Here is a 42,108-nt window from a genome sequence, read left to right as displayed (position 1 = left end):
ATTTGTTTAAGATAAGATATAACTCATTGAGATGTGTCATAGTATTCGTCGTTAGAAAACAATTATTATGACATTATTTCAATGAGTTATCTATTTTTGTCGTGTACAGAGAAGTATTTATTACTATACCCCAAGATTCAGGAAAAAATTGCTTCATTTATGAAAGAGCGAGATCATAAACTTTTAACACTGGAATCAGAGTTACTAGCTATAGATATTATATTCGAAAATATATCATAATGGCTGAATATAGAATTGCTATTGTTTAAATGTAGAGATTATTTTTTAAATATTTATTATTGCTCTAAAGGTTACATTAAATTAGCTTTAGAGCACAAAGTATTTTTCATTATTTCAATTAGAGCAATCAGATAGATACACTGAAAGTGGATAACTGTCAGATCAGGTTTGAGCTAGTACACCTAATACCCCCCCATTTTTAATTGAGTTAATGAGTAGAAAATCCGAAGCCCTTATCATTGTTTAAAATTAGGTGAACTACCATCAACTGACATATGAGGTTGTTCATGATTATAAAAGTATTGCCAGTCAGTCGTATAGTCCTGAACTTTACTAAGATCTCGATATAAATACTGATTTAAGTATTCGTAGCGAATAGTACGATTAAACCTCTCCACATGGCATTCTGCTGCGGATGACCAGGCTGAGTGAAGATATGCTAAATACTATTATGCTGTTTACACCATACTTCCATTAAATCACTAATGTATTCTGGGCCATTGTCGCTGCGTATTCGTTTTGGTTTGCCACGCCATGCTATAAGCTGATCCAGTCCTCTAAGTACCCGCTCAGCAGGTAATGAGAAGTCAATCAGATTTTCTAATGACTCTCGATTGTAATCATCAATCATGTTGTGAACTCGGTAGCTACGACCATCACTCAGTTGATTATGCATAAAATCCATTGATCATGACTCATTCTTATAGGTAGGTACTGTAAGGGGTTCTGGCTGCTCTCGCTTAATGTGCTTGTTCGGCTTAATCCTAAAGTTCAGTTCAAGTTCTTTATAGATTCGATATACGCGTTTGTGATTCCAGCGATGGCCTTTGACATTACGTAAATACAGAAAGCGGAGTTTAAAACTCCACGTTTTATTTTCGCTTGTTAGTTTAACCATCCACTCAGCAATTGGAACATTTTCCTCTTTCAGTAATGCTTTATAGCGATAACAGGTTTGACTCACTTTAAAAATTAAACAGACTATGCTGATTGAAATCTTACATTGCTCAGCAGCTTGCTGAGCAATGATCTTATGTTGAACAGGCCTTAAAACTTTTTTGAGAGAGCATCCTGTAAAATATCTGACTTAAGTCGTTCATCTGCGTACCTTCATTTTAAACGGGCATTTTCAGTCTCTAACTCTTTGAGACGAGTCATCATGGGAAGATCCATGCTGCCATATTTGGTCTTCCACTTATACGTGGTAGAGCTCATATTGTGTTCGCGGCAAAGGTTTGGTACAGGCGTACCTGCTTCAGCTTGCTTCAAAATACTCATGATTAAGCTGTCTGAATATTTAGATGTTTTTATAGAAAATCTCCTTAAATCAAGGTCTATTCGATTTTCCACTTTTAAGCTCAATTATTTTTAGGGGAGATTACCGATCAGTTATCATCGTTGAAGTTTTGTAGAAACTAATATGCATTGTATCAAATTATTCTGAGATCAACTGATAACAAGACATTTTAGAAGGCGGGTCAATCAATTCATACTTGAATTGCTGTATTGAATAAATTCACAGAATTGGGTCGACTGCATACCCAAAATATTTTTAAATTTTAATGGCTTAGGGGGCGGATTTTGAGTGTTTATGCGACAAAGCCAATGTTTATGCAACAAAGCCTAAATAAAGTTAATACATTCTAACTTTCTCAACCACATACGAATGTGTTGCACTTCGTTATTGAATCTGCCTAGTTTATTCCATTTTATTTTTAAGTTGTTCAATAAGTTCACGTAATATGACAGGATCAATTGGAAGATTATTATTTAAAGAGTTTTCTAAAAAATTAATGTGTGTGTTGATGACATGATTAGAGGGGGTTGCAAGTATTCTGATGTGGTTCTAGGATTTTAGACCACGTCTATAAGTGATAATCTACTCCCCAATAAGCATGGGAAATGCTTGTTTTTGGAGTCAACCATGACACGAAGAAAACGTCGTAATCATTCAGCAGAGTTTAAAGTTAAAGTTGCTCTCGCAGCAATTAAAGGCGACCACACACTCGCTGAACTTTCTACTCAATTCGATTTACATCAAAACCAAATCATCGATTGGAAAAATCAACTGCTTGAGCAATCAATCAATATTTTTTCACGACCAACAGCACAACAAGAACCTGAGATTGACCTCAAAGCTCTACATGCCAAGATAGGACATCAGGCATTGCAAATTGATTTTTTAGAAAGTGCGCTCAGAAAAATAGGGCAGCTGAGCGGCAAAAAATGATCGATAAGACCCATCAACTTTCGGTACGACAACAATCGCAATTGATTCAAATCAATCGCAGTACGTTGTATTACAAGCCCAAAGAGATTTCATCAACTGATTTGAGTTTGATGCGTCTGATCGATGAAATTCATCTCGACTACCCATTTATGGGCAGTCGAATGATACGAGATATGCTACAGCGTCAAGGGCATCAAATAGGTCGGCGTAAAGTCCGACGTTTAATGCGCTTGATGGGAATACATGCCTTGTATCCAAAACCCAATACCAGTAAGCCTAATCTTGCACACCGTATTTTCCCATATCTGTTGAAAAACATGGTCATCGATCACTCTAATCAAGTCTGGTGTACAGATATCACATACATTCCTATGGCTAAAGGCTTTGTCTATCTGTGTGCAGTTATAGATTGGCATAGTCGTAAAGTACTGGCTCATCGTGTATCGATCAGTATGGAAACAGACTTTTGCATAGATGCGTTGCAAGAAGCAATTGTGAAATATGGTTGTCCTGAGGTGTTTAATACAGACCAAGGCAGTCAATTCACAAGCGAGGCATTTTTGAATGAGTTAAAATTGCGAAATATCCGTATCAGTATGGATGGGAAAGGACGGTGGAGAGATAATGTGATGATTGAGCGGTTATGGCGCAGCTTGAAGCATGAGGAAGTCTATTTGAAGGCTTACGATACGGTTAAACAAGCGAAACAATCAATTGCTGAATATTTGGATTTTTATAACATGATACGTCCTCATTCAAGTTTGAATAAGGCAACACCAAATGAATTTTATGATCAACATTTACTAAAAGTAATGGCAGCATGATTTAAATATTTAGAGCGGATTTATCACTTATAAAACTGAATTGAGTGGTCTAATTAACGGAACCACATCATTCTTTCTTTTAATTTATCAATTTCAGAAAGCTCATCAAATGCTAAATTTATATATGTATCTAAAGATATGATAGATTTGTGACCAGTCCATTCAAGCATAATTTGTTTTAATCGATAGGTATTTAATAGCATTTTTCGAAATTCATCACCATTCGACAATTCGTGTTCTAAAATTAAAGATTTAAACTTTTCTGTGATAAATCTATGGCGGAACATGTGAGCACAAACTTGGGAGGAAAGATTTGCCTCTTTGGACCAATTATTCATATAAGTAGTCAAAGTATCTGGCTGTAATGGTTGACCTGATGTGTGGGAAATAAAAATATAATCATGATTAATACCCTTTTTTTGCAGTATCGGATTTCTATAGTATTGAACATAAAAGCGTAAATTGAGTAAAAAAGTTCTTGAAACAGGGATTTCCCTTGTCTTAATTAATCGATTATTTTTTAAATTTATTATTTCTAATAAAGGTGAGTTTGATTCACTCTTTAAAGCTGATCTTAGAGAATTCATGGATATAGAGCAGACTTCTGTTCTTCTACCGCCTGTATTTTCAAGCGCTTGGAGAATGCATAAGTTTCTAAGTCTTAATGGCTCATTCTCGGAGCTATTTATATGATTCAAAAGTCTATTATAGTCATCGAGTGAGACAGGATAACGTTTGCGTTTAGGTGAAGGTGGGGGGAAGGAATAATGAAAATAACTAGGATTAGCCCTTTTTTTGTTGTTTTCTCGAGATAATTTTTTATTTTTAATACTTAAAGATATTCTATTATTTTTACCAATTCCAATAAAATTATTAATATTATAAAGTTCTGCAACGAAAAAAAGAAAATCAATAATTTGGTAACCAATAGTTATAATTTGGTTATTAGATCGAACATGAGGGTTATCTTGCAGATAATCCATAAAATCCGAAAATATATCATCATCAAATTGTGAAATTTTTTTTATTTTTTTGCAAAAAAAGGTGAATCTTATAAAGTGACTCAAATGATTAGCAAATATCCTGTATGTACCACCATTATAATTATGAGAATAACCAAATTTTAATTTGTAAATAAGGTATGAATTTGCTTCATAGCATGGGACACCGTTAGGGAAAAATAAAAATGGTAGGGTGTTAATATTAAGAAATTTTATCTCTTGCTTGGATGTGGAAAGGTAATTTGGTAATGATAAATTGCTAACCATTGAATATAGTTTTTTATTATTCATAATTAGCATCCTCATTCACATAGTTTAATAATTTTTCAAAATACCTTAATTTATTATTAGTTTCATCAATTATATATTGGTTTTTTGTGTTTAAAGCTAAATTAGAAATTATTGACTTTAGGTCATATATGATCTTAATTAGCGTTAAGTTATTGATTTTTAAGTTATTATTTTCTTTTTCTAATTCTTTTGTTTTATTTCTTATAGTAATTGGGGATGTGATAATTGAAGATAAAGCTTTTATTCTCAATTCATTAAATTGAGTATAGGTCATATTTGAATATTTATTTACGTATAATTTGTGTGTGTTAAGTGATAGAGAAATAATTCCATATTCATTATTAACATATTTTGCCATATTTTTTTGAGATGAAATTGCAGTTTTTATATAATTATCATTTATATATTTTTGGGGTTTATTTATTATAAGTTTAAGAAAATCTATTTCAGATTGAATTGAATTTTCAACTTCATAGTCATTAAATTTTTTCATATTTCATCCTCAATTATTAATATTAGCTCAAATTCTTGAATGATATTATTATTTTTGTCTTTGGTAGTAAAAAATCTAGGTTGAAGGTCAATTATATGTTCATCAATGAGATAGTTTATCTTACTTAATAACTTGTTTGTAGAATCAAAGTTTTTTATGCTGATAATCTCTAAGTCATTAACATTAAAATGATTTAATAAAACTGTACGTAAGTCTTCAATATTTTTAACAATTGGACCAGATCTACCTAAATAGGCTTCAGTAATTGTATGAGATTTCACACCATTGAGAACACTGCCCGTTAATGGTTCAGTAATATAATGATATAAATGTTCAATATCCGTATGACCGAGGAAGTGACGTAATGTGTCTAAGCCATCAAAGCTTTTTGACCAAAAAAACATCATTGCAAAAAAACGTCTTAATTGATGTTGACGTATATAATATCTTCTATATTCATTTGGGGAATACTCTATTTTTTTTGTCTGAAAATAATCACAAAATAAATTTAGCAAGTTGCTATAGCTATTATTAGATAACTTACTCCATGTATTCCGCTTATAAGAATAGCTATTGATCAAGTTGATTTCTGATAATGTGGAAAGATTATTTTTTAAAATGACTTCATTAAATTTTTTAATTTTATAAATGACTTTTGCAATAATGCTTGGTATAGGTCTTGACATCTTTTCACGATGAAAATTAATACCACTTACACCACTTTTTCGATTATCAAATATAACTTCAAATTCTTTAAAATCTGTTAATAATGGATCAATATACTGTGGTAATAAGCAATCTAATGGGTGTAATTCAATAATTTCTGAGTTACGTCTAGCAGTGATTGCTCCTAATGCAACTAATATAGATCCTAATAGAATATTGTAAAAATCTATAAATCCATGATTGCTACGTAAATTTATAAAATAATTTTGATCTTTAGTTATTTTTAACTCTTTAATACCTATTTTCTTTAATGTGCCTGGAAATTTTGAACTCTCATAAAAGTTATCAAAATTTCCTTCTTTATTTTTTATGAATAAAGAATATTTAATAATCGTATCGAGCAATATATCTAAATACATATGAATAAATTCAAAAGAATCACGTATAGCTTTAAATGTTACATCAGCAGGTAGCGTTGCAAATCTTCCTAAATCTTTTAAAGGGGTTATTTTATTTATTCTTTTCATACTGATAGTATTAAAGTTAGATATACTGATTTGAGCACAATCATTTTGAGAGTGAACAAAGACTATTTTTTTTAAGTTTTTTATTTGAGATTGAAGGTCTTGGTATGAAAAATGCTCATCATCACTAGTAGTATAAGGAAGACATAAGTACTCAGTTTTACTTTTGTCATCGATTAAGTTTAGTTGCTGGAAAGCAACTGGTTGTTGATTAAATATGATGATACGATCTTCAAGATATTTAATGAAATAATTCTTTTTTACTTTATTGGGACTATATGTAGAATAACCTTCATTACAATAAAGCCAGTATTTAGATTTTCTTAGTTCTTCTAATGTCAGTTTAAGTTCATCGTTATGATTGTAATTGATGAAAAAAGGATATTTTTCTTCAAATTTAATTACATCATGTATATCTATTTCTTTCATTTTTTCTTTAAGAAAATTTGTAACAAATTCATTGTAGTTTATTGATGCATTGATTTTTCCATGGTTTGAAATTTTGACTAGATAATCTATTATGTAATCTTCACTTATTTTATTTAAACCATATTTGCTTAATTCTAAAATATGAGAATTAATCAAAATGGAATTTATAAAATAAATTGTGTTTGTTAAATTGATACTTATAGTCTGAGTTTTTAATAAAAATCCTTCATTGTAAATAGGATGGCTTTGAATGCAAAGCCAGAATTTGAAAGTGTTCAGTATTTCTGGTCTTTCTGTTAGTAAAGTATTGTTGTCAATTTTTATTTTATCGAAATTGATGGTTAATATCACTTTATTTAGTTTTACCATCCATATATTGGATTCAAATGTTGTATTATTATGAAACCAAGTAGGATTTCTTACATCTGATAGTTTTAAATTGTGTATAGTAGACGTTTTTTCAAAAGATTTTTCTATTAACCCATAATTATTAGGGTTACATATCATCTCATTTTTTAATAAGAGAAGCTCTGTCTTTGACATGTTTTCTATGTTTTTATTAGGGTTTGAAAAAATTTCTTTTAATTCATTGTCTACTATCATTTACAAATATTCCTTTGATTATATTATTGTTGATTGGGTTTTTTTTTGCTATCTCATACATTTCTATAATATCTTTTGTTAAATATAGGCATTGTTTTAAATTGTTTTGAAATGCTTCAATATGTGATATTACATAATTTGCACTTATATACCACCATTTTAAATGTTTTTTTATGTTTTTATGATTAAAAGATGTCTTTTCAAAAAAGTATTTAATCGCTAGGAAAATTTGTAGAAGAGGAACTGTTATTAAATAAATACCTATATAACTATTTTTATTGTCATTATTTTTTTTCTCAATATTTATTTCATGAAATCCTTTTTCAATATGATAAGGTATATCTTTGAATGCATGATTATTTATGAATTTATCAAGTTCTTCTTTAGTAAAGTCTACAGACTCAAATAAGTAAATTGAGTCTTTCATTGATTCATAAACAAGAGCATTTTGAAATATTCGTACCCATCTGTTCGTATAAAATTTCCATAGAGTATCAGGTAGATATGAATCAATCAATGTAGGGTTATATTCCTTATGGCCTAGTGCTATACTCATTTTATTTACAGACATCGTTTCATAATAAACTCGTACTGCACAGCTTGCACGAAATCTTGTTAATGTTAAATTTTGAAAAATATGACTACTTTCATCATCGTTAAGTAATATTTCACCTTTTTTATAACTTGTTATTTCATATGATTTTTTCAGACCATTAATGAGAGTGGTACAGGTGCCATTCTCAATTTTTTTTACTCTTTGTGGTTCTGTGAATGCAGTTCTTGAAGCTAATAGCATGTATTCATAATCTTGATTATTTTCAGATTTCAAATAATTTCTTGCAATACTAGTAATTTTTATGATGTCTTTAATTAATTTTACTGATTGAGAGTTTAATTTAATTAATTGTTCAGCATAATTTACTCCTCTTCGCTTTTTAAAAGATTTGGTGTACCAGGATTCCCCAATTTTAAAAAGACCTACATTACTTTTATTATCATATAATTTCCAATTTATTAACCATGATTCAGTAATTGCAGGATGCTGATTAATTAATAGTATAAGAAAAGGGTATAAAGTATTGTAGCTTGAATAAAAAATTTCATCTTTAATAATATCCTTTTCCTTATCTGAACCAGATATACCTAAAAAATGAGGATAATTCTTAAGGGTTTTGTACTTAAAAGGGCTTTCATAATAAGTTCGAAATGTATTATTTTTATTTAGAATTCCAACTGGTACATTATTTTTTAAATTATTGTTTTGGCTTACTTTAACAATTCCTTTGCTAAGACATTCAATAAAAAAATTATATTTATCATTTGTTTTTTGTGTGAGTAATTCTGAACAGTATATTATATGGTCAATTTCATTAATAATTTTAATGAAAATTAGTTCTTTAGCTTCACTATCAGTATAACTTATTGGAATCTGTGTGACTAATTTATTGTGTATTAATTGTTTTTTTTCATTTTTTACTAAGTTTGTTGTTGTGTTTTTATGTGTACATTTTTTATAGATTGGCCTGAGTATCTCTGTAATAGGTTCTTGCCATATTCCATAGTTGACTAATACATTGTACATATCAACGATAGAACTCCATCTCTTGTGAAAATGCCCGATATTATAGTTTTTTATTTTTGCATCTATTAAGCATAAATTATAAACAATAAGCATGCTTTCAAATGCATATTCTGAAGACATTGCCTTCTGTATTTCTTTAATATTTGGATAGATTATAACTAAAACTCTAAATAAACTAATTAGAAAACCAATTTTTTTTGACAAGGTCGTTGATATTACTTTTTTCCCATAAATGATCATTACATGATGCAGTTTACTTGTGAACTCTTTTCCATAGGTGTCGTAAATAATGCTGATATTGAGATTTAGGATTTTATTATCATTACTGCAGATATTCCAACCTCGATAATATTCAATCTTTTCTATATTTTTTTTGCTTTTTTTATATAGCAAGATACACTCTTCTACATTTTCACTTATTGTATTAAGTGAAAATAAAATTGTAGTTACACTTGTATTTAGCAACAAAGCTAGCTTATTGAATACCGATTGAATCTCATAGCTATAATGGTATTTATTGTAATTAGTTGTATCCAATTCAGTATAGATAAATCCTATAAAGCATTGTAGATGGCTTTCTAGTGCCTCAGAAGATATTAAATCGAATATTGAGTGTTTATTTGATGTCCCTTTCAAACATTCGATATACGCGCAATAAAGCGGTACCAGTGATGAAAGTTTATTAAGTTTCTTCTCTTCTTGTTTTAGCCAGTCATAGCTAGCTGTATCTAATGTCTTTGAATGATCATAATCCTTAAGATATCTAACTTTCATAGAGTGTCGTATCCGTGACGATTGTCAAATCATTAGAGATCAAAAAGTAGACTATGTCAATGAAACATATATAAAGAATTTATTTGATAACTTTAGTAAATTAGGAAAATACCCTGATCATCAAGTTCAACCACCGCAATAACCCGCATTTCCTGATCTAAAATAACGAAGTCTGTGACCTTGAGGTTGAATTTGCTGCGGATATTGTAATGCTCGCTTGTAATCAACGCACTAAAGGCAACCTGCGCCAATACATGGTAATGGGGAAATGCCTGTTTTAATCGCAGGAACATTTGTGATTCAAATGCTGTAATAACAGGGCGGGGAAAGAATTGTCGCTTGGGTAAAAAAGAACGTATGCAACTGATGAGAAGTAGTGCTGTGCTGATACAGCCAATCAGTACAAAAATGAATTGATTCGATGCAAACATATTCTGATTAAATTACCCACAAGAAAAAACCCACTCAAAATGAGTGGGTTTTTAGAATCTTGGCTCTCCCACCTGGGCTCGAACCAGGGACCTGCGGATTAACAGTCCGTCGCTCTACCGACTGAGCTATGGGAGAATCTGAGTGCCATTATAGGTGGCTTTTAAAATCGGTCAAGTTAAAAATGTCATGTTTCTTTCATTTTTATATCGTATGCTTTTTATTTGCACAATTAAGGTGAAATGGCATAAATAACTTGAACTTTAATCAAGTGATTGCTAGAGTCAAGATAGAAAGAATGTTTGGATATTGATCTAAACAGTGTGGATTTAACCCAACTTGCCAGCACTAAAATGGCTAAATCGGAGATCAAAATGACGACTCTTTGTATTCAATCTATTTTCTCAAATTTTTTCTTTTATCAACAAAATTATCTCTAGATTATTCAGAATCCTGAAAAATATTACACAGTAGTTGAAATTGCTTAATTGTCTGTTTTCACACATTTACCTAACACGGTCTAATTCTATAATATGGCCAGAATGAGATGATCTTTGATCAATATTTTATGGTTTTATAAGATGATGAACTTGCTAAATACATAGCAGGATAGACATAAAAAAGAAGCTTCATTAAGAAGCTTCTTTTTAATTTACAGTATGATTATTTCACTGCTTTTTCAGCTTCAATTGATGCGATCGCCGCATCTACACCATCAATTGAGTCAGCTGCTTTCTTGATACGTGCTAAAGCATCCACTAGAACTTCATCAGCAGTTGCGTAAGAGATACGCATAAAGCCACCTAAGCCAAATGCATCACCAGGAACAACTGCAACGCCAGTTTCTTCAAGTAACCACTCAGAGAATTCTGTGCAAGACTTCATGCCTTTTGCACGAATCAATGGACGGATGTTTGCATAGGCATAGAACGCGCCATCAGCAGGGAGACAAGAAATACCGTTGATTTCATTTAAGCCATTTACCACCAAGTCATGACGGCGTTTAAACGCCTCAATCATTGGTTGAAGAACGTCTTGTGGACCATTCAATGCTGCTTCTGCCGCAACCTGTGAAATTGAGGTTGGGTTAGATGTAGACTGAGACTGGATGTTCTTCATTGCGCCAATCAATTTTGCAGGACCAGCCGCATAGCCAATACGCCAGCCTGTCATTGCATACGCTTTTGACACACCGTTAAGCACAATGGTACGGTCATATAAATCTGGAGCAATTGTTGCGATGTTGTAGAACTCATCTTCCCAACGGATTGGTTCGTACATGTCGTCAGAAGCAATCAATACTTGTGGGTGGCGACGCAGCACATCAGCCAAAGCTTCTAGTTCAGCCTTGGTGTAGATCATGCCTGTTGGGTTTGATGGACTGTTAAGTACCAATAAACGTGTATTTGGTGTGATTGCAGCTTCCAATTGTTCAGGTGTGATTTTGAAGCGTTGTTCTTCACCACATTTTACGATGACTGGCGTACCCTCAGCAATGATCACCATGTCTGGATAGCTTACCCAGAATGGCGCAGGGATGATCACTTCATCACCTTTGTTTAACAAGGCTAGTGCCAGGTTAAAGAAGCTTTGCTTACCACCACAAGACACCAAAATCTGGTTTGCTTGATAATCTAAATTATTGTCACGTTTTAATTTTGCAATAATTGCTTTCTTTAAGCTCGGAGTACCGTCTACTGCTGTATATTTTGTAAAGCCTTTGTTAATCGCTTCAATTGCAGCATCTTTGATGTGTTGAGGGGTATCAAAGTCTGGTTCGCCTGCACCTAAACCAATCACGTTTTTACCAGCAGCTTTAAGCTCGGCGGCCTTGTTTGTTACTGCAAGTGTAGGGGACGGTTTGATGGCATTGACACGATCAGAGAGACGTACGTCCACGGCATTATTCCTTCTTATGGGATTGAAAAATAAAAAGCAGCTTATCTTAGCTTAAATCAAGGTTATTGTGGTCAAAACTTGCCTTAATCGCATAAAAAGTTACCAAAATATAAGTTGTATGAAAGCTTTGGTTTTTTACATATTTTATTTTTATAAAACTGACAAAAATCCATTACAATAGCGACTAGAAATTTAGATTTCGAGAGAATTTCAATGAGTACGCAACAACCAAAAGCCAAAAAAGCTTTGGTGAAATTACCATTCCCGATGCCATCTGCTCAAGATGATTCTGAGGACGTGGCGCATAATCAGGTTCGCCCAAAGCCTGAGCAATATGCAGATCGGACTTGGATGCCACCACGTGGTACACGCCGTTCGATGGGGAAACGCTAAAAGAAAGCCAATCAGTGAATGATTGGCTTTTTTATTTTAATGACTGTTTCGGTTGAGTGGATGTTGTATTTCCAGTTCACCACGCCAGAGTTTCATGAAATCATATTCATCAATATCATACAGTTCCATTAAGGCGATAATCACGCCAACAAAAATCATCGCACCTTCGGAATTACTTTGGAAATTAAAAATCTTACCATTCAGTTTGCTTAAAATATCAGTGATTTCATGTTCACGGCCACGCCCGTAGCGATCACGTGGATAAAGCTCTTCATTTAAAATAACGAGTGCAATTGCTTTTTCCGCAGCAGATAAATGGGTTTTATCTAAAGCCTCTTCAAAGGATTCATAGCCGTGATTGAAGTAAAAAATGACTTCGTCATTAATAAAGGCATGCACTGTTTCGGCAGTTAAATTAGGGAATTGGGAAACCGCATCTTCTTCAATATAAGGACGAAAGGATTCAGGAAAAATCACATTGGAATGAATCCCTTTAAATAAAGGGGCAATTTCAGAGACTTTATAACCTGCAATACCACAACCCAATGCTGTTAAAAAGTATTTCATTTTTGGATGGTTTTTGGCATAGATTTTAAAATCATCTACGTAATGCTCAATTTGTGATAGTGGCATTTGCTGTAAATGTTCATTGAGTGTTGGAATCGCAAAACTTTGTCCAGCCCAGCCACGTCCCACACCTTTGACTGCGGCAAAATGTTGTGCTGCCACACGAGCTGCACCACTGTCGTGTGTGCCAGCTAAGTTACTGCCAAATACAAAAACAGTATCTTCGGGCAGTTCGGTGACAATGCTTTCATCATGGTATTGGTAAGACATATTGTTATCATTAAATTTGAGTATAACTGCATGTTGCAGTTGATTCGGAAGTTGGTCAAGTGAAAAAGTAGATGCTTTTAAGGTATGATTACCCAAAAGTTATTTAAATTGACTTAGGTAATAAGTAAGTTTAAAGCATTAATTTTTTTAAAATATTGATTTTTAAGGATTATTGTATTATTATGCGAACAGCGAACAGCGAACAGCGAACAGCGAACAGCGAACAGCGAACAGCGAACAGCGAACAGCGAACAGCGAACAGCGAACAGCGAACAGCGACTTAACTAAAGCGAAAAATGAAAAAAACGATGAGTTTTATACCCAGTATCACGACATAGAAAAAGAAATAAATGCGTATTTAGACTTTGACTCGAATGTATTTCGTGGCAAAACAATTCTGCTTCCTTGTGATGACCCAGAGTGGAGCAACTTTACAAAATATTTTGCCGCAAAATTCGATGAATTAGGCATTAAAAAATTGATTAGTACAAGTTATGCCGCTAACAGTAAAAGTTACAAAGGTTATCAACCTACTTTATTTGAAAGTGAAAACTCACACTTTGATATAAACAAAACCGTTCAAAATGGCAAAATATTTACATTAAGCCGTGACGTAAACGGTGATAAAAAAATTGATATTAATGATTTGGACTGGGATTATTTACAAGGGGATGGTGATTTTCGTAGTGATGAAGTTAAAGCATTACGCAACGAAGCTGACATTATTATAACTAATCCACCTTTTTCGTTATTTCGTGAATTTTTAGCTTGGATTGTTGAAGCTAATAAGAAATTCGTCATTATCGGTAATATGAACGCAATCACCTACAAAGAAGTTTTTCCTTTAATTAAGCATAATAAAATGTGGTTAGGTCCAACTATTAGTAGTGGCGATAGAGAGTTCCAAGTACCAGATGAATATCCAATTAATGCTGTCGGATGGCGGATTGGTGAAGATGGCCGAAAATATTTAAGAATTAAAGGTGTGCGTTGGTTTACTAATTTTGATCATGGTCGTCGCCATGAACCATTACAACTGATGACTATATTGGATAACCTAAAGTTTAATAAGAAAATGCAAGCCAAGACCAATTATGACAGTTATGACAATTACGATGCAATAGAAGTGCCTTTTACTAGTGCAATTCCTAGTGATTATGACGGTGTAATGGGTGTGCCCATTAGCTTTTTGGATAAATATAATCCTGACCAGTTTGAGATAGTTGGGATGTGTGAAAACGCAGATTTATATGATTTAAAAACAAAAAATTATAATACAGTGGAATGCAAGCAAGCATATTTTGACAAATTTGGAAAGAAGGGAACTTATGACTTAAATGCGAGTGGAGTTGTTTACAGAGATGGGCTTTTGGAAAAAGTTTATCAACGAGTGCTCATAAAACATAGGAATGTAGCTATATGAAAACAACATTAAAAACAGCTATTACGGTCAAGGATATTTGCGCAGGTTTTGTCTATAACGAACTAGAAGGCAAGGGCTTATTTGGTTTTTCGGGTAAACTCACCATTCAGCCAGAATATCAACGTAATTACATTTATGCAGATGGAAAACGAGATGTCGCCGTCATAGAATCTATACTTAAAGGCTATCCATTGGGTTTAATTTATTTTAATAAAGTGGGTGAGGATAGTTTTGAAGTGTTGGATGGACAACAACGCATAACCAGTATTGGGCGTTACGTCACCGATAAATTTGCTGTAATTGAAGATGGAAAACCGCAGTATTTTAATAGTCTATCTGAAGATAAACGCGAAATAATTGAACAAACAAAACTATTAATTTATGAATGCGAAGGTACTGAAACAGAGATTAAAGCATGGTTTAAAACCATTAATATTGCAGGTGTTCCGCTTAATCAGCAAGAATTACTCAATGCGGTGTATTCGGGGCAATTTGTCACACTTGCTAAAGCTGAGTTTAGCAATAGCCAAAATTCTAATGTAAATAAATGGGCTGCCTATATTTTAGGTAGTGCAATTCGCCAAGATTTTTTGGAACGTGCACTTGATTGGGTCAGTAAAGGCAAAATTGATGACTATATGAGTCGGCATCGAAATGAATCAAATATCAATGAATTAAAAACCTATTTCAATACGGTTATAGATTGGGTATCTGCGGTATTTAAAGATGTTGAAAGTGAAATGCGAGGCTTGGAATGGGGACGGCTTTATGAAATGTACCATACACAACCCTACAGTCCGCAAAAAATATCTGAGCAGGTCAAAGACCTTTATGCAGATTCATACGTTAAAAATCGTAAAGGTGTATTTGAATATATACTTGGTGGTTCAGTTGATAAAAAATTGCTTGATGTTCGAGTATTTGATGAAGCAACCAAAAAATCAGTCTACACAAAACAGAAAAGTGAAGCTGAGAAAAATCAAACTTCAAACTGTTCTTTGTGTGCCATCGGACATGATTCCAATAAAACAAAAATTTGGAAACTAAGCGAAATGGATGCAGACCATGTAACGGCATGGAGTAAAGGCGGAGCAACCGACGTTAAGAATTGCGAAATGCTGTGTAAAACGCATAATCGTGCGAAAGGCAATCGCTAATCATTTTATATTTTCTGCAATAAGCCGAGCCTATTAATCAACAATAAATAAAGGGGTGAATTAAGATTGTGTAATCCTAATTCATCCCCATAAAATGTAAGAGTCAAAATTTAGAAAAATACCGCTATGAGCGAAAACCAACCTTTTGAATTAGTCACCCATTATCAACCTGCGGGAGATCAACCACAGGCAATTGAAAAATTGGTCAGTGGGATTGAACAAGGTTTTCGTAATCAATTGCTACTTGGGGTTACAGGGTCGGGCAAGACCTATACTATGGCCAATGTGATTGCCCAAACCCAGCGTCCCACCATTGTGATGGCGCATAACAAAACGCTTGCGGCACAGCTTTATGGTGAGTTTAAGGCTTTCTTCCCAAACAATGCGGTGGAGTATTTCGTTAGTTACTACGATTACTATCAGCCAGAAGCCTACGTACCCTCATCCGATACGTTTATCGAAAAAGATTCCGCCATTAATGACCACATTGACCAGATGCGGCTCTCTGCAACCCGTGCTTTGCTGGAACGCCGTGATGCCATCATTGTGGCATCGGTGTCTGCCATTTATGGTTTGGGTGATCCAAATGCCTACATGCAAATGTTGTTGCACATTGTACAGGGCGATCGGGTCAGCCGTGATGACATTATTCGTCGTTTGGTCGAAATGCAATATACTCGTAACGAACTTGAATTTTTACGTGGTACGTATCGTATTCGCGGTGAAATTATTGATATTTTCCCAGCTGAATCAGATCAGGATGCGATTCGGGTGGAGCTGTTCGATGATGAGGTGGATTCAATCCGCTGGTTTGATCCGCTGACTGGAAAACTGGTGCGTAAAGTGCCGCGTGTGACCATTTATCCAAAGAGCCACTATGTTACGCCGAAAGACCATTTAACCCGTGCCATTGATACCATTAAAGATGAGTTAAAAGACCAGCTTAAATTCTTCAAGGATCATGACAAGTTACTGGAGGCACAACGTATTGAACAGCGTACCCGTTATGATCTGGAGATGATGCAGCAGTTGGGCTATACCAATGGGATCGAAAACTATTCACGCCACCTTTCAGGTCGTACGGCAGGCGAAGCACCACCGACCTTGTTTGACTATATTCCTGAAGATGCCTTGCTGATCATTGATGAATCGCATGTGACTGTTCCACAAATTGGTGCGATGTATAAAGGCGACCGTTCCCGTAAAGAAAATCTGGTGAATTATGGTTTCCGTTTGCCAAGTGCTTTGGATAACCGCCCAATGAAATTTGAGGAATGGGAACGTATTGTACCGACTACTGTGTTTGTCAGCGCGACACCAGCATATTATGAACTGGAAAAATCAGAACAGATTGTTGAGCAGGTGGTACGTCCAACAGGGTTGATTGATCCTGAGATCGAGGTTCGCCCTGTGTTGACACAGGTCGATGATGTGTTGTCTGAAATCAATATTCGTAAACAGTTGAATGAGCGTGTGCTGGTCACAACACTGACCAAACGTATGGCAGAGGATCTAACTTCATATCTGAAAGAGTATGGCATCAAGGTGGCTTACCTGCATTCAGATATTGATACCGTTGAACGGGTTAAGATTATCCATGAATTGCGTACAGGTGTGCATGATGTACTGGTCGGCATTAACCTGTTGCGTGAAGGCCTGGATATGCCAGAAGTGTCGTTGGTGGCAATTCTGGATGCGGATAAAGAGGGCTTTCTACGTTCTGAGCGTTCCCTGATCCAGACCATTGGACGTGCTGCCCGTAATGTGAAAGGTAAAGCAATTTTATATGCGGACCGCATCACTGACTCCATGCGTAAGGCAATGGATGAAACAGAACGCCGTCGTAATAAACAGATCGAGTTTAATGAATTACATGGAATTACCCCACGCAGTGCTGTTCGTCAGGTGATCAAGGAAATTGATACAGGTGAAGTTTTAAGTGATGATCAGATTGATGAAAAAATTGTTGATCAACACAAGGCCATCAGTGCTGATGAACAGCATCTTTTATCTGATCCAAAACTGTTTGCGAAGCACATTGGTAAACTGGAAAAGGAAATGTTAAAGGCATCCAAGGAGCTACAGTTTGAGCAGGCTGCAAGACTCCGTGATGAGATTGTTCGTTTAAAGGCACACATGCTGCAATCTTGATTTTTAAGAGAAATCCTCAAAAGCGATACATATCGCAACAGAATTTGTTTATAAATTGGGCTATGTTGCAGGACGAATGACCATTTATAACAAATTTCTGTTTTGAGGATTTCTCATGCCATTTATTAAAAGTTTCCCAAAGGCAAGTTGGCGTTTAGCAAAGATAGCGATGGGCGGTGTGGTTTTAACGGGGTTGGCTGTAGGAACAATTGCCTATGCTCAGGCAAAACCTTTACCCACTGTTGAGAAAGTGGAACTCGATAAGTATTTGGGGGTTTGGTATGAGGTGGCCCGAAAGCCAATGTTTTTTGAGCGTAAATGCGCATTTAACGTCACGGCAACCTATACGCTGAATGAAAATGGCAACATCGTGGTTGACAATAAATGCGCTGACCAGGATGGTGATTTACAACAGTCCCTAGGTGAAGCCTTTGTGGTGAATGCGCCATTTAACAGTAAATTAAAAGTCAGTTTTTTACCTGAGGGTGTGCGCTGGATTCCTGTCGGTCGTGGGGATTACTGGATTTTAAAACTGGATGAGGATTATCAGACGGTATTGGTGGGTGAACCACGCCGTAAGTATTTATGGGTGCTTTCCCGTATTCCGAATCCGAAAAAAGAAATTATCCATGAATATTTAAATTATGCGAAATCATGGGGCTATGATATTCATGATGTGATTTACCCTGAACATCGCTAAATTAACATATACTGATTTCGTTTAAACCATGCTTGCATGGTTTTTTTATTTTTATATATATGATGATTGAAAAAGAATTTTACCTAAAATCAAAAAAATAATTATAGGTATTTTATGAATTTATAGTCAATCAGGACAAAATCTTAGCTCAAATAGCAGCTTTTGATTCAATATTGATGATAATTCTATTACAATTATTGCGTTTTAAAATTCACGCCCAGTATATATAAATTAGAGGACGTCACTGTGAGCAAAGACACTATCGTTGCCCTACACGCAGAACACCAAGGTCGTTGGAAAAACCGTGAAGAAATCGCGGAACGTATGATTACTTTAATTGGTCAATTATACCGTGAGAAAAATATTGTTGTTTCTGTTTACGGCCGTTCTTTAATTAACCGCTCAGTGATTCAGATTTTAAAAACACACCGCCGTACACGTATGGTTGATGTTGAGCTTTCAGTTGTCAACACGTTCCCAATTCTCGAAGCATTGATGAAAGTTGAAAACATCGGTTCTGCCGAAGTTGATATCGGTAAGCTTGCTGTTGAATACCAAAATCAGGGCGGTGATGTAGACGCTTTTGTTGCCAATGCTGTTGCATCAATTCAGGGTAATGCAACTTCTGAACAGCCTAAAGATGTTGTTCTTTACGGTTTTGGCCGTATTGGTCGTATTCTGGCGCGTTTAATCATCAGTCAATCAGGCCTGGGTCGTGGTTTAAGCCTTAAGGCAATTGTCGTACGTAAATCATCTGATGGTGACTTGGCCAAACGTGCCTCTTTGTTACGTCGTGACTCTATTCACGGTACGTTTGACGGTACGATCTCTGTTGATGAAGAAAATGAAGCCATCATTGCAAATGGTAACTTCATTAAAGTTATTTATGCTTCAAGCCCAAGCCAAGTGGATTACACCGCTTATGGTATTGAAAATGCGCTTCTTATCGACAATACAGGTAAATGGCGTGATGCAGAAGGTCTGAGCCAACACTTGAAATGTGCAGGTATTGCACGTGTAGTTTTGACTGCACCAAGTAAAGGCGAGATGAAGAACGTTGTATACGGCGTAAACAATACAGATATCTTAGATGAAGATAAAATCATCTCTGCTGCAAGCTGTACAACCAACGCAATTACACCTGTATTGAAAGTTTTAGATGACAAATACAAAGTATTAAATGGTCATGTTGAAACAGTTCACTCGTTCACAAACGACCAAAACCTGATTGATAACTACCACAAGGCTGACCGTCGTGGTCGTGCTGCAACATTGAACATGGTAATTACTGAAACTGGTGCTGCAAAAGCGGTTGCCAAGGCATTACCTGGTCTTAAAGGCAAGTTGACGGGTAACTCGGTACGTGTTCCTACACCAAACGTTTCACTTGCAATCTTGAACTTAAACCTAGAGAAAGAAGTTGATCGTGAAGAAGTGAACGAATACATTCGTCAAATCTCAATCAACTCTAGCCTACAAGGTCAAATCGGTTATACCAACTCGACTGAGGTTGTATCAAGTGACTTTATCGGTTCGCGTACTGCTGGTGTGTTTGATGCACAGGCAACAATCACTTCTGGTACACGTTTAACTGCCTATGTTTGGTACGATAACGAAGTGGGTTATAGCTGTCAGGTATTGCGTATTGCTGAACAAATGTGCGGCGTAAGCTATGCAAAAATTCCTGCTCAAACAGATGCATAATATTCGTTAGCAAAGTTATACAATACAAGCCCAGTTTCGACTGGGCTTTTTTATAGACTGCACCGAACCTATGCTGATAGAAACATTAAAATAAAAGAAAATAGCGACAAGGGAAGATGATTGGTTAGGAATACTTCATTGTAGCAGTTCAGACGTTTATTCACGGTATTTGCTTTAATTGTGGTGGCCAACTTGAGTGGTGTATATGTTGCGATGTGGGTGCTTAAGCATTTTAATATTTATATTCCATTGAAGAATAGGCATCCATAACACAATGAAATAACACTTTTTTAAAGCTAGAAACGTATTTGCTGATTTTTCTATTCGAGAAATTTATTAAAATGTGGCAGAATAGTCCGCTTTTAAGATTTTAGAGGATTGGCACATGCGCTTTGTTGATGAAGCAGTCATAACCGTAGAGGCTGGCGACGGTGGCAATGGCGTAGCCAGTTTTCGCCGTGAAAAATTTGTCCCTTTTGGTGGTCCTGATGGCGGTGATGGGGGGCGTGGTGGAAGTATCTATATCCAGGCCGATGATGATACTGGTACGCTGGTTGATTACCGTTATACCCGTCGATTCCGTGCGGAACGTGGTAAGAATGGCGCTGGTGCGAACTGTTCAGGTCGTGGCGGTGAGGACGTTATCCTAAAAGTACCTGTGGGTACAACCATCGTGGATACTGAATCTGGCGACATTATTGGTGACTTGGTCAAGGATGGTCAGCGTGTCAAAGTGGCACATGGCGGTGATGGTGGTTTAGGTAACACACACTTTAAATCATCCACCAACCGTTCACCACGTAAATGCACACATGGTATCAAGGGCGAATATCGTGAAGTACGTTTAGAGTTGAAAGTACTTGCAGATGTTGGCCTGCTGGGTATGCCAAATGCTGGTAAATCCACGTTTATTCGTGCAGTCAGTGCGGCCAAGCCAAAAGTGGCAGACTATCCATTTACCACCATGGTGCCGAACCTGGGTGTGGTGGATGCGGATCGTCACCGTTCGTTCGTGATGGCGGATATTCCAGGGTTGATCGAAGGAGCGGCAGAGGGCGCGGGTCTAGGGATTCGCTTCCTTAAACACATGGCGCGTACCCGTATCCTGTTGCATATTGTGGATGTCCAGCCGATTGATGGTTCTGACCCTGCACACAATGCCAGAGCAATTCTGGGCGAGTTGAAAAAATTCTCTCCAACCTTGGCAAAACTTCCACTGGTTCTGGTGTTGAACAAGCTTGACCAGATTGCTGAAGAATCAAGGGATGAATGGTGCCAGCACATTCTGGATGAATTGCAGTGGACAGGTCCAGTATTCAAGACATCTGGCCTGATGTCAGAAGGCACCAAAGAAGTTGTGTATTACCTTATGGATCAAATTGAGCAACAGCGTGAACGTGAAGTTGAAGATCCTGAGTATGCAGCAGAAGTTAAAGCATTCCGTGAGCAGCTTGAGGCTGAAACACGTGAACAAACTATCGCGGCAAAAGAAGCTTATCGTGCCATGCGTAAGGCTCAGCGTGAAGCGGGTCTGGAAGACGATGAAGATGACTTTGATGACGATGAGGATGAAGGCGGCGTAGAAAGTATTTACGTACGCGACTAGTGAACCGAGGAAAAAATGATAGAAGTGGTCGATGGGCAACGTCAGCTCAATGCGTGTAAACGAATCGTTGTTAAAATCGGATCATCTTTACTCACTGCAAATGGGCAAGGTCTAGATTTAAATGCAATTTCGCACTGGGCGAAACAGATTGCAGATCTACACAATGCTGGACATGAAATCATACTTGTGTCCTCAGGTGCAGTGGCTGAAGGGATGGTACGCATGAAGCTTGCGACTCGACCCACCGATCTACCCAGTTTGCAGGCCTGTGCCGCCATTGGTCAAATGGGTTTGATTCATACATGGTCAAGCGTACTGGATCAGCATGGTATTCAAACCGCACAGGTTCTACTCACGCATGATGATCTTGCTGATCGCCGCCGTTATCTCAACTCCTGTGATGCTTTACAAAATCTGATTGACTGGCGTGTGATTCCTGTCATCAATGAAAATGATACAGTCTCAACCGATGAAATCCGTTTTGGTGACAATGACACTCTAGCTGCAATGGTCGCAGGGCAGGTACATGCCGATTTATTAATTATTTTGACCGATCAGCAAGGCATGTTTGACTCCGATCCACGTTCTAATCCAAATGCGAAATTGTTCCATACTGTACGTGCTTTGGATGAAAGTCTGTTTGATATGGCGGGTGGTAGCGGCAAGTTCGGGCGTGGCGGCATGCTGACTAAAGTCCGTGCAGCGCGTTTAGCGGCTAAATCGGGTTGTCCAACATTAATTGCCAGTGGTGAAAGTGATAACGTATTGGCGCGTTTAATGGCGGGCGAAATGTTGGGTACGCTGTTAATTAGCGACAATGACCGTATCGCGGCGCATCAACAGTGGTTGGCTGCACATTTACAAACAGCAGGGCGTTTGGTGATTGATGATGGCGCAGTTAAAGCCATTAAAGAAAACCACCGTAGTTTATTGCCTGTGGGTGTTAAAGCGATTGAAGGGCATTTTGAACGTGGTGATGTGGTGGAGTGTGTAGATACACAAGGTCATCGTGTGGCAGTGGGACGTGTTAATTTTAGTTCGCGTTCTGCAGATTTGGTTAAAGGCTTGGCTTCTGACAAAGTGCATCAGGTGTTAGGTGAGGCACGTTCGTTAGAGATGATTCACCGTAACCATATGGCGATTTACTAAATACAAATAGAAAAACAGCTCGCTTAGGCGAGTTTTTCTATGTTCGTTCTATATTGGGACTAATTCTTAGTGCATCAAATTTTAATTCTGGAAGTGATTTATTTTCTCCCATCATGTACGGGTGGTCAGCCAATGACAACATATCCAGATCTTCTTCGCTATTTCCATAAGCATAGATATATTGATAGTCCTCTAAATTGTATTGTTGCAAAATCCGTAATTTTTTCTGTTCACAGCTACAGTCTTCGGAACTGTAATGACCTGTCAGCAGGCCATTCTTAATTTCTGTTGCTGTACAGATTAATTCGATATTTAGAAACTCACAGATTGGCACAAGATAAAGATCAATCGAAGCCGAAACCAGCACAATGTGATCACCCTGTTGTTGATGCAGGCGAAGTTGTTGCAATAGGTTCTGATCTAAATTCTGAGTAAGCTGTAGGGCATATTCCTGTGCCAAATTTTGTACAAAATCTGCTGCAATGCCCTTAAACATGCTCTGAAACAAGCGTGCTCGCATTGCATGGGCAGGGTACAGCTTTAAATAATAGGCATGAATCCACGGTAGGATTTTCAAGCTTTTTTTTACAATATGTCGTTTTGAAAGCGTATAAAAAATAAATCCAGTAAAACTGTCCTTGGGATAAAGTGTCCCATCAAAATCAAATAAGGCCAGATTTATAGTTTTATGCGTTTGGCTCTTTGCATGCATGTCTCATATCGTCCATTTACACGGCTTGCGAACCAGTTTGTATTGTAATCACGACTCAGTTTTGGTCCTGAAATAACGACTTGTGGCATGGTTGCATAAATTGGTTCTTTTTGGGTTTTATTTTGATATAGCTTTTGTACAGCTAAATAAGTTTGAGTATCTTCAAATTTTTTCTCTTTTTCTTTTTTTAAGTCACTACGAATCTGGCGTGGAGTCACCAGAATGTTATTTTGTGCAAAAATTGCAATAAGCTCTTTCTCTGTCTGGCTCTGAGTTGCCTTGATATCACCATTTTTGGTATAGAGCAGTAAGTCACCATCCAGACTGATTTCAGTTTTGGTCATTGCATTCAGCATACGCTGAAAAGCCGCATTTCGACTGGAATACATGCCTGAGTTATAGTCTGCGAAACGATAGATAGCCTTATCATAATCGGCAGGGTATTCCATTAAACGGTGAATACCGTAATATAGACCGCCATATTGGGTATAAAGATCATTGCGTAGTTCAGCGATGTTGCCGCTTTGGCGTTTATGTTCTTTGGCATAGTTGATATGAACCTGCATGGAACCCAGTGTGGTAATTGGGTTCATCTTTTCACCAATATCCTGACCCACCAGTTTTGCAGCACCTGTTAATGCACTGACATGGTAATGTTTGGACATATAGTCAAAAATTTGACGATAGAGTAAATCCAGCTCGCGTTCGGTTTTGACCTTACGCATTTGGCTCATGTAATTGTTGTCTGGAGAGGGCTGGTTTTTCAACACATCTTCAAAATACTCAGCTACTGTTCCACCAATGGTTTCACCCAGTTTGGCCTCAAACTTTTCCTTTAAACGGCTGTTAATTTCCTGTACCGCTTTTTCACCCAGTCCAGGCACGGTAGGGTCGGCAACAAAGTTCGATTCCTGATCAACCACAGCAACCACACTGCACACATTCTGCTTGGTTTTCGGAATGCTGAGTTCCTGCATAATGTCGAAAATATCTTGTGCCCAGGATTGTCGGTCATTCACACGTGCTGGAATGACTTTCTTAATCTGCTCTGCTTCCATTTCAGGTTCTTTACCATTTGACCACCATGCGTTGTCACCGCAGGCACTGAGACTGATGCAGGCTGCAATGATGCTAAAGGTTTTAAATAAAGGACTAGCTGGGAACGATTTATTCATAATCAGGACAACACCGCATAAAAAGATGAGTCAAATGGGCGAATGAAGTATACTATGTTGATCAGAATTTGTAAGAAAATATATGTATATTGGTTCATACCAACTGTCAAATAATTTGATCGTTGCTCCGATGGCAGGTGTCACTGACAGACCATTCCGTTCATTATGCAAGTACTTTGGGGCAGGGCATGCGGTCAGTGAAATGATGACGGCGGATAAAACCCTACGCATGAGCAAAAAGAGTTTATATCGGGCCAATTTTGATGGTGAGCTTGCACCCATCTCCGCACAAATCGCAGGTTCTGACCCGTTTGAATTAGCCGAGGCAGCACGTTATCAAGTTGCCAATGGTGCACAAATTGTTGATATCAATATGGGCTGCCCAGCCAAAAAGGTCTGTAACAAGCTCGCTGGTTCAGCCTTGCTTCAGGATGAAGATCTAGTCGCCCGTATTTTGGATACCGTGGTGGCCGCAGTAGATGTTCCTGTCACCTTAAAAACTCGTCTGGGCTTTCTGAATGGTCAGGAAAATATCCTGCGTGTGGCAAAACGGGCTGAACAGGCAGGCATTGCAGCCTTGGCCCTGCACGGTCGTACCCGTGAGGATATGTATTTAAATACAGCCCGTTATGAGTTGATTAAGCAAGTTAAGCAAATGATCAATATTCCCTTAATTGCCAATGGTGATATTGACAGTCCTGAAAAAGCCAAATATGTGCTGGACTATACAGGTGCGGATGCGATTATGATTGGGCGGGCCGCACAGGGAAGACCGTGGATTTTTCGGGAAATCGCGCATTATTTAAAAACAGGCGAACATTTGGCTGCACCTGATATTGCCGAAGTAAAAGCGGTCCTGCTTGGTCATTTGGCTGAACTTTATCAGTTCTATGGTGAGTATTCTGGTTGCCGTATCGCGCGTAAGCATATCGCCTGGTACACCAAGGGCTTACGTTCAAGTAATGAATTTCGCCAGAATATGTATAAGGTTGAGAATACCGCTGATCAGGCGAAAGTGGTGGAAGCCTATTTTGATCAGTTACTTGATCAAGGGCAGCGTATGAGTGATGTTCAGGTTGAGCAGGTAAATTTATTAGAGATCAAGTAGGGGCGAAGTGAATTCGCCCAAAGTATTGATTATTGCAAATGTGCAGTGATTTTCTGTAGGATTTGCATAATCACATCAAACTCACTTTGCAGTGGTGTGCTCTTACGCGTCACCAAGGCAAGGATGCGGCTTGGAGCATCTTCAATTGATTTCACTTCAATAGCTTCATTGAAATGAATCATGCTGTTCTTTAATGCAATTTTAGGCAATAAAGTAAAGCCTAGGTCTGAAGAGACCATTTCCACCAAGGTGGGTAGAGAACTTGCCTTTAAACGCTGGTCATTCTTGCGTTCACCAACAGGACAGGCACTGAGGGCATGGTCACGCAAACAATGACCTTCTTCCAGTAGCATAAGGCGAGACAAATCCAGATCATCCAGGGAATTTGCATTGGTCGCATTTTTATCTTTCTTGTTGTAGACAAGGAATAAATGCTCTTTGGCAATTTCGACAACCTTTAAGCTACGCGTATCAAAAGGCAGCGCAAGTACAATCATGTCCAGATTGCCATGTTCCAGTTTCTCTACAATCTTGTCACTTTGAGCCTCATGCAGATGGAGTTGAATTTTTGGCAACTGCTGGTGCACTTCATCCAAAAGCTGGGTCAGGATAAAGGGTGCAATGGTTGGGATGATGCCAAGATGAAGGTCACCTGTTAAAGGTTCGCTCATTTCACGGCTTAAACGCATTAGGTCCTGCGCATCGGCCAATAACACGCGGGCCCGTGCAACAACCTGTTCACCTAAAGGGGTTAAACGGACGTTTTGACGATCACGCTCAACTAAGACGCCACCTAATAAGCGCTCCAGTTCCATAATGCCGCCCGACAGTGTTGACTGGGTGACAAATGAACGGCGTGCTGCTTCGGTAAAATGTAAAGTTTCCGACAACGTAACTAAATATGATAGCTGTCTTAATGAGGGTAATGCAGCCATAGTGTCCTAGTGTGATGATCTAAAATGATGAGCAAACAAACCGCTAAGTTGTGGAATGAAATGTGCTGGAATATCATGCCCCATTCCTTGAATTAATTCAAACTTAGCACCAGAAATCGCTTTTGCTACAGCTTTTCCGTGACTTGGGGGCAGCAAACGGTCTCTTGAACCATGAACCACCAAGGTCGGTTGGGTAATGTTCCTGTTTAATGGCAACAGGGAACCCGTACATAATATTGCTAAAAACTGTTGAAGTACACCCGCTGGGTAAAAACTACGACGATATAGCTTGCGAATGGTTTGAATTGCCTCAACCTGGTTCACATAACCTGGTGATCCAATGATGTGAAATACTTTCAGGCTGTGATTGACAATGGTTTCCTCGTCATGCGTTGCTGGTTTGCCCAGTAGGCTTAAAATCTGTTTTGGATAAGGTGGCGGCAAAAAAGGCTGGTTATTACTAGTAAACAGTAAACCCACTTTTTCAACTTTTTCTGGATATTTTGCCGCAACAATCTGTGAAATCATGCCACCCATGGATGCACCAAGAATATAGGTTTTCTCGATACCCAACTGGTCAATCAGCATGGCAACATCATCTGCCATGTCATACAGGGTATAGGGTGCTCCCTCATTACCTAGACCGACCATAAAGCGGCTCATCAGCTTCATGGTGTTGAGACGTTGGCGTTCTTTGTTGCGGACCTTGGAAGATAGCCCAATATCACGGTTGTCAAAACGGATGACACGGAATCCCTGATCAATCAGCGATTTGCAAAAGAAGTCAGGCCAGAACAGCATTTGTGCACCTAAACCCATGATCAGTAGAATGGTTGGGTGCTCAGGATTGCCGCCCATCTCTACATGCAATTCAATGCCATTGCCCAAAGTGACTTTGGTTTCCTGCATAAAAGGTGCATAAGGCGACATATTAAATTGTAAAGCACTGTTCATGGCATTCGTTCCGTGTTGAATTTTTTTTATAAATACAGGGTCAGAGTTTGGGGGATATTCATTTCACAACAAACTCTGGTATTTAAACCCTAAACCTGTGCAGGAATCAAGTCTGGAACGAGTTTGCTTAAGGCTAAACGCTGTTTACTTGCGGTTGCCCCCAACAGCACAAAACCTCTTAAGGTGCCTTGACTGTCTATTGCTTTGGCAAGCATACCGTCATCAAACTCTTCAGTTTCCCAGTTCACATCAACATCCAGTGGTGCAGGTAAAACAGTCAGCGGTGCGGCAGGTGTTTTTACCGCAACTGGCATTGCAGGGTAATGGACATTGGTATTTTGACCACTCAGTGTTTTTGCCAAGGCACGGGCCTGTTGCATGATTGGCATGACGAATGGCAGCAATGTTCCATTCACCTCAGCACAGTCACCCACTGCATAGATGTCAGGTTGGCTGGTTTCCAATAGGGTATTGGTAATGATGCCACGACTGGTCTGGATATTTGCATCTTTTGCCAGCGCAATATTTGGCTGTAAACCAATTGCTGAAAGAACGATGTCAGCGACTAAGGTCTGACCATTGGCCAATGTGACCGCATAGTCTTCGCCATCATTGATCTTGGTCACTTTTTCAACAGTGGTTGAAAGGGCGAATTTAATGCCCGCCTGCTCTAAATTGGTTTTAAAGGCTTCCGCAACATGGTTTGGTAATAAACGGCCCAGTGGTTGTGGGGCAAGGTCAATCACGGTGACATCGTAGTTACTGTGAAGTAAGTCATTGGCAAATTCACAGCCAATCAAGCCCGCACCCAAAATAACCACACGCTTGTCTTTACGTTTTGACAGGTTCTCACGGAATGTGCGGTAATCAGTCAGCGAGTTCACCACATGAATATCATCACTACCATCACCTGCAATGGCTAAACGGATTGGATTGGCACCCACAGCCAAAACGAGTTTTGAATAGGGTTGAGTAATGGTTTCACCATTTTTTTCCAACGTGATTTCATGCCTTTCAGCATTAATTTCCTTGACCCAGGTTTCGGCCTCAATACGCATGTTCAACTGGGTTGCCATTTTTGTGGCATCGCCCAAAGCAATTTGTTCAGGTGCCTTATTGCCCGCAAAGGCATTTGATAATGTTGGTTTTGCATAATTCACCGCATCATCCGCACAGATCATAACCAGTTCTTGTTCAGGACTGAGTTTACGAAACTCACGTGCAACTGTGTAACCCGCCATACCTGATCCAATGATGATGATAGGATGCATTATATTCTCCAATATTTTTTCACTTAAAACACATTACAGGAAAAAAAGACCATGCTCATGTCATGGTCTTTTTTAATTCATTTAGATTTCAACCATCTCAAAATCAGCTTTTGAAACGCCGCAATCTGGGCAAGTCCAGTCATCTGGGATATCTTCCCATTTGGTACCTGCGGCAATGCCGTCTTGTGGCCAGCCTTCAGCTTCGTCGTAAATCCATCCACAGACGATACATTGATATTTTTTCATGTGACTCTCCAAACTGATAGGTATGCTCAAGTTGCCTTTCAGTAAAACTATTCCATAATGTCGCTACGATCGCTGCAATGAACTAACTTGTGTTGATCGGGAGTTAGATTTTTACGCACAACAACATTTAAGTAAAGTAAATGCAAGAGTTTAATGATTTATACAAAAAGTGGAATGGCAAATTTATCTGAAAGTCTTGTTGTTTGAGCAATTACTCTAATTTTTGGAAAAATATAATGGCTTGTGTAATAAAAAAGCCCGAATATATCAAGTTTATGAATAAACGCTTTGATCAAGGACTTGCAATGGCTAAACATCTGGCGGAAAAATAACTAAAAAGTTGCGTAATAGATAGGGCTTAATCAAACGGCGATTCTATTTAAAATTGATAAATATTCATTTTTTGAATTGTTCAGTTGAAATAATACGAAAACGTCTCATGATCTGCTATTCTATGCTACTTCATTTTTACTTAGCCCGAGGCAGAGATGACGCAGCAAAACGCTCAATCGACTTCTGAACAAACACTTTCTGAAAACGATTTAATCGCACAGCGTCATGCCAAATTAAAACAAATTCAGGATACGGCAAAGGAAACAGGCAAAAGTCCTTGGCCGAATACATTTAAGCGTGAGCATTATACTGCTGACCTGCAAGAACAGTTTAAGGAACAGGACAAGGCACAGATTGAAAGTGCTGAAAAAGTCTATGTAAAGGTTGCGGGTCGTGTCATGCTGAACCGTGGATCATTCATTGTGATTCAGGACATGACGGGTCGTATCCAGCTTTATGTTGACCGTAAAGGTTTAGCAGCTGAAACTTTGGAAACAATCAAAAGTCTGGACCTCGGTGATATTATCGCGGCTGAAGGCTATATAGGCCGTTCTGGTAAAGGTGATTTATATGTACACCTTGAACAGTTTGAATTGTTGACCAAGTCACTTCGTCCACTACCAGATAAATTTCACGGTTTAACCGATACCGAAGCGAAATATCGTAAACGTTATTTAGACCTGATCGTCAACGAAGAAACCCGTAAGACATTTGAAATCCGTGCCAAGGTTGTGGCGGGGATTCGTGCGTTCTTAAGTAATGAACGTTTCATGGAAGTTGAAACCCCAATGATGCATGTGATTCCAGGCGGTGCATCAGCTCGTCCATTTGAAACGCATCATAATGCTTTGGATATGCCGTTATTCCTGCGTATTGCACCAGAGCTTTACTTAAAGCGTTTGGTGGTGGGTGGTTTCGAGCGTGTGTTTGAAATTAACCGTAACTTCCGTAATGAGGGAGTTTCAACACGCCACAACCCTGAATTCACCATGATTGAGTTCTATCAGGCTTATGCTGACTATAAAGACCTGATGGCATTGACTGAAAATATGCTTGAAAAGCTGGCCCTTGATATTCTGGGTACGACTGATGTGCCATATCAAGGCGAAGTATTTAGCTTTAAAGGTCCATTCAGGAAAATCTCAATGTTTGATGCGATTCTTGAGCATAATCCTGATTTTACCCCTGAAAATGTCAATGATCGTGAGTTCCTGGCAAAGTTCACGCAGGAAGTGCTTAAGGAACAAGTGAAACCAGGATTTGGTTTAGGTAAATTGCAGACTATTGTGTTTGAAGAAACAGTGGAAACCAAACTACGTCAGCCAACGTTCATTACTGAATATCCAGCGGAAACATCACCACTTGCACGCCGTAATGATGATAATCCACACATTACTGACCGTTTTGAGTTCTTTATTGGTGGTCGTGAGTTGGCAAATGGTTTCTCAGAGCTAAATGACCCGATTGATCAGGCTGAACGTTTTCAGGCACAGGTGGCTGAAAAAGACGCGGGTGATGATGAAGCCATGCATTATGATGCCGATTTTGTGGAAGCACTTGAATATGGTCTGCCTCCTACCGCAGGTGAGGGAATTGGTATTGACCGTTTGGTTATGCTGTTTGCTGATGCGCCGAGTATCCGTGACGTGATTTTATTCCCACATATGCGTCGTAAAGATTAATTTTTTTAATCCTATAAATACTTGAAAAGGCCGCTTTTAAAAGTGGCCTTTTTGTTTGGATGTTAAAAAATGTAATTGTTTCGTTTAATGATTGAAAAGTGCAGATAAAAAAACGATGATGGCCTGTATAAATATATCTGAGAATATTTCTGGCATGTTTTTAAAAAAATCACTGTCTATAGCAGTATTTTCCTGTTTTTCTTCTATTACCCTTGCTCAAGGTTTAGTGCTAAATGATGAAAATTTGCGTACCGATTTAAACTGGTTAAACCAGCAGGGTGTCATCCAGATCAGTACTTCGACCTGGCCATTAAGTGGTGATGAAATTCAACGTGCCTTGGCGCAGGCGAAAGTCAGTAATAACACCCAGCAAAAAGTAGTTAATTCAGTCATTCATGCGCTAAAGGCAGATAATGGGCCAGCCAAGGTTGGTTTATATGCTGGTACTGACTTAACAACCATTCCCCAAACATTTGGCGATAATCAAAAATCACAATATCAGGTTGCGGCTGAGTTTAATGCTGGCGGTGAGAACTGGGATGCCAAGTTGCGTATCAATGGCGAAAAAGATCCATTGATTGATAATGGACATGATGCCAATGTCGAGGGTTCCTATCTTGCGGGCAAACTCTGGAATCAATGGTTGATTGCTGGGCAAGTCCCAACTTACTGGGGGCCAGGACATGATGGAAGCCTGATTCGTGGTGATGCCAGCCGTCCTGTTTACGGGATAATCGCTCAGCGTGCGGTACAGAATGCCTTTGAAACAAAGTGGCTATCATGGATTGGTCCTTGGCAATATCAGGCCTTTGCAGGGCAACTGGACGATTACAAAGCCATTCCAGGTGCGAAACTTCTTAGTCTACGCTTGACTGTACAACCTTTGTCTTATCTGGAGCTTGGTGGTTCACGTATATTGCAATGGGGTGGTGAGGGACGCCCAGAAAGTCTGGATTCTTTATGGAACGCAATTAAAGGAAACGACAACTTTGATTCTGCAAATGATGATAAGTCAAATCAGATTGCAGGTCTGGATTTTCGTCTAAATATGCATCCATTATTGCAAATACCTGTGGGTATTTATGGACAATATGTTGGTGAAGATGAAGCAGGATTCTTGCCAGCCAAAAAAATGTATCTAGCAGGTGCAGATTTCTCTTCAATCTATAAGAATATGCCATATCAGCTTTATGCAGAATGGGCAGATACACGTACCAATGGTCAAGTGGATGGCGTGTCATATAACCATTATGTCTATACGGATGGTTATTATCAGCATGGTTTCCCATTAGGACATGCAGTTGGTGGTGATGGGCAGATGTACTCTGTTGGTGGTGACATTCGCTTTGATGTGATGAACCGCCTAAGTGGGCGTGCCTTATATGCCAAAGTAAACCAGTCCAATTTAGCCATTAATGCGGCATTTCCAAAAGAAGATAGCATTAAGGGGCTGGACCTCACCTGGACACACTATATAAAACCGACACTTCCACTGAAAGTGAATGGCTGGGTCAGCGACTCTGATTTAAATGGCCGTGATGGTGGTGTTTCGGTAGGAGTTGAAATTCCACTGGAACGCAATATGTTCGGTTTCTAAATTAACCAACTCAGAAAGAAGCCTGCATGGGCTTCTTTTTTGTTTAAATTCATGTGAAATAGGTTGTATCTATATTTCTGAATATAATTTTCATATCATAATTTTGCATATTTATATGAAAAAACAAGCTAAAGAACTCAATCTAAATTATTATAATGGATAACCTTTGTTAGCGTGATCATTTATCCGCTAGGCAGAATATTAATATCACGAAAAATTGGAGTTGTTATGGCACTCGTTCCTCCACACGGTCTTCCAAGTGGTGGTTTAATACCACTTATAGATTTTATGGGTAACATGGATAAGGAGGGATGTGTTCATGACTGATAATAGACTTACTCACCTTAAGCAGCTTGAGGCTGAGAGTATTCATATTATTCGTGAAGTGGCTGCTGAATTTGAAAATCCAGTCATGCTCTATTCGATTGGTAAAGACTCGGCAGTAATGCTGCACTTGGCATTAAAGGCATTCTATCCAGCTAAGCTTCCATTCCCACTACTGCATGTAGATACGGGCTGGAAATTTAAGGACATGATTGCATTTCGTGACAACATGGCAAAAACCCATGGTTTTGACCTGATCGTGCATCAAAATGCGGAAGGGCGTGAGGCAGGAATTAACCCATTTGACCACGGCAGCTCAAAATATACCGACATCATGAAAACTCAGGGTTTAAAACAGGCACTGGACAAATATCAGTTTGATGCTGCTTTTGGTGGCGCACGTCGTGATGAAGAAAAATCACGTGCCAAAGAGCGTGTTTATTCGTTCCGTGACACCAAGCACCGCTGGGACCCGAAAAACCAGCGTCCAGAACTTTGGAATCTTTACAATGGTAAAGTGAACAAAGGCGAAAGTATTCGTGTATTCCCGTTGTCCAACTGGACTGAGTTGGATATTTGGCAATATATCTATCTGGAAAATATTCAAATCGTTCCTCTTTATTTCTCTGCGGTTCGTCCAGTGGTTGAGCGCAGTGGCACGTTGATCATGGTGGATGATGAACGTATGCGTTTAAAAGAGGGCGAAGTTCCACAAATGAAATCGGTACGTTTCCGTACGCTGGGCTGCTATCCATTAACGGGTGCGGTTGAGTCTGAAGCGGATACCTTGCCAGAAATTATCCAGGAAATGCTTTTAGCCACCAGTTCAGAGCGTCAGGGTCGTATGATTGACCATGATGAGGCTGGCTCGATGGAAAAGAAAAAGCAGGAAGGCTATTTCTAAGTTACTTGGCAAATTCGATTTCAAAATATTGTGGAGTTTGAGCGATGTCTCACCAATCAGATTTGATTAGCCAGGATATCTTGGCATATTTAAAACAGCATGAACAAAAAGACCTGTTGCGTTTCCTGACTTGCGGTAATGTCGATGATGGTAAAAGTACCTTAATTGGGCGTTTGCTTTACGATTCAAAATTGATTTATGAAGATCAATTGCAGGCAGTGACCCGTGACAGTAAGAAAGTGGGTACCACAGGCGATGCACCAGACCTTGCCTTGCTTGTCGATGGTTTGCAGGCAGAACGTGAGCAGGGCATTACCATTGATGTGGCTTATCGTTACTTCTCTACTGAAAAGCGTAAGTTCATCATTGCGGACACCCCAGGGCATGAACAATATACGCGTAACATGGCAACAGGTGCTTCAACGGCTGATCTTGCCATCATTTTGATTGATGCACGTTATGGTGTGCAAACCCAAACTCGCCGTCATACTTTTATTGCAAGTTTACTTGGTATTAAAAATATCGTGGTCGCGATCAACAAAATGGACTTGGTTGAGTTCTCTGAAGCACGTTTCAACGAAATTCAGGTTGAATATGATGCCTTTGTCAGCCAGTTAGGTAATCGCCGCCCTGAAAATATTGTATTCGTGCCAATCTCGGCATTGAATGGTGATAATGTGGTGAATCCATCAGCAAGCACGCCGTGGTACAAGGGTCAAACCTTGATGAACATCCTTGAGTCAGTGGAAATTAAACGTGATTCAAATAAAAAAGAATTCCGTTTCCCTGTTCAGTATGTAAACCGTCCAAACCTTGATTTCCGTGGCTTTGCAGGAACGATTGCGCTGGGCGAAATCAATGTGGGTGATGAGATTGTTGCATTGCCATCAGGTAAAAAATCAACGGTCAAAGAGATTGTGACCTTTGATGGCAACATTGAGCAAGCCATCGCAGGTCAGGCGGTGACCTTAACGCTGAATGATGAAATTGATATTTCCCGTGGTAACGTTTTAGTCCGTGCTGGCGAACAACCCTTGATTTCACGTTCTGTACGCGCATCAGTGGTGTGGATGACTGAGCATCCTTTGGTCAAAGGCAAACTGTACAATGTGAAGATTGGTACACAGACTGTTCCTGCCAAAGTGACTGAAATTAACTTCCGTGTGAATGTCAATACACTTGAACATACTCAGGTTGAAGAGCTTGAACTGAACGCGATTGCAGATGTAGTGATTGAATTTGATGCGCCAGTGGTGTTTGATCAATATCAGGACAGCCGTTATACAGGTTCATTTATCTTTATTGACCGTTTAAGCAACGTTACTGTTGGTGCAGGAATGGTTGAAGCGGCAGTTGAATGGACGGCGCATAGCAATCCCGTCACTGCGGAGGATCGTGCGGCACGTTTGGGTCAAAAATCTGCGGTGATTGGTGTTTCAGCGCAATTGATTGAACAGGCTCAGACTTTGGAAAGTTTATTGATTCAACAGGGTGTGGTGGCAATTGCCAAAGCAAATTTGACTGCTGAGCAAATCAATTTGTTACGTGAAACAGGTGTGGTGGTGATCACGACAACTGTAGAGGGTACAGATACTGATGTGACAGCGGATAGTGTTGAAGAGGCTGCTGGAAAAGTAGTGGAATTGGTTCGTCTTTAATAGCTTGGACTGACTTGTAAAAGTCTGCTTATGCAGGCTTTTTTATTTTATAAATTCGAGATTTATATCTTTGAAGGTTCTTGATTCTTCAATTTAATTTAAAATAGCGATAAATATATCGGGCTGATATTTTTTTTATTCTGTTTTGCTATGGCTTTTATGAGACAATACTTCTTTAAGTTTGTATATAAGGACTCCCATGATTGAGCAATCTGCTGAATCTTTAAGCGATATCGAAATTTTAGACATTTTACAGTCGATGAAAAAAGATGAGCTTGATGTAGAAGCCAAAGAGATGATCCGTAATGGGGGAAAAGCTGGACGTCAGGAAGCGCACAAACAGGCGTTGGTGGCACTAAACACCAGTTTTGAAGAAAAGTTTGTGGAAGCGGTGACATTGGCGTTGGGTTTGAATTCAGGTCAGGCCAAAAAAATCCGTTATAAAAAAGACCGTATCCGTATTTTAAAGGCGCGTGGGATTGATTATCTGGCGATTGATGGCGCAGAAACAGCCCAGGTTTTGGCTCAGGTCGCACAGGCAATTGCCCGTGAAGACGCGATGGTCACGCATGATTTGCACAATATTTTTCCATTCTGGAAAGAGGGCTGGCCGATGGTTCAGTTTGACAATGCCTACAAAGTTCTGGCGGAAGATATTTCCATTCATTATCAGGCAATGCTCGATGAATTAATTTCATTGTATGGTGCAAATTAAAATATAGTGGTGGAATCACATTCTTTGTATTGCTCTTTACCATTATCGCTTTGTTATTTGGATTTATTGCAAAGTGAAAAAAGCCCATCTAAATGGGCTTTCTGTTTATTAGGATTAATTTTCCTGTGTGGGTGACTCTGTTTCTAAATTCGGCATGATTTGAGTCACAAGCAGTTGGTCAATTTTATAATGATCAATATCTACTACTTCAAACTTAAAACCCGCATATTCTACAGCATCGGCTGGACGCGGAATCTTCCGCAAGCGATACATGATAAAACCCGCAATGGTTTCGTAGTTTTCATTTTCTGGAAACTCTTCAATCGCCAGCGCATGTTTCACATCTTCTATTGGCGTGCTGCCATCAATAAACCATGAATGGTTGTCCCGTTTGATGATCTGCTGTTCCTCTTCCATTGGTGTCACCCAGTCACCCATCACAGTAATCATGATGTCACTGAGGGTAATTACACCCACCACCAACGCATATTCATTGATGACGACTGCAAATTTTTCTTTGGTTGAACGAAAACGGTCCAGCAGTTCAGACAGGGTGAGGGTGTCAGGAATAATCAGGACGGTACGGATGGTTGATTCATTCAGTTGAAGCAATGACTGGTTGTTTAGAATCCGAACCAGAATATCTTTGGCATCCACATAGCCAATCACCTGATCAATGTGTTCATTACAGACAAGGAATTTTGAATAAGGATATTCCGCCAGTTTTTGCCGAATACTGTTTTCATTTTCTTTCAGGGTAAAATACACCACATTTTCACGTGTGGTCATACTGGATGGAACTGTGCGTTCCTCAAGCTCAAACACATTCTCAATAAAATGGTGTTCCTGTTTTTGTAGAACGCCTGCCTGCGCACCTGCATCCATAACTGCTGAAATATCATCAAAGGTGATATTGTCATCACGTATGGTATTTACCTTAAATAGGCGGAACAACAGGTTGGCAATCGCATTGATTCCCCAAGCCAGAGGTTTACAGATTTTGATGAAAATCTGAATTGGCTCAATCACCCTAATCGAAATCTTTTCGGGTGCATTCATCGCCAGACGTTTTGGCATGAGGTCGGCAAACAGGATAAACAGCGAAGTGACCAAGGTAAAGGAGAGGGCGAAACCAATCGTTTCCAGCCAGGGTCCTGTATAGAACCGTGCAACAAACTCCACAAAATAGGGGCGAAACGCCCCTTCACCTAAAATACCACCTAAAATGGCAATCGCATTTAAACCAATTTGAGAGGCGGCAAAGAAGTCGGCAGACTGTTCCTGCAAGTCCAGAACTTTCTGTGCACGGATTTCACCTGATTCCGCTAAAATCTTTAGTTTAACCTTTCGCGCACCTGCAAGCGCAATTTCAGTAAGTGATAGAAAACCCGCCGCAAAAATAAGCAGAATAATGACAATAATATTTTGGAAGAGACTCACACATCACCTGTGGTTTATCATTATTGTGAATATGTTTTAACACAAAAAAGTTGTGAGGTAATTAGAACATTACCTCAGTGTAACAATAGCGTTCAACAAGCATACTCGTAGAAAGCTAACCATTATAATAAAACAAGATGTTAATATTGTGAAAACTGCGTATTATTTAAAAGAAATTCACGATTTTCTTCTTCAATCATTTGCCGTGCTACAAACAGGATTAACTGTCTTAACCAGCGATGCGCTGGATGATGATGCAATAAAGGACACCAGGCCATCTTTAATTCAAATTCAGGAATATAAAATGGAGGATCCTTTATAATCAGTTTTGGATTCTGTGCCTGTAGACGTGCCATACGTGTTGGAAGTGTGGCAATTAAATCAACATTCTGTGCCAGAAGAGCAGGCATTTGATAATGACGGGTAAATACCGAAATTTTACGGCGTTGACCAATCCGTTCCAAAGCCTGATCAATCCAGCCTAAACCAGCCTGTTTGTCTGGGTTGACACCAAAGCCAACACCCATACCTGTCTTGGATACCCAGATATGCTGGGCGTCTAAATAACTTTTTAAATTAAGATGGGTTACAGCAGGGTGCTTGTCATTTAAAATACAGCTAAAGCTGTCACGCCAAACCAATACCTGATGAAAGCTTTGTGGAATTTCATTAAAACGGTTAATTGCCAGATCAACCTTACCTTGTTCCATATCGCGGTAGGACACGTCACTTGGAGTTAGGAAGTCCAAAACAACATTTGGCGCTTCAGAACGCAAGGCTTTTACAAGGCGGGGAACCAAAGTGGCTTCAGCATAATCGGAGGTCATGATGCGGAACACGCGATTGCTGGTATAGGGTCTGAACTCGGTACGAGGTTCCAGAATCATGGACAGGTCTGATAGTGCGTCACGAATACGGGGTTGCAGTTCCAGTGCCCGTTCAGTCGGTGTCATCCCTTCGGAAGATCGGATCAGGAGAGGGTCATTAAATAAGTTACGCAAACGGCGTAAAATATTACTCATTGCAGGTTGGGTAACACCTAATTGTTCCGCTGCGCGTGTGACATTTTTTTCACGAAGAAGTACATCAAGATAAATTAATAAATTGAGATCAACCCGCTCCAGATTCATAAAAAAAATACCGAAAATAAAATCGTTAAATTATGTTGAATTATGCCATATTTAAAGCTGTTTGTGTAACTTAATCCTACAAAAAGCCTTGGCTATCAGTCCAATCAGGAAGTCACTTTCCCATGAGAAAATTTCACTTTCATAAGGGGGGAAATTTATCTGACTGTGCTACAAATGGCAAAAAATGTCAGTTTTGGAGAGTATGGCAAGTCCTAAAATTGTATTTAAATAAGTCAAATATAAGAAAAAAGAGAATTTTATAAAAAATTTAATCATTAAAAAATTATGAATAACAATGGCTTAAATTGGTTTTTTAAACTAAATAAAATAACCTTTATTCCTATATTTCATAAGAAAATACCGAAAATTACCCAATAATATTGGATAAATTGATTGCCACAGACTAAGCTGTGCAAAATATTGAAGAAGTGCTTGAAATCTCGGCTATAAAAAAGCATGATTTTCAGCGTCCATTCGATGCCAATCCCTCTAAAGGAATATATCATGTCTACATATTTAACAGCGATTGATGCAATCCGCGAATTAAAAGCAAAATTCGGCGACACTTGGCGCGATATTAGCCCAGAAGATGCTGCACGTATGCAAATGCAAAACCAATTCAAAACTGGTTTAGATATCGCTAAATACACAGCTGCTATCATGCGTAAAGATATGGCTGAATACGACGCTGACTCTAGCAAATACACTCAATCATTAGGTTGCTGGCACGGTTTTATCGCGCAACAAAAAATGATTGCGAACAAAAAATACTTCGGTACAACTTCTAAGCGTTACATCTACCTTTCTGGTTGGATGGTTGCTGCGCTTCGTTCAGAATTTGGTCCACTTCCTGACCAATCTATGCACGAAAAAACTTCAGTACCTGCTTTGATCGAAGAAATCTACACTTTCTTACGTCAAGCTGATGCGAAAGAATTAAACGATTTGTTCCGTGCATTGAAAAAAGCGCAAGAAGCTGGTGACACTGCTAAAGCTGCTGAAATCACTGCTCAAATCGATGGTTTCCAAACTCACGTTGTGCCAATTATTGCTGACATCGATGCTGGTTTCGGTAACGAAGAAGCGACTTACTTACTTGCTAAGAAAATGATCGAAGCTGGTGCTTGTGCGCTTCAAATCGAAAACCAGGTTTCTGATGCGAAACAATGTGGTCACCAAGCTGGTAAAGTAACTGTTCCGCACGAAGACTTCATTGCTAAAATCCATGCATTACGTTATGCATTCCTGGAAATGGGTCTTGACGATGGTATCATCGTTGCACGTACTGACTCTGAAGGCGCTGACTTGACTCAAAAAATCCCAGTGGTTAAAGAGCCAGGCGATATCGCTTCTCAATACATCAGCTACTTAGACACTCAAGAAATTGACATCTCTGAAGCGAAAGAAGACGAAATCCTAATCAAGCGTGATGGTAAACTTCACCGTCCTAAACGTCTTGCTTCTGGTCTATACCAGTTCCGTGAAGGCACTCAAATTGACCGCGTTGTACTTGACTGTGTAACTAGCTTACAGAACGGTGCTGACCTTCTTTGGATCGAAACTGCGACTCCAAACGTAGAAGAAATCGCACACATGGTTAACCGTGTTAAAGAAACGATTCCAAATGCTAAGCTTGTTTATAACAACTCTCCATCTTTCAACTGGACGTTAAACTTCCGTCAACAAGCTTACGACCGTTGGGTTGCTGAAGGTAAAGACGTTTCTGCTTACGACCGTGCTAAATTAATGAGCGCTGAGTACGATGAGACTGAATTAGCTGCTGATGCTGATGCTAAGATCCGTACATTCCAGGCAGATGCCTCTCGTGAAGCAGGTGTGTTCCATCACTTGATCACACTTCCGACTTACCACACAGCTGCTCTTTCTACACATGAGCTTGCACAAGGTTACTTCGGTTCTGAAGGTATGTTGGCTTATGTTGCTGGCGTACAACGTAAAGAAATCCGTCAAGGTATTGCTTGTGTTAAACACCAGGCAATGGCGGGTTCTGACATCGGTGATGATCACAAAGAAATTTTCTCTGGTGACAACGCTCTTAAAGCGCACGATGATGCTAAAAACACAATGAACCAGTTCGCTGCTCACTAAGCTTTGAATTGATTTAAAAAAACCCTGCGTAAGCAGGGTTTTTTATTGGTGAGATAATTGTTTTTAGAAGTCTACTTGATATTATTCAGCCTCTTTTTTTAGTTGATATCTGTCTGCCAAGGTACCTGTAATTTCATTGCCCTCAAGGTCTAGGGCTTTAAGATAACCCTCAGCAACAAAATATTTACGGCTATCACCCGCCTTGTCTAACTCAATAACAGAGCGATTGTTACTGTCAAACTGGAAGCTACCTTTCGTTTCAAATGCCTTGCCATCACCTTTGCCAAGGTAGGTTTCTTTAAGCTCGTAAGTTTTATCCTGATTTAGCTCAAGCTTGGTTTCAATACCCTCACAGTCAGCACAAGGGAGCACACCTTTATATGTGCCATGCCAGTCCTGTGAGTTTTCTGCTGTATGTTCACTATCTATTACAGTTTCAGAAGTAGCTTCTGTTGTTGCAGGAGGGGTATGTTCTTCAGTTTTTGGTTTTTCTGCTTTGTTACATGCCACTAGAAAAATAGATGTAAGAGAAATGGCAATAATTGACTTCTGCATACCTGATACAACCTTATTAAAATGTTGTTATCCAAGTTATGAAATTTTACTCTGTACACGACAAATTTCACAGAACCCTTATCCTATCAGGATTCTGCTTTCTTAAAATTGCCAAAATTTCCTTAAACTCTTCTTTTTTCCCAAAACCAATTAAA

General features: G+C 38.7%; 32 protein-coding genes, 1 tRNA gene and 3 pseudogenes. 18 read left to right on the top strand and 18 right to left on the bottom strand.

Features of this window, described 5'->3' with window-relative positions:
* Positions 1–476 precede the first annotated feature (476 nt).
* Positions 477–1,551: pseudogene (locus F972_RS14975) on the bottom strand (IS3 family transposase).
* Between the two features lie 613 nt (positions 1,552–2,164).
* On the opposite strand from F972_RS14975, the gene F972_RS14970 reads away from it, so the two are divergent.
* A protein-coding gene (locus F972_RS14970) for an IS3 family transposase (protein ID WP_154647840.1) occupies positions 2,165–3,294 on the top strand; the annotation gives its coding sequence in 2 pieces (ribosomal slippage) (positions 2,165–2,417 and positions 2,417–3,294; 1,131 coding nt in all).
* Between the two features lie 53 nt (positions 3,295–3,347).
* On the opposite strand, the gene F972_RS02525 is transcribed toward F972_RS14970, so the two are convergent.
* The 7 genes and pseudogenes from F972_RS02525 to F972_RS02495 form a co-directional block, all read right to left on the bottom strand.
* On the bottom strand, positions 3,348–4,586 hold the full coding sequence (locus F972_RS02525) for a tyrosine-type recombinase/integrase (RefSeq protein WP_004681175.1): 1,239 nt from the start codon (positions 4,584–4,586) through the stop codon (positions 3,348–3,350).
* On the bottom strand, positions 4,579–5,079 hold the full coding sequence (locus F972_RS02520; RefSeq protein ID WP_004681174.1) for a hypothetical protein: 501 nt from the start codon (positions 5,077–5,079) through the stop codon (positions 4,579–4,581). The genes F972_RS02525 and F972_RS02520 overlap by 8 nt, the downstream gene beginning before the upstream one ends.
* Positions 5,076–7,301: a hypothetical protein gene (locus tag F972_RS02515; protein WP_004681172.1), complete on the bottom strand. Its 2,226-nt coding sequence runs from the start codon at positions 7,299–7,301 to the stop codon at positions 5,076–5,078. Before F972_RS02515 ends, F972_RS02520 begins: the two co-directional genes overlap by 4 nt.
* Positions 7,285–9,657, bottom strand: a complete 2,373-nt coding sequence (locus tag F972_RS02510; protein WP_004681170.1) for a hypothetical protein — start codon at positions 9,655–9,657, stop codon at positions 7,285–7,287. Before F972_RS02510 ends, F972_RS02515 begins: the two co-directional genes overlap by 17 nt.
* 116 nt (positions 9,658–9,773) lie before the next feature.
* Positions 9,774–10,088, bottom strand: a pseudogene (locus F972_RS02505) (DUF2726 domain-containing protein); the annotation flags it as partial.
* Positions 10,089–10,148: 60 nt separating this feature from the next.
* Positions 10,149–10,224 (bottom strand) — tRNA-Asn (locus F972_RS02500).
* 525 nt (positions 10,225–10,749) lie between these two features.
* Positions 10,750–11,985 (bottom strand): pyridoxal phosphate-dependent aminotransferase, encoded by a 1,236-nt coding sequence (locus tag F972_RS02495; protein WP_004681168.1) that lies wholly within the window; start codon positions 11,983–11,985, stop codon positions 10,750–10,752.
* A 213-nt stretch (positions 11,986–12,198) separates the two neighbouring features.
* Here F972_RS02495 and F972_RS02490 point away from each other — a divergent pair, with 213 nt between their 5' ends.
* Positions 12,199–12,378: a hypothetical protein gene (locus F972_RS02490; RefSeq protein ID WP_004678032.1), complete on the top strand. Its 180-nt coding sequence runs from the start codon at positions 12,199–12,201 to the stop codon at positions 12,376–12,378.
* A gap of 36 nt (positions 12,379–12,414) precedes the next feature.
* Here F972_RS02490 and F972_RS02485 read toward each other — a convergent pair whose 3' ends face one another.
* Complete coding sequence (locus tag F972_RS02485) at positions 12,415–13,215, bottom strand: A1S_2505 family phage non-structural protein (RefSeq protein ID WP_010589328.1); 801 nt, start codon at positions 13,213–13,215, stop codon at positions 12,415–12,417.
* Between the two features lie 172 nt (positions 13,216–13,387).
* Between F972_RS02485 and F972_RS02480 the strand changes: the two genes are divergently transcribed.
* From F972_RS02480 to proB, 8 genes and pseudogenes are all read left to right on the top strand, one after another.
* The gene (locus F972_RS02480; RefSeq protein ID WP_004763875.1) at positions 13,388–14,638 is read left to right on the top strand and encodes an adenine-specific methyltransferase EcoRI family protein; all 1,251 of its coding nucleotides are present in this window, start codon (positions 13,388–13,390) and stop codon (positions 14,636–14,638) included.
* The gene (locus F972_RS02475) at positions 14,635–15,795 is read left to right on the top strand and encodes an HNH endonuclease family protein (RefSeq protein ID WP_004681165.1); all 1,161 of its coding nucleotides are present in this window, start codon (positions 14,635–14,637) and stop codon (positions 15,793–15,795) included. Before F972_RS02480 ends, F972_RS02475 begins: the two co-directional genes overlap by 4 nt.
* 126 nt (positions 15,796–15,921) lie before the next feature.
* Entirely contained in the window at positions 15,922–17,946 is a 2,025-nt protein-coding gene (uvrB, locus tag F972_RS02470) for an excinuclease ABC subunit UvrB (protein WP_004681163.1), read from the top strand.
* 115 nt (positions 17,947–18,061) lie between these two features.
* On the top strand, positions 18,062–18,646 hold the full coding sequence (locus F972_RS02465) for a lipocalin family protein (RefSeq protein WP_004681161.1): 585 nt from the start codon (positions 18,062–18,064) through the stop codon (positions 18,644–18,646).
* 246 nt (positions 18,647–18,892) lie between these two features.
* Positions 18,893–20,350, top strand: a complete 1,458-nt coding sequence (locus F972_RS02460; protein WP_004681159.1) for a glyceraldehyde-3-phosphate dehydrogenase — start codon at positions 18,893–18,895, stop codon at positions 20,348–20,350.
* A gap of 177 nt (positions 20,351–20,527) precedes the next feature.
* Positions 20,528–20,611: pseudogene (locus F972_RS15700) on the top strand (MFS transporter); the annotation flags it as partial.
* Positions 20,612–20,735: 124 nt separating this feature from the next.
* Entirely contained in the window at positions 20,736–21,956 is a 1,221-nt protein-coding gene (gene cgtA, locus F972_RS02455) for an Obg family GTPase CgtA (protein WP_004763873.1), read from the top strand.
* Between the two features lie 15 nt (positions 21,957–21,971).
* Positions 21,972–23,105: a glutamate 5-kinase gene (gene proB / locus F972_RS02450; RefSeq protein WP_004681155.1), complete on the top strand. Its 1,134-nt coding sequence runs from the start codon at positions 21,972–21,974 to the stop codon at positions 23,103–23,105.
* Positions 23,106–23,142: 37 nt separating this feature from the next.
* Here proB and F972_RS02445 read toward each other — a convergent pair whose 3' ends face one another.
* Both F972_RS02445 and F972_RS02440 read right to left on the bottom strand, forming a co-directional pair.
* Positions 23,143–23,817, bottom strand: a complete 675-nt coding sequence (locus F972_RS02445; RefSeq protein WP_004681153.1) for an HAD-IB family hydrolase — start codon at positions 23,815–23,817, stop codon at positions 23,143–23,145.
* Positions 23,784–24,992 carry a DUF1615 domain-containing protein gene (locus F972_RS02440; RefSeq protein WP_004681152.1) on the bottom strand — a complete coding sequence of 403 codons (1,209 nt, stop codon included), beginning with the start codon at positions 24,990–24,992 and terminating at the stop codon, positions 23,784–23,786. Before F972_RS02440 ends, F972_RS02445 begins: the two co-directional genes overlap by 34 nt.
* An 82-nt stretch (positions 24,993–25,074) precedes the next feature.
* On the opposite strand from F972_RS02440, the gene dusB reads away from it, so the two are divergent.
* Positions 25,075–26,100: a tRNA dihydrouridine synthase DusB gene (gene dusB / locus F972_RS02435; RefSeq protein WP_004678017.1), complete on the top strand. Its 1,026-nt coding sequence runs from the start codon at positions 25,075–25,077 to the stop codon at positions 26,098–26,100.
* 29 nt (positions 26,101–26,129) lie between these two features.
* Here dusB and oxyR read toward each other — a convergent pair whose 3' ends face one another.
* The 4 genes from oxyR to rubA form a co-directional block, all read right to left on the bottom strand.
* Entirely contained in the window at positions 26,130–27,035 is a 906-nt protein-coding gene (gene oxyR, locus F972_RS02430) for a LysR family transcriptional regulator OxyR (protein ID WP_004681151.1), read from the bottom strand.
* Between the two features lie 6 nt (positions 27,036–27,041).
* On the bottom strand, positions 27,042–27,989 hold the full coding sequence (locus F972_RS02425; protein WP_004681149.1) for an alpha/beta fold hydrolase: 948 nt from the start codon (positions 27,987–27,989) through the stop codon (positions 27,042–27,044).
* An 89-nt stretch (positions 27,990–28,078) separates the two neighbouring features.
* Positions 28,079–29,260, bottom strand: coding sequence for a rubredoxin reductase RubB (gene rubB / locus F972_RS02420; protein WP_004678012.1), 1,182 nt, complete (start codon positions 29,258–29,260; stop codon positions 28,079–28,081).
* Positions 29,261–29,341: 81 nt separating this feature from the next.
* On the bottom strand, positions 29,342–29,506 hold the full coding sequence (rubA, locus tag F972_RS02415) for a rubredoxin RubA (RefSeq protein ID WP_004678010.1): 165 nt from the start codon (positions 29,504–29,506) through the stop codon (positions 29,342–29,344).
* A gap of 488 nt (positions 29,507–29,994) precedes the next feature.
* On the opposite strand from rubA, the gene lysS reads away from it, so the two are divergent.
* From lysS to F972_RS02390, 6 genes are all read left to right on the top strand, one after another.
* The gene (lysS, locus tag F972_RS02410) at positions 29,995–31,521 is read left to right on the top strand and encodes a lysine--tRNA ligase (RefSeq protein ID WP_004681145.1); all 1,527 of its coding nucleotides are present in this window, start codon (positions 29,995–29,997) and stop codon (positions 31,519–31,521) included.
* A 154-nt stretch (positions 31,522–31,675) separates the two neighbouring features.
* Entirely contained in the window at positions 31,676–33,118 is a 1,443-nt protein-coding gene (locus F972_RS02405) for a capsule assembly Wzi family protein (protein WP_004681143.1), read from the top strand.
* Positions 33,119–33,346: 228 nt separating this feature from the next.
* A complete protein-coding gene (locus tag F972_RS15695; RefSeq protein WP_004677999.1) occupies positions 33,347–33,445 on the top strand; it encodes a hypothetical protein in 99 nt (32 codons plus the stop codon).
* The gene (gene cysD / locus F972_RS02400; protein ID WP_004681142.1) at positions 33,438–34,346 is read left to right on the top strand and encodes a sulfate adenylyltransferase subunit CysD; all 909 of its coding nucleotides are present in this window, start codon (positions 33,438–33,440) and stop codon (positions 34,344–34,346) included. The genes F972_RS15695 and cysD overlap by 8 nt, the downstream gene beginning before the upstream one ends.
* A gap of 44 nt (positions 34,347–34,390) precedes the next feature.
* Positions 34,391–36,004, top strand: coding sequence for a sulfate adenylyltransferase subunit CysN (gene cysN, locus F972_RS02395; RefSeq protein WP_004681141.1), 1,614 nt, complete (start codon positions 34,391–34,393; stop codon positions 36,002–36,004).
* A 199-nt stretch (positions 36,005–36,203) separates the two neighbouring features.
* Entirely contained in the window at positions 36,204–36,719 is a 516-nt protein-coding gene (locus F972_RS02390; protein WP_004681139.1) for a hypothetical protein, read from the top strand.
* 114 nt (positions 36,720–36,833) lie between these two features.
* Here the strand turns inward: F972_RS02390 and F972_RS02385 are convergent, their stop codons facing one another.
* Together F972_RS02385 and F972_RS02380 are read right to left on the bottom strand one after the other, a co-directional pair.
* Positions 36,834–38,159: a polyamine export protein PaeA gene (locus F972_RS02385; protein WP_004681137.1), complete on the bottom strand. Its 1,326-nt coding sequence runs from the start codon at positions 38,157–38,159 to the stop codon at positions 36,834–36,836.
* Between the two features lie 140 nt (positions 38,160–38,299).
* On the bottom strand, positions 38,300–39,289 hold the full coding sequence (locus F972_RS02380; RefSeq protein ID WP_004677989.1) for a LysR family transcriptional regulator: 990 nt from the start codon (positions 39,287–39,289) through the stop codon (positions 38,300–38,302).
* A 504-nt stretch (positions 39,290–39,793) separates the two neighbouring features.
* On the opposite strand from F972_RS02380, the gene F972_RS02375 reads away from it, so the two are divergent.
* Positions 39,794–41,398 carry an isocitrate lyase gene (locus F972_RS02375; RefSeq protein ID WP_004755727.1) on the top strand — a complete coding sequence of 535 codons (1,605 nt, stop codon included), beginning with the start codon at positions 39,794–39,796 and terminating at the stop codon, positions 41,396–41,398.
* An 81-nt stretch (positions 41,399–41,479) separates the two neighbouring features.
* On the opposite strand, the gene F972_RS02370 is transcribed toward F972_RS02375, so the two are convergent.
* Entirely contained in the window at positions 41,480–41,953 is a 474-nt protein-coding gene (locus F972_RS02370; RefSeq protein WP_004681135.1) for a copper resistance protein NlpE, read from the bottom strand.
* Between the last annotated feature and the right edge of the window lie 155 nt (positions 41,954–42,108).

The organism is Acinetobacter sp. CIP 102529, assembly GCF_000368325.1.
GTDB classification, from domain to species: domain Bacteria; phylum Pseudomonadota; class Gammaproteobacteria; order Pseudomonadales; family Moraxellaceae; genus Acinetobacter; species Acinetobacter parvus.
This window is presented reverse-complemented; position numbering and strand designations above follow the sequence as displayed.

Coding starts and splice junctions, on each gene's coding strand:
- F972_RS02525 (WP_004681175.1), bottom strand. CDS start 4,586: ATGAATAATAAAAAACTATATTCAATGGTTAGCAATTTATCATTACCA.
- F972_RS02520 (WP_004681174.1), bottom strand. CDS start 5,079: ATGAAAAAATTTAATGACTATGAAGTTGAAAATTCAATTCAATCTGAA.
- F972_RS02515 (WP_004681172.1), bottom strand. CDS start 7,301: ATGATAGTAGACAATGAATTAAAAGAAATTTTTTCAAACCCTAATAAA.
- F972_RS02510 (WP_004681170.1), bottom strand. CDS start 9,657: ATGAAAGTTAGATATCTTAAGGATTATGATCATTCAAAGACATTAGAT.
- F972_RS02490 (WP_004678032.1), top strand. CDS start 12,199: ATGAGTACGCAACAACCAAAAGCCAAAAAAGCTTTGGTGAAATTACCA.
- F972_RS02485 (WP_010589328.1), bottom strand. CDS start 13,215: ATGTCTTACCAATACCATGATGAAAGCATTGTCACCGAACTGCCCGAA.
- F972_RS02475 (WP_004681165.1), top strand. CDS start 14,635: ATGAAAACAACATTAAAAACAGCTATTACGGTCAAGGATATTTGCGCA.
- uvrB (WP_004681163.1), top strand. CDS start 15,922: ATGAGCGAAAACCAACCTTTTGAATTAGTCACCCATTATCAACCTGCG.
- F972_RS02465 (WP_004681161.1), top strand. CDS start 18,062: ATGCCATTTATTAAAAGTTTCCCAAAGGCAAGTTGGCGTTTAGCAAAG.
- cgtA (WP_004763873.1), top strand. CDS start 20,736: ATGCGCTTTGTTGATGAAGCAGTCATAACCGTAGAGGCTGGCGACGGT.
- proB (WP_004681155.1), top strand. CDS start 21,972: ATGATAGAAGTGGTCGATGGGCAACGTCAGCTCAATGCGTGTAAACGA.
- F972_RS02445 (WP_004681153.1), bottom strand. CDS start 23,817: ATGCATGCAAAGAGCCAAACGCATAAAACTATAAATCTGGCCTTATTT.
- F972_RS02440 (WP_004681152.1), bottom strand. CDS start 24,992: ATGAATAAATCGTTCCCAGCTAGTCCTTTATTTAAAACCTTTAGCATC.
- dusB (WP_004678017.1), top strand. CDS start 25,075: ATGTATATTGGTTCATACCAACTGTCAAATAATTTGATCGTTGCTCCG.
- oxyR (WP_004681151.1), bottom strand. CDS start 27,035: ATGGCTGCATTACCCTCATTAAGACAGCTATCATATTTAGTTACGTTG.
- F972_RS02425 (WP_004681149.1), bottom strand. CDS start 27,989: ATGAACAGTGCTTTACAATTTAATATGTCGCCTTATGCACCTTTTATG.
- rubB (WP_004678012.1), bottom strand. CDS start 29,260: ATGCATCCTATCATCATCATTGGATCAGGTATGGCGGGTTACACAGTT.
- rubA (WP_004678010.1), bottom strand. CDS start 29,506: ATGAAAAAATATCAATGTATCGTCTGTGGATGGATTTACGACGAAGCT.
- lysS (WP_004681145.1), top strand. CDS start 29,995: ATGACGCAGCAAAACGCTCAATCGACTTCTGAACAAACACTTTCTGAA.
- F972_RS02405 (WP_004681143.1), top strand. CDS start 31,676: ATGTTTTTAAAAAAATCACTGTCTATAGCAGTATTTTCCTGTTTTTCT.
- F972_RS15695 (WP_004677999.1), top strand. CDS start 33,347: ATGGCACTCGTTCCTCCACACGGTCTTCCAAGTGGTGGTTTAATACCA.
- cysD (WP_004681142.1), top strand. CDS start 33,438: ATGACTGATAATAGACTTACTCACCTTAAGCAGCTTGAGGCTGAGAGT.
- cysN (WP_004681141.1), top strand. CDS start 34,391: ATGTCTCACCAATCAGATTTGATTAGCCAGGATATCTTGGCATATTTA.
- F972_RS02390 (WP_004681139.1), top strand. CDS start 36,204: ATGATTGAGCAATCTGCTGAATCTTTAAGCGATATCGAAATTTTAGAC.
- F972_RS02380 (WP_004677989.1), bottom strand. CDS start 39,289: ATGAATCTGGAGCGGGTTGATCTCAATTTATTAATTTATCTTGATGTA.
- F972_RS02375 (WP_004755727.1), top strand. CDS start 39,794: ATGTCTACATATTTAACAGCGATTGATGCAATCCGCGAATTAAAAGCA.
- F972_RS02370 (WP_004681135.1), bottom strand. CDS start 41,953: ATGCAGAAGTCAATTATTGCCATTTCTCTTACATCTATTTTTCTAGTG.